The organism is Roseibium alexandrii DFL-11 (assembly GCF_000158095.2).
Lineage (GTDB): Bacteria > Pseudomonadota > Alphaproteobacteria > Rhizobiales > Stappiaceae > Roseibium > Roseibium alexandrii.
Genome location: NZ_CM011002.1, coordinates 3,762,703 through 3,819,620, shown reverse-complemented (window position 1 = coordinate 3,819,620; position 56,918 = coordinate 3,762,703). Strand labels below are relative to the sequence as shown.

The 56,918-nt window shown below is 56.8% G+C and carries 57 protein-coding genes (2 of these 57 only partly in view); 22 read left to right on the top strand and 35 right to left on the bottom strand.

The genetic code is table 11. The features are described 5' to 3' along the window. On the top strand, positions 1-1,330 hold the 3' portion of the coding sequence (locus SADFL11_RS17495; protein ID WP_040451202.1) for a methyl-accepting chemotaxis protein. The gene continues 359 nt to the left of window position 1, outside the view; only the last 1,330 of its 1,689 coding nucleotides appear in the window; the start codon falls outside the window, past its left edge; it ends in the stop codon at positions 1,328-1,330. An 88-nt stretch (positions 1,331-1,418) separates the two neighbouring features. Here the strand turns inward: SADFL11_RS17495 and coaA are convergent, their stop codons facing one another. The 8 genes from coaA to hisB are packed head-to-tail and all read right to left on the bottom strand — an operon-like array spanning position 1,419 to position 6,404. Beyond that, positions 1,419-2,384, bottom strand: a complete 966-nt coding sequence (gene coaA / locus SADFL11_RS17490; protein ID WP_040452670.1) for a type I pantothenate kinase — start codon at positions 2,382-2,384, stop codon at positions 1,419-1,421. Between the two features lie 50 nt (positions 2,385-2,434). Further along, the gene (locus SADFL11_RS17485) at positions 2,435-2,758 is read right to left on the bottom strand and encodes a phosphoribosyl-ATP diphosphatase (RefSeq protein WP_008193713.1); all 324 of its coding nucleotides are present in this window, start codon (positions 2,756-2,758) and stop codon (positions 2,435-2,437) included. A gap of 35 nt (positions 2,759-2,793) precedes the next feature. Then, positions 2,794-3,573: an imidazole glycerol phosphate synthase subunit HisF gene (gene hisF, locus SADFL11_RS17480; RefSeq protein WP_008193392.1), complete on the bottom strand. Its 780-nt coding sequence runs from the start codon at positions 3,571-3,573 to the stop codon at positions 2,794-2,796. A 5-nt stretch (positions 3,574-3,578) separates the two neighbouring features. After that, positions 3,579-4,313: a 1-(5-phosphoribosyl)-5-[(5-phosphoribosylamino)methylideneamino]imidazole-4-carboxamide isomerase gene (gene hisA / locus SADFL11_RS17475; RefSeq protein WP_008193095.1), complete on the bottom strand. Its 735-nt coding sequence runs from the start codon at positions 4,311-4,313 to the stop codon at positions 3,579-3,581. A gap of 6 nt (positions 4,314-4,319) precedes the next feature. Beyond that, positions 4,320-4,607 (bottom strand): DUF1330 domain-containing protein, encoded by a 288-nt coding sequence (locus tag SADFL11_RS17470; RefSeq protein WP_008193989.1) that lies wholly within the window; start codon positions 4,605-4,607, stop codon positions 4,320-4,322. A gap of 19 nt (positions 4,608-4,626) precedes the next feature. Then, the gene (gene hisH, locus SADFL11_RS17465) at positions 4,627-5,280 is read right to left on the bottom strand and encodes an imidazole glycerol phosphate synthase subunit HisH (RefSeq protein ID WP_008195236.1); all 654 of its coding nucleotides are present in this window, start codon (positions 5,278-5,280) and stop codon (positions 4,627-4,629) included. Continuing rightward, positions 5,277-5,780, bottom strand: coding sequence for a DUF2628 domain-containing protein (locus SADFL11_RS17460; RefSeq protein WP_040451203.1), 504 nt, complete (start codon positions 5,778-5,780; stop codon positions 5,277-5,279). The genes hisH and SADFL11_RS17460 overlap by 4 nt, the downstream gene beginning before the upstream one ends. Before the next feature lie 30 nt (positions 5,781-5,810). Further along, entirely contained in the window at positions 5,811-6,404 is a 594-nt protein-coding gene (hisB, locus tag SADFL11_RS17455; RefSeq protein ID WP_008194288.1) for an imidazoleglycerol-phosphate dehydratase HisB, read from the bottom strand. Between the two features lie 244 nt (positions 6,405-6,648). On the opposite strand from hisB, the gene pyrF reads away from it, so the two are divergent. Further along, complete coding sequence (gene pyrF / locus SADFL11_RS17450; RefSeq protein WP_008196076.1) at positions 6,649-7,374, top strand: orotidine-5'-phosphate decarboxylase; 726 nt, start codon at positions 6,649-6,651, stop codon at positions 7,372-7,374. A gap of 53 nt (positions 7,375-7,427) precedes the next feature. Here pyrF and SADFL11_RS17445 read toward each other — a convergent pair whose 3' ends face one another. Together SADFL11_RS17445 and rocF are read right to left on the bottom strand one after the other, a co-directional pair. Continuing rightward, complete coding sequence (locus SADFL11_RS17445; RefSeq protein ID WP_008194951.1) at positions 7,428-8,516, bottom strand: ornithine cyclodeaminase; 1,089 nt, start codon at positions 8,514-8,516, stop codon at positions 7,428-7,430. A 7-nt stretch (positions 8,517-8,523) separates the two neighbouring features. Then, on the bottom strand, positions 8,524-9,456 hold the full coding sequence (gene rocF / locus SADFL11_RS17440; protein WP_040452671.1) for an arginase: 933 nt from the start codon (positions 9,454-9,456) through the stop codon (positions 8,524-8,526). 137 nt (positions 9,457-9,593) lie between these two features. Here rocF and SADFL11_RS17435 point away from each other — a divergent pair, with 137 nt between their 5' ends. Both SADFL11_RS17435 and SADFL11_RS17430 read left to right on the top strand, forming a co-directional pair. Beyond that, positions 9,594-10,055: an Lrp/AsnC family transcriptional regulator gene (locus tag SADFL11_RS17435; RefSeq protein ID WP_008190875.1), complete on the top strand. Its 462-nt coding sequence runs from the start codon at positions 9,594-9,596 to the stop codon at positions 10,053-10,055. A gap of 80 nt (positions 10,056-10,135) precedes the next feature. Then, entirely contained in the window at positions 10,136-11,053 is a 918-nt protein-coding gene (locus SADFL11_RS17430; protein ID WP_008193247.1) for a methylated-DNA--[protein]-cysteine S-methyltransferase, read from the top strand. A gap of 163 nt (positions 11,054-11,216) precedes the next feature. Here the strand turns inward: SADFL11_RS17430 and SADFL11_RS17425 are convergent, their stop codons facing one another. The 5 genes from SADFL11_RS17425 to SADFL11_RS25320 form a co-directional block, all read right to left on the bottom strand. Continuing rightward, a complete protein-coding gene (locus SADFL11_RS17425; protein ID WP_134853070.1) occupies positions 11,217-12,479 on the bottom strand; it encodes a hypothetical protein in 1,263 nt (420 codons plus the stop codon). A 36-nt stretch (positions 12,480-12,515) separates the two neighbouring features. Beyond that, on the bottom strand, positions 12,516-13,832 hold the full coding sequence (locus tag SADFL11_RS17420; protein WP_008197236.1) for a bifunctional folylpolyglutamate synthase/dihydrofolate synthase: 1,317 nt from the start codon (positions 13,830-13,832) through the stop codon (positions 12,516-12,518). Between the two features lie 142 nt (positions 13,833-13,974). Continuing rightward, on the bottom strand, positions 13,975-14,940 hold the full coding sequence (accD, locus tag SADFL11_RS17415; protein WP_008192715.1) for an acetyl-CoA carboxylase, carboxyltransferase subunit beta: 966 nt from the start codon (positions 14,938-14,940) through the stop codon (positions 13,975-13,977). Between the two features lie 183 nt (positions 14,941-15,123). Beyond that, a complete protein-coding gene (gene trpA, locus SADFL11_RS17410) occupies positions 15,124-15,957 on the bottom strand; it encodes a tryptophan synthase subunit alpha (protein ID WP_008193976.1) in 834 nt (277 codons plus the stop codon). 161 nt (positions 15,958-16,118) lie between these two features. Further along, complete coding sequence (locus tag SADFL11_RS25320) at positions 16,119-16,289, bottom strand: hypothetical protein (protein ID WP_008193839.1); 171 nt, start codon at positions 16,287-16,289, stop codon at positions 16,119-16,121. 247 nt (positions 16,290-16,536) lie between these two features. On the opposite strand from SADFL11_RS25320, the gene SADFL11_RS17405 reads away from it, so the two are divergent. Beyond that, on the top strand, positions 16,537-16,758 hold the full coding sequence (locus SADFL11_RS17405) for a hypothetical protein (RefSeq protein WP_040451205.1): 222 nt from the start codon (positions 16,537-16,539) through the stop codon (positions 16,756-16,758). Between the two features lie 52 nt (positions 16,759-16,810). Here SADFL11_RS17405 and trpB read toward each other — a convergent pair whose 3' ends face one another. The 5 genes from trpB to hrcA form a co-directional block, all read right to left on the bottom strand. Then, positions 16,811-18,016 carry a tryptophan synthase subunit beta gene (gene trpB, locus SADFL11_RS17400; protein WP_040452673.1) on the bottom strand — a complete coding sequence of 402 codons (1,206 nt, stop codon included), beginning with the start codon at positions 18,014-18,016 and terminating at the stop codon, positions 16,811-16,813. A gap of 13 nt (positions 18,017-18,029) precedes the next feature. Next, complete coding sequence (locus SADFL11_RS17395) at positions 18,030-18,695, bottom strand: phosphoribosylanthranilate isomerase (protein ID WP_008196416.1); 666 nt, start codon at positions 18,693-18,695, stop codon at positions 18,030-18,032. 57 nt (positions 18,696-18,752) lie between these two features. Continuing rightward, positions 18,753-18,983 carry a DUF2798 domain-containing protein gene (locus SADFL11_RS17390; RefSeq protein WP_008190207.1) on the bottom strand — a complete coding sequence of 77 codons (231 nt, stop codon included), beginning with the start codon at positions 18,981-18,983 and terminating at the stop codon, positions 18,753-18,755. A gap of 83 nt (positions 18,984-19,066) precedes the next feature. Beyond that, a complete protein-coding gene (locus SADFL11_RS17385) occupies positions 19,067-19,876 on the bottom strand; it encodes a HesA/MoeB/ThiF family protein (protein ID WP_008193473.1) in 810 nt (269 codons plus the stop codon). Positions 19,877-19,941: 65 nt separating this feature from the next. Continuing rightward, the gene (hrcA, locus tag SADFL11_RS17380; RefSeq protein WP_008196237.1) at positions 19,942-21,036 is read right to left on the bottom strand and encodes a heat-inducible transcriptional repressor HrcA; all 1,095 of its coding nucleotides are present in this window, start codon (positions 21,034-21,036) and stop codon (positions 19,942-19,944) included. A 146-nt stretch (positions 21,037-21,182) separates the two neighbouring features. On the opposite strand from hrcA, the gene rph reads away from it, so the two are divergent. The 6 genes from rph (at position 21,183) to SADFL11_RS17350 (ending at position 27,018) form a co-directional block, all read left to right on the top strand. Then, positions 21,183-21,896: a ribonuclease PH gene (gene rph / locus SADFL11_RS17375; protein WP_040451206.1), complete on the top strand. Its 714-nt coding sequence runs from the start codon at positions 21,183-21,185 to the stop codon at positions 21,894-21,896. Positions 21,897-21,908: 12 nt separating this feature from the next. Then, entirely contained in the window at positions 21,909-22,547 is a 639-nt protein-coding gene (gene rdgB, locus SADFL11_RS17370; RefSeq protein ID WP_008195935.1) for an RdgB/HAM1 family non-canonical purine NTP pyrophosphatase, read from the top strand. Next, positions 22,547-23,716 carry a radical SAM family heme chaperone HemW gene (hemW, locus tag SADFL11_RS17365; RefSeq protein WP_040452675.1) on the top strand — a complete coding sequence of 390 codons (1,170 nt, stop codon included), beginning with the start codon at positions 22,547-22,549 and terminating at the stop codon, positions 23,714-23,716. The genes rdgB and hemW overlap by 1 nt, the downstream gene beginning before the upstream one ends. Positions 23,717-24,025: 309 nt before the next feature. Further along, positions 24,026-25,546 carry a polyhydroxyalkanoate depolymerase gene (phaZ, locus tag SADFL11_RS17360; protein ID WP_050776171.1) on the top strand — a complete coding sequence of 507 codons (1,521 nt, stop codon included), beginning with the start codon at positions 24,026-24,028 and terminating at the stop codon, positions 25,544-25,546. Positions 25,547-25,710: 164 nt separating this feature from the next. Further along, positions 25,711-26,136: a DUF2852 domain-containing protein gene (locus SADFL11_RS17355; protein WP_040452677.1), complete on the top strand. Its 426-nt coding sequence runs from the start codon at positions 25,711-25,713 to the stop codon at positions 26,134-26,136. A gap of 150 nt (positions 26,137-26,286) precedes the next feature. Continuing rightward, positions 26,287-27,018 carry a M48 family metallopeptidase gene (locus tag SADFL11_RS17350; RefSeq protein WP_040452678.1) on the top strand — a complete coding sequence of 244 codons (732 nt, stop codon included), beginning with the start codon at positions 26,287-26,289 and terminating at the stop codon, positions 27,016-27,018. A 40-nt stretch (positions 27,019-27,058) separates the two neighbouring features. Here SADFL11_RS17350 and SADFL11_RS17345 read toward each other — a convergent pair whose 3' ends face one another. Further along, a complete protein-coding gene (locus SADFL11_RS17345) occupies positions 27,059-29,017 on the bottom strand; it encodes a transglycosylase domain-containing protein (protein ID WP_208981527.1) in 1,959 nt (652 codons plus the stop codon). Here SADFL11_RS17345 and SADFL11_RS25485 point away from each other — a divergent pair. Next, the gene (locus tag SADFL11_RS25485) at positions 29,016-29,420 is read left to right on the top strand and encodes a hypothetical protein (RefSeq protein ID WP_209002641.1); all 405 of its coding nucleotides are present in this window, start codon (positions 29,016-29,018) and stop codon (positions 29,418-29,420) included. The two genes, SADFL11_RS17345 and SADFL11_RS25485, sit on opposite strands and share 2 nt — an antisense overlap. Before the next feature lie 50 nt (positions 29,421-29,470). Here SADFL11_RS25485 and SADFL11_RS17340 read toward each other — a convergent pair whose 3' ends face one another. From SADFL11_RS17340 to SADFL11_RS17295, 10 genes are all read right to left on the bottom strand, one after another. After that, a complete protein-coding gene (locus tag SADFL11_RS17340) occupies positions 29,471-30,340 on the bottom strand; it encodes a l-ornithine N(alpha)-acyltransferase (protein WP_008193299.1) in 870 nt (289 codons plus the stop codon). 315 nt (positions 30,341-30,655) lie between these two features. Continuing rightward, a complete protein-coding gene (locus tag SADFL11_RS17335) occupies positions 30,656-33,118 on the bottom strand; it encodes a hybrid sensor histidine kinase/response regulator (RefSeq protein ID WP_040451207.1) in 2,463 nt (820 codons plus the stop codon). A 132-nt stretch (positions 33,119-33,250) separates the two neighbouring features. After that, positions 33,251-35,047, bottom strand: a complete 1,797-nt coding sequence (locus tag SADFL11_RS17330) for an IlvD/Edd family dehydratase (RefSeq protein WP_008196486.1) — start codon at positions 35,045-35,047, stop codon at positions 33,251-33,253. Positions 35,048-35,131: 84 nt separating this feature from the next. Beyond that, a complete protein-coding gene (locus tag SADFL11_RS17325) occupies positions 35,132-36,700 on the bottom strand; it encodes an HAD family hydrolase (RefSeq protein ID WP_008190873.1) in 1,569 nt (522 codons plus the stop codon). A 596-nt stretch (positions 36,701-37,296) separates the two neighbouring features. Next, positions 37,297-39,018, bottom strand: coding sequence for an ABC transporter ATP-binding protein (locus tag SADFL11_RS17320; protein WP_008194584.1), 1,722 nt, complete (start codon positions 39,016-39,018; stop codon positions 37,297-37,299). Positions 39,019-39,028: 10 nt separating this feature from the next. Further along, entirely contained in the window at positions 39,029-39,973 is a 945-nt protein-coding gene (locus SADFL11_RS17315; RefSeq protein WP_040451208.1) for an ABC transporter permease, read from the bottom strand. 12 nt (positions 39,974-39,985) lie between these two features. Then, positions 39,986-40,960, bottom strand: coding sequence for an ABC transporter permease (locus SADFL11_RS17310; RefSeq protein WP_040451209.1), 975 nt, complete (start codon positions 40,958-40,960; stop codon positions 39,986-39,988). 75 nt (positions 40,961-41,035) lie between these two features. Continuing rightward, on the bottom strand, positions 41,036-42,619 hold the full coding sequence (locus SADFL11_RS17305) for an ABC transporter substrate-binding protein (protein WP_008197403.1): 1,584 nt from the start codon (positions 42,617-42,619) through the stop codon (positions 41,036-41,038). A gap of 131 nt (positions 42,620-42,750) precedes the next feature. After that, the gene (argE, locus tag SADFL11_RS17300; protein WP_008193665.1) at positions 42,751-43,911 is read right to left on the bottom strand and encodes an acetylornithine deacetylase; all 1,161 of its coding nucleotides are present in this window, start codon (positions 43,909-43,911) and stop codon (positions 42,751-42,753) included. Between the two features lie 15 nt (positions 43,912-43,926). Next, on the bottom strand, positions 43,927-45,666 hold the full coding sequence (locus SADFL11_RS17295; protein ID WP_081450530.1) for an adenylate/guanylate cyclase domain-containing protein: 1,740 nt from the start codon (positions 45,664-45,666) through the stop codon (positions 43,927-43,929). A 176-nt stretch (positions 45,667-45,842) separates the two neighbouring features. On the opposite strand from SADFL11_RS17295, the gene SADFL11_RS17290 reads away from it, so the two are divergent. Continuing rightward, positions 45,843-46,202: an ArsC family reductase gene (locus SADFL11_RS17290; RefSeq protein WP_040452684.1), complete on the top strand. Its 360-nt coding sequence runs from the start codon at positions 45,843-45,845 to the stop codon at positions 46,200-46,202. Positions 46,203-46,267: 65 nt separating this feature from the next. Here the strand turns inward: SADFL11_RS17290 and SADFL11_RS17285 are convergent, their stop codons facing one another. Further along, positions 46,268-46,657: a YcbK family protein gene (locus SADFL11_RS17285; RefSeq protein WP_008189733.1), complete on the bottom strand. Its 390-nt coding sequence runs from the start codon at positions 46,655-46,657 to the stop codon at positions 46,268-46,270. 214 nt (positions 46,658-46,871) lie between these two features. Between SADFL11_RS17285 and SADFL11_RS17280 the strand changes: the two genes are divergently transcribed. The 3 genes from SADFL11_RS17280 to purU all read left to right on the top strand — a co-directional run bounded on the left by SADFL11_RS17280 (position 46,872) and on the right by purU (position 49,923). Further along, entirely contained in the window at positions 46,872-48,188 is a 1,317-nt protein-coding gene (locus tag SADFL11_RS17280; protein WP_008189198.1) for an aspartate aminotransferase family protein, read from the top strand. Between the two features lie 2 nt (positions 48,189-48,190). Next, positions 48,191-49,000 (top strand): beta-keto acid cleavage family enzyme, encoded by an 810-nt coding sequence (locus SADFL11_RS17275; protein WP_040451211.1) that lies wholly within the window; start codon positions 48,191-48,193, stop codon positions 48,998-49,000. A 65-nt stretch (positions 49,001-49,065) separates the two neighbouring features. After that, complete coding sequence (gene purU / locus SADFL11_RS17270) at positions 49,066-49,923, top strand: formyltetrahydrofolate deformylase (RefSeq protein ID WP_008191544.1); 858 nt, start codon at positions 49,066-49,068, stop codon at positions 49,921-49,923. Positions 49,924-49,932: 9 nt separating this feature from the next. Here purU and SADFL11_RS17265 read toward each other — a convergent pair whose 3' ends face one another. Beyond that, positions 49,933-50,862 carry a LysR family transcriptional regulator gene (locus SADFL11_RS17265; RefSeq protein WP_008190557.1) on the bottom strand — a complete coding sequence of 310 codons (930 nt, stop codon included), beginning with the start codon at positions 50,860-50,862 and terminating at the stop codon, positions 49,933-49,935. Between the two features lie 100 nt (positions 50,863-50,962). On the opposite strand from SADFL11_RS17265, the gene SADFL11_RS17260 reads away from it, so the two are divergent. After that, the gene (locus SADFL11_RS17260) at positions 50,963-51,196 is read left to right on the top strand and encodes a hypothetical protein (protein WP_134853069.1); all 234 of its coding nucleotides are present in this window, start codon (positions 50,963-50,965) and stop codon (positions 51,194-51,196) included. Positions 51,197-51,208: 12 nt separating this feature from the next. Here the strand turns inward: SADFL11_RS17260 and SADFL11_RS17255 are convergent, their stop codons facing one another. Then, entirely contained in the window at positions 51,209-51,955 is a 747-nt protein-coding gene (locus tag SADFL11_RS17255; protein ID WP_040451212.1) for a substrate-binding periplasmic protein, read from the bottom strand. A gap of 135 nt (positions 51,956-52,090) precedes the next feature. Next, the gene (locus tag SADFL11_RS17250) at positions 52,091-52,687 is read right to left on the bottom strand and encodes a LysE family translocator (protein WP_008194014.1); all 597 of its coding nucleotides are present in this window, start codon (positions 52,685-52,687) and stop codon (positions 52,091-52,093) included. 97 nt (positions 52,688-52,784) lie between these two features. On the opposite strand from SADFL11_RS17250, the gene SADFL11_RS17245 reads away from it, so the two are divergent. The 5 genes from SADFL11_RS17245 to SADFL11_RS17225 all read left to right on the top strand — a co-directional run. Further along, positions 52,785-54,194, top strand: coding sequence for an aminotransferase-like domain-containing protein (locus SADFL11_RS17245; RefSeq protein ID WP_209002638.1), 1,410 nt, complete (start codon positions 52,785-52,787; stop codon positions 54,192-54,194). A gap of 120 nt (positions 54,195-54,314) precedes the next feature. Further along, a complete protein-coding gene (locus tag SADFL11_RS17240; protein WP_008191885.1) occupies positions 54,315-55,091 on the top strand; it encodes an energy-coupling factor ABC transporter ATP-binding protein in 777 nt (258 codons plus the stop codon). Next, positions 55,088-55,699, top strand: a complete 612-nt coding sequence (locus tag SADFL11_RS17235; RefSeq protein ID WP_008189778.1) for an energy-coupling factor transporter transmembrane component T family protein — start codon at positions 55,088-55,090, stop codon at positions 55,697-55,699. Before SADFL11_RS17240 ends, SADFL11_RS17235 begins: the two co-directional genes overlap by 4 nt. A gap of 123 nt (positions 55,700-55,822) precedes the next feature. Further along, on the top strand, positions 55,823-56,377 hold the full coding sequence (locus SADFL11_RS17230; RefSeq protein WP_040451213.1) for a biotin transporter BioY: 555 nt from the start codon (positions 55,823-55,825) through the stop codon (positions 56,375-56,377). Between the two features lie 27 nt (positions 56,378-56,404). Further along, on the top strand, positions 56,405-56,918 hold the beginning of the coding sequence (locus tag SADFL11_RS17225; protein ID WP_008194272.1) for an AMP-binding protein. The gene runs 947 nt beyond the window's last position; only the first 514 of its 1,461 coding nucleotides appear in the window; its start codon is at positions 56,405-56,407; its stop codon lies off the right edge, out of view.

The window sequence follows — 56,918 nt, the reverse complement described above, 5'->3', positions numbered from 1 at the left end:
CAAGACAGGTGTGAAGATTGTTGCGGAATTGATCAAGTCCGCGAAAGCCGGCGGAGGGTCTCTGCTCTACTACTGGCCGCGTGCAAACAGCGAAGTCGCGATTGCCAAGTATGGCTGGGGTGCTGGATTTGAGCCATGGGGCTGGATGCTCGGCACCGGTGTTTACATGGATGATCTGGACGCAGCTTATTGGAGCGCTGCAACAGTGATCATCGCATTGGCTGTGATCGGTGCACTCATCGCAATGGGCATTGCAGTCTTTGCCGTTCGCGCAACAGTCGTTCCGCTCACTAAACTCACCGGGAACATGAACCGTCTCGCAGATGGTGAAGTCGACGTTGTCATTGAAGGCGCGGACCGCGGTGACGAAATCGGACAGATGGCCTCGGCAATGGAAGTCTTCGTTAAAAACGAAGGAGCCCGCCGTGACCTGGAAACCCAGCAGGATGTCATCCAGGAAGAAGCCGCTCGTAAGGGTGCTGAAATCCAGCAACTGAGCGCGGAATTTGATCGTCAGATCACCGACATGATGAACATCATCGATTCTTCTGTTCAAAGACTGCAGTCGGCTTCTGCGGACATGACCGGCGTTGCCGCTCAGACCACTGAACAGAGCGGGTTTGTGTCGAATGCATCTTCTCAAGCTGCACACAACGTGGAAACCGTGGCCGCAGCGGCTGAAGAACTGTCCGCATCGGTCAACGAGATTCGCCGTCAGGTGCAGTCTTCCAGTGAGATTGCCGCTAAGGCAGCCAATGAGGCTGCGGCCACCAACCAACGCATGAACGGTTTGTCGGAAGCAGCCGGCCGCATCGGTGAAGTCGTCACCCTCATCCAGGCCATTGCCGAACAGACCAACTTGCTTGCGTTGAATGCAACGATCGAGGCAGCGCGCGCTGGTGAAGCGGGCAAAGGCTTCGCAGTTGTTGCAGCCGAGGTGAAGGAGCTTGCAACTCAAACTTCCAAGGCGACCGAAGAAATCTCAAGCCAGATCACCGCGATCCAGGATGAGACCGGTCATGCGGCAACCGCGATCTCTTCGGTTACTGAGATCATCAACAACATGAACGAGATCGCTTCATCCATCGCATCGTCTGTCGAAGAACAGGGCGCTGCGACCCAGGAAATCGCCACCAATGCGACGGAAGCCTCCCGCAGCACTGTGGAAGTGACGACCAGCATTGAATCGGTCGCCTCAGCTGCGGAGAACACCCGTGACACTGCCGGCAACGTGGAGTCTTCTGCGCAGCAGCTGGAACAAAACGCCACCATGTTGCGGGATCAGGTTGCAAACTTCTTGAGCGAAGTCCGCCAGCGCTCCGCCGCTTAAGTCCAAGCGAACTGCAAATCAAAAACCCGCGGAGTATTCTACTCCGCGGGTTTTCTTTTGAGCATCTGCTATCTGCGCAAAGCGCTCATCAGATCTTGCGCAGCGCGACTTTTGAGATCCGGTGGCTGGAGTTCTTGGTCAGGATCAAATCGGCGCGTGGCCGGGTCGGCAGGATGTTTTCCCGAAGGTTTACCAGGTTGATGTTCGACCAGATCGTGTTTGCGGTCTCCACGGCCTCTTTGTCCGTGATGCGTGAAAACTTGTGAAAATACGACCCCGGATCGCGGAAGGCGGTTTCCCGAAGGTGCATGAACCGGTCCACGTACCATTGCCGCAGCAGTTCTTCATCTGCGTCCATATATACGGAGAAATCAAAGAAATCCGAGACGAAAGGAACTGCCCGCCCGTCCCGTGGCAATTCACGTGTTTGCAGGACGTTCAATCCCTCAACAATCAAAATGTCCGGTTTGTCGACGGTCACCGCGTGACCCGGCATCACATCATAATAGAAGTGCGAATAAACCGGTGCGCGAACATGGCGTTTGCCAGCCTTGATATCTGACAGGAACTTTAAAAGGCGCGGCCGGTCGAAGCTCTCCGGGAACCCTTTTTTGGACATCAGGCCTTCGGATTCCAGGATGGCGTTCGGGAAAAGAAATCCGTCCGTTGTAATTAGATCCACTTTGGGGCTAGCAGGCCAGCGCGCCAGAAGTTCCCGCAAGACACGGCTTGTGGTCGACTTGCCGACCGAAACGGAGCCTGCAACGCCGATAATGAACGGGGTTTTGCCATCCCGCGTGCCGAGAAAGTCCTGGGTTGCCTGGTGAAGACCAACGGTCGATTCGGCGTAAAAGGCCAAGAGGCGCGAGAGTGGCAGATAGATCGCTTCCACCTGCTCCATAGAGATTGGCGCATTCAGACCCTGCAGCTGGGCGACTTCCTTTGCAGTCAGGGTCATTGGCGTGTCAGCCCGCAGCCGAGACCACTGGCGTTCGGTGAACACCCTATAAGGTGACAAATCCATGTCGAGCGCTGTCGCGACTTTCTGATCCATGGTGCCTTCGTCCCCGCTGCAGTGGCCGGTTGGCATCAGCCTATCAGGATCTATTCCTGTTGGCGGGATGCTTTTTCTTCAAGACCGGTTTGTCCCGTGCGCCCGGCAAGCTCTGCCATGACATCATCCAGCGGAACATTTAAGACATTCAGAACCACCAGCAGATGATAGAGAAGATCTGCAGCTTCCGACGTCAGTTCCTTCCGGTCTTCCTGGACGGCCGCAATCGCCGCCTCCACTGCTTCTTCCCCCAGTTTTTGAGCGCATTTGGCAACGCCCTTGTCGATCAGCGTGCGCGTATAGGACATCTCATCCGAGCTCTGCGCGCGCGCCGCAATAATGGCGTCGAGGTCTTCCAGTGTGAACTTCGTCATTGGTCTATGTCCTTGCGGCAGCTCAAATGCGGCAATCAGCCGTCCATCCGCATTGCGACACCGGCATCTGCCATGTGCTGTTTGGCTTCATGAATGGTGTATTCGCCGAAATGGAAAATGGATGCAGCAAGTACTGCGGTCGCGTGACCGTCCCGGATGCCTTCCACCATGTGATCCAGAGTGCCGACACCACCGGAGGCAATCACCGGCACAGGGACAGCGTCGGCAATCGCTCGGGTCAGCGCCAGATTGTAGCCGGACTTGGTACCGTCGCGGTCCATCGAGGTCACCAGCAGCTCGCCTGCGCCGAGGGCAACCACTTTCTTGGCAAACTCGATGGCATCAATCCCAGTCGGGGTGCGGCCGCCATGGGTGAAGATCTCGAATTTGTCTGGCTCACCCGGTTCATTGATCTGCTTTGCGTCGATGGAGACGACAATGCACTGAGCGCCAAATTTCTCGGCGGCTTCCTTCACGAATTCCGGATTTTTGACCGCAGCCGTGTTGATCGAAACCTTGTCCGCTCCGGCGATCAGAAGCTTGCGGATGTCTTCCACGGTGCGCACACCGCCGCCGACAGTCACCGGCATGAAGCACGCCTCTGCGGTTCGCCGGACAACGTCATAAATCGTGTCCCGGCCTTCATGGCTTGCCGTAATATCCAGAAAGCAAAGCTCGTCCGCCCCGGCCGCGTCATAGGCCTTGGCCGCTTCCACCGGATCTCCAGCATCTACCAGATCCACGAAATTGACGCCCTTGACGACACGGCCGTCTTTCACGTCCAGGCAGGGAATGACACGGGATTTGAGGGTCATGATTTTCAGCTCCGGCTGGCGCGGATCAGATCCATCGCCTCCTTGGGATCAAGACGGCCATCATAGAGTGCGCGGCCGGAGATTGCCCCTTCCAGAATGGCGCAATCCGGCTCCAGAAGACGGTGAATGTCGTCGATCGACGCAAGGCCGCCCGAAGCAATCACCGGAATGGAGACGGCCTTTGCAAGCTCCAGGGTCGACGGGATATTAAGGCCCTTCAAGATGCCGTCCCGGTCGATATCCGTGTAGATGATAGCCGAAACGCCGGCATCCTCGAACTGCTTTGCCAAGTTGACAGCTGTTAGTTCAGATGTTTCCGCCCAGCCTTCAACGGCGACATAGCCGCCCTTGGCATCAATTCCGACGGCAACCTTGCCAGGAAATTTTTTGCAAGCTTCCTTCACCAGATCCGGGTCGCGCACGGCGACCGTGCCAAGAATGACCCGCGAGATACCCTTCTCCAGCCAGGCTTCGATGTGCTCCAGGGTCCGGATCCCGCCGCCCAGCTGAACCGGGTTTTTCGTAGACGCCAGAATGGCATCGACCGCGGCACCGTTGACGCTTTCACCGGCAAAGGCGCCGTTTAGATCGACCACATGGAGCCACTTGAACCCCTGGTCCTCGAAGGCTTTGGCTTGAGCGGCCGGGTCGTCATTGAACACAGTCGCCTGATCCATGTCGCCAAGCTTGAGGCGCACACACTGGCCGTCTTTCAGGTCGATGGCGGGAAACAGGATCATCTTGTCTTACATTCCTTCCACGATGACGATCTCGCCATCGGCTACTTTCTGGCGGATCTTGACCGCTTCCTGATATTCCGGCGAGTTATAGCAATCGACCGCGTGTTGGAAGCTTGGAAATTCAATTATGACGTTCCGGGCGCGGCCTTGGCCTTCGATGGCGTCGGTTTTGCCTCCACGGGCGAGGAAATTCGCGCCGAAGCGTTCAAACGCAGGCTTTGCCGTTTCCACGTATGCCGGATAGCCATCCGGATCCCGTACGTCGACCCGTGCAACCCAATATCCCTTGGCCATTGTTTTCTCCCCGTTTTGTTTAAGGTGTCCAGTCCAGAAAATTGGCGATCAGCTCAAGGCCGAGCCGCTGGCTTTTTTCCGGGTGGAACTGTGTACCGATCATGTTGTCTCTGGCGACCATTGCCGTGAACGTTCCGGCATAATCGAAAGTTGCCAGCCGGTCCGCGTCGTTGGCGCAGGAAAAATGATAAGAGTGCACGAAATAGGCATGCAGACCGTTCGGTCCGGTTTCGATCCCCTTGAAAACTGGGTGGCTATCGGAGCTTACATCGATGGTGTTCCAGCCCATGTGCGGGATTTTGAGGGTCTGATCAGCTGGTTTCATTTCGGTGACATCGCCCGAGATCCAGTCAAAACCGTCGATGGTCTCAAATTCCAGGCCGCGGCTTGCCATCAACTGCATGCCGACACAGATCCCGAAAAACGGCTTGCCCTGTTTGTGAACGGCTTCTTCGAGGGCGTCCGGCATGCCGTCGACCGCCCAAAGGCCGCGTTTACAGTCGGCAAAGGCCCCGACACCGGGCAGCACAATCCGGTCTGCCGCGCGCACCCTGTCTGGATCGGCGGTGACGATCACATCGGGAACATGGGCATGAGCGCGGGCCGCGCGCTCGAATGCCTTTTCGGCCGAGCGCAAATTGCCCGAACCGTAATCGATGATCGCAATTGTCATTGACGGGTCTCCGGACCAAGGGTCAGGCCAACAACTTGCTCGCTTCCGATCCTTGGGATGATCTGATTGGTGGCGGGCTGTTTGGTCTGCTGGTCTCTTGGTGTTGGGGTCTGTTCTTTGTTCATGCGGTTGGCGAAGAAACGGATTTCAGCTTCTTCCTTGCCGTTCCCTTCGGCAACACCGACCATTTGCCATCCCTTGCGCTCCAAGGACCAGCAGCGTAGCGCCTGGGCCTCAAACCCGAAGAGGATGGCAATCGCAAAGGCTGCGATGCCCATTGCGGCCCCGCCCAATGACAGCGCGGCGATCTCGATCACCAGGGTGACAGCCAGATAGCCGAGCAACACCAGCCACATCCGATGAAAAAGGATCCACGGAATGGAAAACAGGAAGGCAAGCGGCGAAAACTTGTCCGGCACGAATTGCATCCGGCCGGTGATTTCCGGGTCGCCATTCAGTGATTCAAATTCGGGCGGTGCCATCACGACATAGCTGGTCATGTGCCGATCCGTTCTTCGAAGTTGTCAGCTTTAGCCGCCGAGCTGGCCTTTGGTGGTCGGGACGCGGTCTGCCTGACGCGGGTCGATCTCCACGGCCTTGCGGAGCGCCCGGGCCACGGCCTTGAAGCAGGTTTCAGCGATATGGTGACAGTTTGATCCATAAAGATTGGCAATGTGAAGCGTCAGACCGCCATTCGTAGCAAATGCGCGGAAGAATTCTTCAAACAGCTCTGTGTCGAAGTCGCCGACCTTGTCGCGGTCAAAGGTTACGTCCCAGACAAGGAAAGGGCGGCCGGACACATCCAGCGCGCAGCGTGTGAGTGCCTCGTCCATGGCAAGGTGCGTGTCCGCGTACCGCGTAATTCCGGCCATATCTCCGATTGCCTTGGACAGGGCCTGACCGAGGGCAATGCCGGTATCTTCGACCGTGTGGTGAAAATCAATATGCGTGTCGCCGTCCGCGCGGACCTTGATGTCGATCAGCGAATGGCGCGCCAGTTGTTCCAGCATATGGTCGAAGAACCCGACGCCGGTCTGGACGTGATAGGCGCCCGTTCCGTCCAGATTGATCTCGACCGAAATTTTGGTTTCCTTGGTGTCGCGCGATACGCTCGCTGTGCGCATGAAAGGCTATCTCCTCTTGAGCCGACAAAGCTGACCGGCGGCGCAGTTGTAGCAGCCTGAACCACTTAAGAAAATAGCTGAAAACACGACCGTTTGCTTCATTTGTGCGCTGCCCGAAAGCGGGTCAGTATTGCCCGTTTGTGACATCGTTTGTGAGGAGAGCTCACAAGGGGCCCACGATATTCGGTAGTGCGGCGATATCCTTGGTGTTAGGTACGGGGAAATTTGCCTCGAGGAGTTCCCCATGCCGACAAGCCGCTTTTCCCCGAAAACAGCGCTCGAGCGCTTGATGCTGCCGCTGGATGTTCCGACCGTCGCTGAGGCGGAGGCGCTGGTCAAACAAACGGAAGGTGCGGTTGGCGTCTACAAGATCGGCATGGAACTGCAGTTTGCCGGCGGTCTCGAGTTCGCCCGTGAACTTGCCGAAAGTGGCCACAAGATCTTTCTGGACGTGAAACTCCACGATATCGACAATACGATCACAAAGGCGGTGCGCAACGTTGCCAAGATGGGCATGACCTTCATGACGGTGCATGCCTATCCGAAGACCATGCGTGCTGCGCTGAAGGGTCTGATGGAAGAAGGCAATCCGGATCTGTGTATCCTTGGAGTGACGGTTTTGACCTCGATGGATGAGGCGGATCTTGTCGCTGCCGGGTACACCGGGCCGATTGCGGATGTCGTTGAGGTGCGCGCCAGAGATGCTAAACGTGCCGGGATGGGCGGCATCGTCTGCGCGCCGACCGAGGCTGAAAACATGCGCAAGATCCTGGGAGATGAGCTTGTGATCGTCACACCGGGGATTCGGCCGGCGGGCATCGCTGCGGGCGATCAGCGCCGTGTGATGACACCGGCTGATGCGATCACAGCAGGCAGCGATTATCTCGTCATTGGCCGCCCGATTTCAAAGGCCGAAGATCCGAAGGCGGCGGCGAATGCGGTGGTTGCCGAGATTGCGGCCGCCCTTTGACAACAAGAAGTCCTTGTGAAGCGGTGGCTACTCAATCATCTGAAGAAGCCGCTTCAGGCCGCCCGATCGTCGCCGTTGCTGGCGTCTGAACGCAGGACCATGCCGTAGAGATCGCGCGGGTCGTCGGGGTCTGCGAGAAGATCCAGCTTTTCGAAGTGGCCGGTGCTTGGCAGCAGGTCATTCACATACCGAAGGGCGGAAAAGTCCTCGATGGCAAAGCCGACGCTGTCGAACAGTGTGATCTGAGTGTCAGAGGTTCTGCCTTCCGCCTTGCCGGCATAGACTTTCCATAGCTCTGTTACGGGATGATCGGCGTCAAGTTGCTGAAGTTCACCCTCTTCGCGGGTTTGTTCGGGCAGTTCCACGAAAATATCGGACCGGAGCAGGATGTCCTTGTGCAATTCTGTCTTGCCCGGGCAGTCGCCGCCAATCGCATTGATATGGACGCCAGACCCCACCATGTTGTCGGTCAGGATCGTGGCATACCGTTTGTCAGCGGTTACGGTTGTGATGATTTCAGCGCCTTCAATAGCGTCTTCCGGCGTTTTGCAGATCGTCACATTCAGTCCGGAGTGCGCGAGGTTTCGCGCAAGCCGCAGGCTGGCCGCCGGTTCAATGTCATAGGCGCGGATATCGGTGATGCCGAGCATGTCCTTGAAAGCCAGACACTGGAAATCAGACTGTGCGCCATTTCCGATGATCGCCATGGTTTTTGAGTTCTTTGGCGCCAGATATTTCGCCGCGAGCGCAGAATTGGCAGCTGTCCGCAGCGCGGTCAGGATCGTCATTTCCGTAAACAGCACCGGATAGCCGGTCGACATGTGCGACAGCACACCAAAGCCGGTTACGGTTTGCATGCCTGTGCGTGTGTTGCCTGGGTGGCCGTTGACGTATTTGAAGCCGAAATATTCGTCATCGCTCGCGGGCATCAACTCGATCACGCCTTGCGGTGCATGTGCCGGGATCCGCGGCTTCTTGTCGAAGCTCTCCCAACGGCGGAAATCCTGCTCGATATAGTCGGCGACGCCGCGCATGAAAGTCTCGGCACCGATGGCCCGAACGTTGCGCATCATGTTGTCGACACTAACAAAAGGCACGTAAGCCAGGTCGGACGGGTTCGGGTTGTGAAGGGTCTCAGTCATGGGGTCCTCAATAGCTACGTGTGGGACGGTCGAAGACGCGGCGGCCGAACAAGCTGCCGGTCAGGTCGACCATCAAGCGGGCGGTCTTGCCGCGGTCATCCAAAAAGGGGTTGAGTTCAACGAGGTCGAGCGATGTCACCAGCCCGCTGTCGTGAAGCATTTCCATGACCAAGTGCGCTTCACGGAATGTCGCCCCACCCGGAACGGTGGTGCCGACGGCTGGCGCAATGTCCGGGTCGAGGAAATCCACATCGAGGCTGACGTGCAGCAGGCCATTTTCGGCGCGAACGCGATTGAGGAACGGGTGTAGGAGTTTGCCGATCCCCTCTTCGTCAATCCGGCGCATATCGGAAACACCTGCGCCATGGCGGACGAGAAAGTCTCGCTCAGCCTCATCAATGGACCGCACGCCCATGATTTCCACCCGGTTTGCCGAAACCGGGTGGGTCAAGGGAGTGCCAAGCACGGCATCAAATCCTGGCAAGCCACAAGCGAACGCAAGCGGTGTTCCATGCAGATTGCCGCTGTCCGTGCTTTCCAGCGTGTGAAAATCCGAGTGGGCGTCGAGCCAGAGCACAAACAGGGGCCTGCCTTTTTCAGCTGCGGCCTTTGCCTGCCCGGCCACGGTTCCAGCTGCCAGGGAATGGTCACCGCCGAGGTAGATCGGAAAACTGTCACCGGTTCCGAGGTCGGAGGCTTTTTTGAAGAGCGATCGTGTCCAGCCGGCATAAGCGCCGAAATTTTTCACGATCGCGTTGGGCGGGCGGATATCATCCACCGTTACCGGTTGCAGATTGCCGTCATCGAGGACGTAATGACCAAGGGCTTCCAGGGTCGCGGCGAGTCCCGCTGTCCGGTAGGCATCAGGGCCCATGAGGCAGCCACGCCGCCCGGTGCCTTCTTCGACCGGAGCTCCAACAAGAACGATATTTTGCTTCAAGGTCTTCTGCCTCTGCACCCATGGCGATTGTTCGGGCAAAGAGTGCTGATTTGACGCGGCGGAGTAAATCCAGAGACTTGATCAAAATAGTGCTGAGATCTATCATTTTGATAAATTGAAATTATCAGAATGATAGCATGGACAATCTTGATACACGTTTGATCTCGCTTCTGCGCCACGATGGCCGCCGGTCGGTTTCCGATTTGGCAACCGATTTGAAAGTTTCCCGGGCGACCGTTCGCTCCCGCATGGAAAAGCTTATCGAAACCGGCGAAATTCTTGGGTTTACAGCCGTTCTGAGAGATGATTGGCGGGACTTGCCGATCCGGGCTGTCACGCTTGTTCATGTTGACGGGCGGAATACCGATCCAGTCAGCAAGGCACTCGCGGCAATGACCGAAGTGCGCGCCATCCACTCAACGAACGGCAAGTGGGACCTTGTTCTGGAAATCGCCACCAGAGACCTGGAAGCTTTTGATGATGCTCTTCATCGGATCCGGCTGATTGAAGGGATTGCTGGAACGGAAACCAATATCCTTTTGAGCACTCGAAAGGGCCCTGCCGTCTCTGCCGATCACTTCAAGGATGCGCTTGGGTGAGAATGGCTCGCAAATCGGGTCGAAGTCCCTACTCGTGGGAGATATAGTCTGGTCAGATTACAGGAAACGATGGTTTTGACATGACCAAGGCACTCGACCTTTCACAATTGGCGTCCGACCCCAAGCCAATCTCTGTCGGTGAGGAAGCTGCTGAAAACTATGCAGTGGTCCGCCAAACATTGAAACGGATCACCGAAGATTGGCGGGATCAGCCGACCCTTGAATTGTTGGCGAAGGAAGCCGGTTTGCAGCCGATCCAGTTGCAGCGAGTGTTTGCGCGCTGGGCAGGACTCACACCAAAGCAGTTTCTTCAGGCGATTACGCTGGATCACGCCAAGGCGTTGCTGCGCGATACGGCAAGCGTTTTGGATGCTTCTTATGAGGTCGGCCTGTCAGGCTCGTCCCGGCTGCATGACCTCTTTGTCACTCATGAAGCAATGACCCCGGGGGATTACCGCAATCGTGGAGCCGGATTGAAGATCGTCTACGGTTTTCATCCTTCGCCGTTCGGCCAGGTGCTGATCATGGTCACTGACAAGGGCCTGGCCGGTCTCGGATTTGCGGATTCCGGGGAAGAGGACATCGCGCTCAGCGATATGTGCGAGCGTTGGCCAGCGGCAAGCTTCCATCACGACCCGGAAGAAACAGCCAAATATGCAGGCCGGGTGTTTGACCCACAAAAGTGGCAGGAAGACCAACCGCTCAACATCGTCATGATCGGGACTGATTTTGAGATCCGGGTGTGGCAGACGCTTTTGAAAATCCCGATGGGGAAGGCCACCACCTACTCCGATATCGCGGCCTGCCTTGGCAAACCGAAAGCGTCCCGGGCCGTCGGGACCGCTGTGGGGCGCAATCCGATTTCCTTCGTCGTGCCCTGCCACCGGGTCTTGGCCAAAGGCGGCAAACTCGGGGGCTACCACTGGGGCTTGACCCGCAAACGCGCGATCCTGGGGTGGGAAACCGGCCTTTCGGGCCCGGTTCTGGAGTGCGTTTGATTCAAACGCTGAAAAGTGCCTGATCGCGTTTGTAAACTCAGTCATTCTCTCTTGAGGAAACACGGCCTGTGTTGCTGTCCTCTCCTTGCGCCGGGGCCTCAATAGGTGCCCCCGGCTCAAGGCCGGGGAGGCTCTGCCGAGGTAATAGATAACAGGGTGCGGTTTAGTGAACCGGGCCTTCCGGCATCGGATAATTTCCGGTGATTTCCCAACCAAAAGCGGTCATCCGTTCGGCTGCCATCTCGGTCACAGTCCCCGTGATCAGAAAATCGACGCCCGTTGGCGGGAAGGGCAACCGGTTCAAGCCTTCCTGGAGGCCTGAAAACGTTTTTGCAGCTGGTTCTGTCCAGGCAACGGTGTCATAGGGCATGACGATGGCGGCCATGCCGTCGCGCCGCATCGCGACCAAGAGGCCAGTAACGTCCCTGATCTGGCCCAAGCCGGAAATCTTGCGGTGGTAGGTTTCCAAAAGCACGATCCGGCGCAACTGGAAATACGCAAAGCCCCTGTCTTTCACGCCTGCGGCGTCTTCGGCAATCAGATCAAGCCCCTGAACGCTTGGCATCGCTGCCATCTGGTAGGCGATAATGGCCTTTTCCGAGGCCGTATAGTGAGGGTTGGCATCGATGTTCATGATATTGCGTTCCGAAATACCTGCCTTTCGGAAGGTATCAAGGGTCCGCTCGCGCAGTTCGCTTTCGGTGCTGTCGACAATCACGTTACGGAAGTCTTCCGCGGCCCGGGTGGCATTGACAATGACGCCACCGGGAATGAGTGCCGTTATGGCAGTGACTGTCCAGCTTCCGGCAGATGTAACGCTTGCCGTCTCATCGAGCTTTGCCGACAGGGCCTTGTCCAACGTGTAAGGGTCGACACCGAGTTGAACAGCCAGCTCGCGCCGTGCCTGCGCCTGTCCGGTGATCGACTTGGCAATATCAGCGGCCGAACCGCCCTGACCGGTTACGGCGGATTCCACGCCTTTGCCCAGCCGGCTGAAAACCCGGCCCACACCTGAAACGGTACTCTTGGCCGTCCCGACTGGATCCTGAATGGTGCTTTCAACAAACTCGACGGGTTTTTGCGCAGACTGTTTCAGGCCATCCAGGAAACTTGCATCGTTCTTCAGGCTTTCCAGCGCGACAAATGCCTTGATTTCCGACAACCGCATTTTCAAAAGTCCGTCGCCGAGGACCTTTTCGATGCCCTGATCGGCTTGCAGCTCATAGTCGTGCAGAAAGCCCGTGCTTCTGACCGGCGGCAGCACGGCATATCCCGGACCAACCTCTTTCCCGTCAAGCAGTTGCGCTGGTGCCACTTCTGGCGCGGTTTCATATTGGTCAGACAGGCTCAGAGCTGGTCCGGTGAGCAACCCGGTAAAAAGTGCGCACGCCGCCAACCGCTTGAATGCCAAACCGGAAACCATCATCAACAAACCTCCAGAGTACCTGTATCAGGAGTGAGATCAGTCTGGCGCCATTTTGTTCCGGGCCAGTGCCTCACCTGCCAAGTAAAGCGAACCGCAAATCAATATGCGCGGCGGCTCGCCATCTTTTGCGGCACAAGCTGCCACATCGGCAAGGGCTGCGTCCAGTGATGGAAATGGAGTCGCTTCAAGACCGGCACACCGGGCGAGATCTGCAAGGTCTTCCGGCGTGCGTGCCGTATTGGTGGTCGCGATCGGCACAGTTCCGACATGACGGACAAGTCCGTCAAAGGGCCGGAAAAAGCCGACGGGGTCTTTTGTTGTCAGCATGCCGGCGACCAGATAGAGCGGCCGCGGTCCGCGCTCTTCCTGCTCTCCCATGAATTGAGCGACGGTGACCCCAGCGCCTGGGTTATGACCGCCGTCGAGCCAGATTTCCGACCCGTCCGGGCACATGTCCACCAACGGACCATGGGTGAGCGGTTGGAGACGCCCCGGCCAGTTCACGGATTTCAATCCCGCATCGATGGAGGCGATATCGGGCAGAAGGTTTGCTGCTTTGAGAGCTGCCAGAGCAAGAGCGGAATTGGCATACTGATGGCCGCCCCCGAGAACTGGCTGCACGAGGTCCAGAAGACCATCGTCGTCTTGATAAGCCATACGGCCCTGATCCGGGTGAGCGATAAAATCCTGACCACACACCTTGAGGGCGGCTCTGCACCGTGCAGCCTGACGCTCGATAACTATGTGAGCTGCAGGATCCTGTTCAGCGGAAACTACCGGGCGCTCGGGTTTGATTATGCCGGCTTTTTCGGCAGCAATGACGCTTAAGTCATCGCCCAGGAATTTTTCATGATCCATCGATACGGGCGTTATGACTGAGACAAGCGGATCATCAATCACATTTGTGGCGTCCAGACGGCCGCCGAGGCCGACCTCGAGCAAAACGACGTCTGCGGGATGTTCGGCGAACAACAAAAAAGCGGCCGCTGTCGTAATCTCGAAAAAAGTGATTTCCTCACCGCCATTGGCCTCCTCACACCGCTGGAGCGCATCGAAGAGCTCCGGGTCGGAGACGAACTTGCCACCGCTCCCGAGCCGAATGCGCTCATTGAAGGAGACGAGATGGGGCGAAGTATAGACGTGGCATCGTTTTCCGGATGCTTCCAGAATTGCACGCAGGGTCGCGGTCACCGAACCCTTACCATTTGTCCCGGCGATGTGAATGACCGGCGGGAGGCGCTTCTCAGGCGATCCAAGCGCTGCGAGCAAACGATGCATGCGTCCGAGAGACAGGTCGATCTCTTTCGGATGCAGGGCCAGAAGGCGGTCTAGAATTCTTGTGATTTGATCCAAGGCGCCCTCCGCAGGGTCCCATGTGTGTCCATTGGCGGCTGCTTTACCCGCCTGTTGGAGATAGCAGGTCAGGAGGGTCCATGACCGCCCGGAACTGACTGACCTTGGTCGATTTCCGACATAAGTCAGTCAACTCTGTAGGTTATTCTGCGACTTCAGGCTGTTTCTTCGGCTCTTGGGCGTCGGAAGTTGTCGCCTCTTCGGTCTCTGAAACCTCCGCAGGTGCGGTCTCGTCGGCGATTATTGCCGGCAACTCGACTTCGCGTTTCATCAAGATCCCGCAGACCCGCGCAAGGGTGTCCTTCATTTCCTGACGCGTGACCACCATGTCGACCATGCCATGATCGAGAAGGTATTCCGCTGTCTGGAAATCGTCCGGCAGCTTTTCGCGAACAGTTTGCTCAATCACGCGGCGGCCGGCAAAACCGATCATCGCGCCGGGCTCTGCAATGTGTACGTCGCCGAGCATCGCATAAGACGCGGAAACGCCACCTGTCGTTGGGTTTGTGAGGACAACGATATACGGAAGACCGGCTTCGCGAAGCATCTGGATGCCGACGGTAGTACGCGGCATTTGCATCAAGGACAAAATGCCTTCCTGCATGCGCGCTCCGCCCGATGCGGTGAACATAACAAAGGGCGTTTTGGTTTCCACGGCCTTCATCATGCCGGAGAGGATCGCCTCACCAACGGCCATGCCCAAGGACCCGCCGACAAAGTCGAAGTCCTGAACGGCGGCGGTCATGTCCATGCCGTTGACCTTGCCCTGGGCAACATGGATCGCTTCTTCTTCGCCGGTCTTTGCCCGGGCATCCTTCAGGCGGTCCGTGTAGCGTTTGCTATCGCGGAACTTCAAAGGATCGATGGTGACATCCGGGGCGTCGAGGCGGGTGTAGTTGCCCTCGTCAAAAAGGGATTCGAGCCGCTTGCGCGCCGGCATCCGCATATGGTGGCCGGAGCTCGGGATGACCCAAAGGTTTGCTTCCAGATCGCGGTGAAAAACCATTTCACCGGTCTCAGGGCATTTGATCCAGAGATTTTCCGGAACCTCGCGCTTCTTCCAAAGACCGCTGATCTTGGGGCGCACAATAGAGTTGATCCAGTTCACGTCAAACGCGTCCGTCTACTCGAGTTACACAACAGCGGAGCGATATGTCCGCCGGAAAACGTACATTTTTAAGGCCTAGAGCATCCGGCATTCAGGTGAATGCAGACAAGATACTCGACCACCATAAAACCGATCAGCTTTTAGCTGTTCAAGCGGTTCGCCTAAACAGCCGCTGATCGTGCCTTAAGCAGCCCGGGCCCGCGCGCAACCTGACGCAAGATCTGCGACCACGTCGGCAACGGCTTGCACGGTTTTGTCTGTCGCCTTGCCGTCAGCATCCAAGCTGTCCTTGACCGCATTCACCAGAACCGAACCGACAACCACACCGTCAGCGTCCTTGCCGATGACGGCAGCCTGATCGGCCGTTTTAACGCCAAAACCGACGGCAACCGGCAGATCGGTATGACCCTTGATGCGGTTGACTGCCGCTGTCACACGGCCCGTATCGGCAATCTGCGCACCGGTAATACCGGTCACGGAAACGTAATAGACGAAACCGGAGGTGTTGGCCAGAACTGCCGGAAGGCGTTTGTCATCGGTCGTGGGGGTGGCCAGGCGAATGAAGTTCAAACCGGCTTCCAGGGCCGGTATGCAAAACTCATCGTCGGCTTCTGCCGGTACATCAACGATGATGAAACCGTCTACGCCGGCTTCCTTGGCGACGTGAACGAATTTCTTCGGATCGCGTACATAGATCGGGTTGAAGTAGCCCATCAGGATGATCGGCGTATCCTGATCTTGCTTACGGAAAGTCCGCACCATGTCCAAGGTGTTGTCCATGGTGTGACCGGCGGCAAGTGCACGCTGGTTGGCAAGTTGAATCGGTATACCTTCTGCCATCGGATCGGAAAACGGCATGCCGAGTTCGATCACATCGGCTCCGGCTGCCGGAAGGGCATTGAGAATGGCTTGTGACGTTTCGAGATCGGGATCGCCCGCGGTTATGAACGTGACCAGAGCCGGCCGGCCTGCGTCGGCACATACCTTGAACCGTCGATCGATACGCGTTTCCGTCATTCAGCTGTCCTCTTGCCACAGATGCAGGCTGTCACCGCCTGCCAATCATCAGAGCGATGTAGGGGAGCGGGCAAGGGGATGTCAATCAAAGAACGGCTGTTTGCGGCCTCCTAAGGGCCTTGACGGTCTTTGATGCGCCATATGAGGACAATTTGGCGCGCTTAGCGGCCGCCGAAGTACTTGTTGTAGAGGTGGTTTGCGATGTCGTTGCGCTCAACACCCATCCGGGACAGGCTCTCAGGCGACATTTGGCGCATGCGATTGTAGTCGGCGCTCATGCGTTGCGCTTGACCGATTTGGTCGAAGAAATTGGAAACGGAACGAAAAGCCATCGGAACATCCTTTGAGGTCTTCGAGAAGCTGGGTTTGTTTCCTCTAATGTAAACAATTGCATGGATGTGAGTAGCGTCGGTTTTGCATTGCAGCATTACCGAATTGGCGGACCTGGGCAGTCAACCCTTTCTGGCCCAGGCCGGTATGCATTGGATGCAAGTCAGCCCATCGTCAAATTTTCGAACTGGAAATGTGCACCTGGTGCACCTATGTTCCTGCTATAGCCAAGAACAAAAGGAGCCGAAAATGGCCCACTCCCTCTTTGAGCCGGATCCAATGCCGTTTCATGAGAAACTCATGCGGCGTATGCGCGACCTCAGCGGCCATGCGCCTGCGCAGATACCAAAGATGTCGGCCCGTCTGGCGGCTGCCGATCCCGGTTTGGTACGCCAGGCCAAGCGTCTGGACTCGCGTGGACAACAATTGCTGCTGGAAGTGATTTTCGACGCAGAAACGCCCGCAAAATAAAAGCCGCGCACCATAGGGTGTGCGGCTTCTTTTTTGTTGTTTTCGTTGCAGCTTAAAGATCGAAGCCAAGCATCTCGCCGACTGCGAATACATCCTTGTCGCCGCGGCCGCAAAGGTTCATGACAATGATCTGATCCTTGTCCATCTGCGGAGCCATCTTTGCAACCTGTGCCAAGGCATGAGCGGGTTCCAGCGCCGGGATGATGCCTTCGACACGGGTCAGCATCTGGAAGGCGGCCAAGGCTTCATCATCCATGATCGGAATGTATTCGGCGCGGCCGATTTCTTTCAGCCAGGAGTGCTCCGGGCCGATCCCGGGATAGTCGAGACCAGCGGAAATCGAGTGGCCCTCCAGGATCTGGCCGTCGTCATCCTGCATCAGATACGTGCGATTGCCATGAAGAACGCCCGGCTTACCGGCGTTCAACGAAGCGCAGTGCTCTTCACCGGTCAGGCCACGGCCGCCAGCTTCAACGCCAACGATTTTCACGTCCTTGTCGTCCAGGAAAGGATGGAACAGGCCGATCGCATTGGAACCGCCGCCAACGGCTGCCACGAGGACGTCCGGAAGACGGCCTTCGGCTTCGAGTATCTGTTCGCGCAGTTCCTTTCCGATCACCGACTGGAAGTCGCGCACCAACTCCGGATACGGGTGCGGACCAGCCGCGGTCCCGATCAGGTAATAGGTATCGTCAACGTTGGTGACCCAGTCGCGGAGCGCCTCGTTCATGGCGTCTTTAAGCGTACCGGCGCCGGCGGTGACCGGGACGATCTCCGCGCCCAGGAGCTTCATCCGGAACACGTTCGGCTTTTGCCGCTCAACGTCGGTCGCACCCATGTAAACCACACAGGGCAGGCCAAAACGCGCGCAAACGGTTGCTGTGGCAACGCCATGCTGCCCGGCGCCGGTTTCTGCGATGATCCGGGTCTTGCCCATGCGCTTGGCAAGCAGGATCTGGCCTAGGCAGTTGTTGATCTTGTGAGACCCGGTGTGGTTCAGCTCATCCCGCTTGAAATAGATCTTCGCGCCGCCCAGTTCCTCGGTCAGCCGCTCTGCAAAATACAGAGGCGAAGGTCTGCCGGTGTAATGGGTGTTGAGGTTTTTGACTTCGGCCAAAAAGTCCGGATCGTTCTTGGCAGCCTTGTAGTGCGCTTCCAGATCCAGGATTAGCGGCATCAGGGTCTCGGCGACATATCGGCCACCAAAGATGCCGAAATGCCCGCGATCGTCCGGACCAGTCCGGATGCTGTTCGCCATGTCGTTCACGCGTTTACTCCTTAACCGCTTCCGCCTGAGTGTTCTTTACCTTCGCCAGGAAGGATCGGATCAATGCCGGATCCTTTACGCCGCGTTCGCGCTCTACTCCGGACGACAGGTCGATTTCCTTGGCTCCGCTCAGGCGGATTGCCTCGGCAACGTTGTCCATATTCAATCCACCCGAAAGCATGAACGGCTTCTTCAGGTCAAGATCTTCCAAAAGTGCCCAGTCAAACGAAACACCATTGCCGCCCGGGATGTCTGACCCTGCAGGCGGTTTGGCGTCGAAAAGGATCCGATCAGCTACAATAGAGTAGTAAAGCGCCTGTTCCAGATCCGATTTATCGGAAACGGAGATCGCTTTCATGATCTTCTTGCCATGCATCACCTTGGCGGCCGCCAGGGATTCCGGGGCTTCGCTGCCGTGAAACTGGAAATAGTCCGGCCCGACCAGCTCGTTGATCCGCGACAATCCGTCCAGATCCATATTGACTGTCAGGGCGACGATGTCGGCTTTGCCGCGCGCCATATCCGCCAGCTTGCAGGCATCAGACAGGTTTACGTGCCGTGGGCTCTTGGGAAAGAACACCAGCCCAACCATATCTGCACCCGCATCAAGGGCTGCTTGCATGGTGTCTTCGGTCGACAGACCGCAGATTTTTACTTTGATATCCGACATGGGTTCGAGGTATCGCCGCTGCGGAAGGGTTTGTCAAAAGGAGGATCGCTTCCCCGTTCATTCTTCGGGTTGTTTTACCAGTTTCGCGACAATTTCGCGCACGATCGGCGCTAGAACGAGGACAGCGGGAAACGCGACCGCCCAGGCAAACAGCCAGGACTCAATCCAGAAACTGAAAAATTCTGCATGTGGGCCGACCGCTCTGAATGTCGCAATGCCGGACACAAGAAACGACATGGACCCGGACAGCATGGCGCCGAAAAGGTAAGGAGCGAATTTTGGATGCATGGGTAGGTCCGGATTGTTGGTTAGGATGCTTGCTAAGCGTGAAAGGGTCTGATCGGCGCTGATCAAGTGGACGGCAGGTGGATTTATCCCTCTTCCAGCAGTTCGGCCCAGGCTTTCGGATTGTCGCCATTGAGCGGGTTTTTGGGCGAGCGTTTGTAGCGGATGGTTTCCATCCGGAAGGCCTTCGCATCAAACATCATCAGCCGGCCAGTGAGCCCCTCGCCTGTACCGGTGAGTTCCTTCAACACTTCCATGGCCTGCATGGTGCCGAGAATTCCTGTCAGTGCACCAAGAACACCAGCCTGTTCGCAAGTCGGCAACAATCCGGCCCGGGGCTTTTGAGGGAAGAGGCAGCGATAGGTCGGATTGGCAGCGCCATCTTCTCCGTTCTCGAAAGGCCGCAAGGTGGTGATGGAGCCATCAAACTGGCCAACAGCCGCGGTGACCAGCGGTTTCTTGGCAAAAAAACAGGCGTCCGACACCAAATAGCGCGTGTCGAAGTTGTCTGATCCATCGACCACCAGATCAAAGGCGGAAATCAGTTGCAAAGCGTTTTGGCCTGTGATCCGGAACGGAAACGGTTTCACCTCGACATTCGGATTGAGCCTTGCAATCGCTTCTGCTGCGCTCGCAACCTTCGGCTCGCCCAGTTGGTTGGTATCGTGGATCACCTGCCGCTGCAGATTGGACAGAGAGACGGCGTCGTCATCCACGATGCCAAGCGTCCCGACCCCGGCGGCGGCAAGATACTGCAAGACTGGCGCGCCCAGCCCGCCGGCGCCAATCACCAGAACCTTCGCGGCTTTCAGTTTCTGCTGACCGGCCCCGCCGATGTCCTGAAGGACAATATGGCGGGCGTAGCGTTCCAGTTCAGCGGGCGACAATGACTGCATATTGAGGAGGCCTGTCCTTCGAATTCTTTGCTTAGATGGGGGCAAATAATGGTTTCGATCAAGCGCTAGCCTAGAATTCGGCTGACAAGCCGCGCTGTGTAGTCGACCATTGGAATGACTCTCGAATAGTTCAATCGGGTCGGCCCGATAACGCCAAGCGCGCCGACGATCCGCTGATTGCTGTCCCGGTAGGGCGAGACCACCAGGGAGGATCCGGACAAGGAAAAGAGATTGTTCTCCGATCCGATAAATATCCGGACACCTTCCCCTTTTTCGGCAAGTCCTAGGAGCTGAATGAGATCCTTCTTGTTCTCGAGATCGTCGAACAAAAGCTTGATCCGCTCCAGATCCTCGGCCGCATCCAGGTCGGATAACAGATTGGACCGGCCGCGGACAATCAGCGTACCGGGGTCTGCGACACCGTCTTCCCCGGTCCAGACGGCGAGGCCGGCATCAATGACTTTTTGACTGAGTTGATTCAGCTCGGCCTGATCCGCCGCGCGCACTTTTTCAAGCTCAGCCCGGATCTCGCTGATCGTGCGCCCTTGAATCATCGAGTTTAGATAGTTCGAGGCCTCGACGAGCGCGGAGGATGGTAGATCAGGTGGCAGCTCGACGACCCGGTTTTCGACCGATCCATCTTCTCCAACCAGAATGGCGAGGGCCTTCAGCGGTTCAATGCGGACAAACTCAATGTGCTTCAGCCGCATGTCGGACTTGTGCGTCAGCACAACTCCGGCACCCATCGAAAGGCCTGACAGCAATTGGCTCGCCTCTGTCAGGACTTGTTCCGCCGAATTGGCCTGTTGGGAAGCCTTGACCTGAATATCTATCTGGCGGCGTTCGTCCTGGGTCAGATCGCCGACCTCAAGAAGCGCGTCGACAAAAAACCTTAGGCCTATTTCTGTTGGAAGGCGTCCGGCGCTGGTATGCGGCGAATGCAGGAGGCCCATGTGCTCCAGATCCGACATCACATTGCGGATCGAGGCTGGCGATAGAGAAATGTTGGGGTTGCGCGAAATGTTGCGCGAGCCGACAGGCTCTCCGGTATCAAGATAGGATTCCACGATCGAGCGGAAGATTTCCCGGGATCTTCTGTCGAGGTCGCTGAGGCTCAAGGTGTTTGTCTCCGTCACGGTCACCAAAAACGCGTTGATCAAACGCTCATATCTTCAAGATATAGGCGCAAAACGGTCCAATGGTGAAGCTTGGCCTTTACGGCGCCGGGAAATGGGGTCTAAAAGGCCGTGAACAAACGAGGCGAACCTTTGAGTTTTGCCTTGATAACGGGTTGAAAGGGAGAGCCATGCGTCCGTCAAAACGCGCTGCCGATGAACTTCGTGCTGTCACGCTGGAGCGTGGCGTATCCAAACATGCCGAGGGCTCGTGCCTGGTGAAGTTTGGCGATACGCATGTCCTGTGCACGGCAAGCCTGGAAGAGCGTGTCCCGCCGTGGCTGCGCGGCCAGAACAAGGGCTGGGTCACCGCCGAATACGGCATGCTGCCACGTGCCACCGGCAGCCGGATGCGCCGTGAGGCGAGCGCTGGCAAACAGTCCGGCCGCACTCAGGAAATCCAGCGCCTCATTGGCCGCTCCCTGCGTGCCGTGGTGGATCTGCAGGCGCTGGGCGAAGTCCAGATTTCAGTCGATTGCGACGTGATCCAGGCTGATGGCGGTACGCGAACCGCTGCAATCACCGGAGCCTGGGTGGCTTTGCGCGACTGTGTTGAGTGGATGAAAGCCCGGGACATGGTGTCCGGGGATGTCCTGACAGATCACATTGCCGCGATTTCCTGCGGAATTTACGAAAGCACACCGGTCCTTGATCTGGACTACGATGAAGACAGCACAGCCGAGACCGATGCAAACTTCGTCATGACCGGATCTGGCGGCATCGTCGAGATTCAGGGCACGGCAGAAGGCAAGCCGTTCTCTGAAGATGAGTTCGGTCAGCTGATGAACCTTGCAAAGGCAGGGATCAAACGCTTGGTCGACCTTCAGAAAATGGCAATCCTGTAAAGGCGGACCACAATGAGCCACCGCAAACTGGAACCGGGAAAACTGGTTGTTGCCAGCCACAACAAGGGCAAGCTGCGTGAGATCAATGAGCTCCTGCAGTCCTATGGGTTTGAGGTGGTCTCTGCCGGGGATCTGGGTCTTCCTGAGCCGGAAGAGACCGGAACAACGTTTGAAGCGAATGCCGAAATCAAGGCTGTGGCGTCCGCAACGGCCGCCAATCTGCCGGCCTTGGCCGATGACAGTGGCTTCTGTGTTGCCGAGCTGAACGGTGATCCCGGTATTTATTCCGCGCGCTGGGCGGGACCTGACAAAGACTTCGCCATGGCGATGCGCACTGTGGAAGAAAAACTCCAGTCGGCCGGGGCAATGACACCGGAGCGCCGCCGCGGCTCGTTTGTCGCGGTGTTGTGTCTGGCCTGGCCGGATGGGCACAAGGAGTTCTTCCGTGGCGAGGTGGATGGCCAAATCGTCTGGCCTCCGCGCGGCACTCAAGGCTTTGGCTACGATCCGGTGTTTCAGCCGGACGGACATGAGCGCACCTTTGGCGAAATGACGTCCGATGAAAAACACGGCTGGGGTCCGGATACACCTGCCTTGTCGCACCGCTCGCGCGCCTTCGAGCTCTTCGCAAAAGCTTGCTTGAAGGGATAATCGACGTGGCACTGACCCAGGCGTCCGATGCGGGATTTGGCATTTATGTGCATTGGCCGTTTTGTGCGGCCAAGTGCCCGTATTGTGATTTCAATTCGCACGTGCGCCACCAGCAAGTCGATCAAGCCCGCTTTGCTGCGGCCTTCGAGCGTGAATTGAACCATTTTGCCGAGATGACACAAGGCAAGGTGGTCCAGTCGGTATTTTTGGGCGGCGGGACCCCGTCTCTGATGGAACCGGCGACGGTCGAGCGGGTTCTGACAGCAATTTCAGACCGCTGGTCAATGGACTCGAATGTAGAAATCTCTCTGGAAGCCAATCCGACCTCGGTCGAAGCAGAGCGGTTCAAAGGCTACCGGGCAGCCGGTGTGAACCGGGTGTCTTTGGGGGTGCAGTCTCTTCATGACGCCGATTTGAAACTGCTCGGCCGGCTACACGATGCTGCGACGGCCCGCCGGGCAATCGAAACGGCCCGGGCGACTTTCCCGCGCTTGTCCTTTGATCTGATCTATGCCCGGCCCAATCAGACCTTGGCGCAGTGGGAAGCCGAGCTGAAGGACGCCATTGCGCTCGCGGCTGATCACCTGTCGCTCTACCAGCTGACGATTGAGGAAGGCACACCCTTCTATACGCTCTATCACGGTGGCAAGCTGACCATGCCGGATCAGGACTTGGGTGCAGAGTTTTATGAGTTGACGCAAAAGGTTACGGAAGCTGAAGGCTTGCCGGCCTATGAGGTGTCCAACCACGCCAAGCCTGGCGCCGAGTGCCGTCATAATCTGGTTTATTGGCGCTATGGTGATTATGTGGGCGTTGGTCCCGGTGCCCATGGCCGTTTATCCGTCGGAGTGAACCGGATGGCGACGTCTGTAGAGCGCCACCCTGAAACCTGGCTGGAGGCTGTTGAGCAGAACGGCCACGGCATGATCGAGTTCTCAGGCCTGAATGAAGAAGAGCAGGGTGACGAATTCCTGCTGATGGGACTGCGGTTGACCGAAGGGATTGATCTAAAACGCTATGAGGCGTTTGCGCATCGATCCGTCGATCCCAAGCGGTTAAACGACCTTTTGGAACACGGAATGGTGGAAGAACTCGGGGAAAACCGGGTTCGTGCGACGCGGGAAGGATTTTTTGTTCTGGACGCCGTGGTCGCGGATTTGGCCGCTTGATCTGATTTTCTCGAGCGCTTTAATACATTTATCACTTTGATTTAAATAGCTAACTTTCTTAATCACCGGGTAACTGCTTTGGCGGCAAAATAATTCGTACGCCGAAAAAAGGTCTAGAATGACCGGGTCCCTACCAATTACCAGTATTGCCGGGGCCAAGTGGCGTGGCTATCCTGCTGCAATGCAACAGGTGGTGCAGGAACAACCGTCATGTATTCTGAGTTCATAAAAACGGCGGGTAGCAACTACCTGAACAAAGGAGATGCCCCTTTGCCTTTTTATCATCTTTACGAGCTGAACCATGCGGCTATGGCGCCTCTGCGCGCAATGGCTGACATGACTAAACTGTATTTTCAAAATCCTCTGAACCCGATGACCCACACCAGCATGGGCCGGCAAATCGCCGCCAGCTGTGAGGTCCTGGAACGCACGACACGGCGCTACGGCAAACCGGAGTTCGGCATTGACGACACGGTTGTCGGCGGTGTCCGGGTTCCTGTGCGGGAAACTGCTGTATGGAGCCGGCCGTTCTGTGATTTGATCCGCTTTGAGCGCGGCGTCACCACACAGCGCAACGATCCGAAAATACTCATCGTTTCGCCGATGTCCGGGCACTACGCGACACTGCTCCGTGGCACTGTCGAAGCGTTGTTGCCGAACGCTGATGTTTACATCACGGACTGGATCGACGCGCGGATGGTTCCGATCCAGGACGGCAAGTTCGATTTGGACGACTACATCGATTACATCATTTCGATGCTGCACTTCCTCGGCCCGGATGCTCATGTGCTCGGCGTTTGCCAACCCTCGGTTCCGGTGCTGGCCGCAGTTGCCGTGATGGAAGACCGGGACGATCCATATGTGCCGTCCACAATGACCTTGATGGGTGGACCGATCGACACCCGCGTTGCGCCGACCGCCGTGAATGACCTCGCAGTTTCCAAGGGGATCGACTGGTTCAAGAACAACGTCATCATGAAGGTGCCCTTCCCGCATCCGGGCTTTATGCGCGATGTCTATCCGGGCTTCCTGCAGTTGTCCGGTTTCATGAGCATGAACCTCGACCGCCATGTGACTGCGCATAAGGACTTCTTCCAGCATCTGGTGGAAGGCGACGGCGACAGCGCGGAAAAACACCGCGAGTTCTATGACGAATATCTCGCAGTCATGGATTTGACGGCGGAGTTCTACCTTCAAACGGTCGAAACGGTCTTCATCGACCATTCGCTGCCCCAAGGCACGATGATGCACAATGGGCGCCTGGTGGATTGCACCAAGATTACGCGCACGGCTCTCCTCACAGTCGAAGGTGAGAAGGACGACATCACAGGCCGGGGTCAGACGAAAGCCGCGCATGCGCTCTGCACCAATCTCGCAGACGACATGAAGGCGCACTACGAGCAGCCGAATGTCGGCCACTACGGTGTCTTCAACGGATCCCGTTGGCGGGCAGAAATCGCACCGCGTGTGATGGATTTCATCCGTTCGAACCGGGCAGATATGCGCGGCAAGAAATCGGCGCCTGCGGCGTCAAAACCGGCTGCTGCACCTGCCAAAGCCGCGTCTGCGGCCGCATCATCCAAGGCACCGCTGGAAAAAATCCTGTTGGCCAAGCCGAAAGGTGTCGCCGACGATTTGACCGCGATCAGCGGTGTCGGCCCCAAACTGCAAGCAGCGCTCAACGAGGCAGGCATCTTCCATTACTGGCAGATCGCTTCGCTGACTGATGAGCAGATTGAAGCGCTTGATTCCAAACTGGATTTCCGTGGCCGTATGGCGCGTGACAATTGGATCGAGCAGGCGCGTCAACTGTCTGAAACGGTGAGCTGACGCAATAATCCGCGCTGATTTTTTCGAGATTGAAATCCCCGCCGGAAACGGTGGGGATTTTCTTGTTTGGCGTGCGGGAACGCCTGAATCCGGATCACAAATCCTTGAAGCGCGCTGCGTCAATCCCCACCTCAAGGTCGTGGATGTCTTTAATGGATAGGACAATGACGACGACCAAAAGCTGCATGATTAAACCTGCCTGGACGCCGATCACCATTGGTCTGATGGTGCTTGGGTTCGTGGTGTTCTGGCCGCTGGGCCTCGCCATGTTGGCCTACATTTTGTGGGGCGACAGATTTGAGGGAATGGCGCGCGACGCGCGGGATCAATGGCGTGGAAGTCCGCTGAAAGGAGCATTTGAAAACATGAACAAGCCTTCTTACAGCCGGACAGGCAATGTTGCGTTCGATGAGTATCGCGAGCGTGAACTGAAACGCCTTGAAGAAGAACGGGCGAAGATCGATGCCATGCGTAATGAATTCGATGAGTTCCTGACTGAGTTGCGCCGAGCGCGCGATCAGGAAGAGTTCGATCGCTTCATGGCCAACCGCGGCCGTCCGAACACCGGGCCGGAAGCAAACCCGGCCTAAGTCTGATACCTCCTCCCAGAGCCGCCTTATCCCCGGGCGGTCAGACCGAGAGCGGCGCCCTGAAAAGCGCCGCTTTCGTCCGTTTAAACCACCTGCTTTCTCGCTTAATATCCACCCACAATGATTCGACTGAAAACCTTGGGATCCAAATTGCGCGCCCGAAAACCGGCACTGCCGGACCACATCGAAATAGACACTGGTGACGCGCCGGTGCGCATTCGCTTACGCGCAAATCCAAGAGCGCAGCGCTATCTCTTACGCTTGCCGGCGGACCATTCCGGACCGGTTCTGACGGTGCCGAAAGGTGGTGATATACAAAAGGCCGAGCGGTTTGCCCGCCAGCACATCGGTTGGCTCCTTGAACGGCTTGAAGGCCGACCGGACCACGTTGCGCTGCGTCCCGGCGACCTCGTGCCGCTGCGGGGTAAAGAGCATTTGATCGTCCCGACGGGTCAACTTCGTGGCCTGGTCTCGACGGGACAGGCTGTGTGCGGGACCCCGGCTCTGCTCGTGCCCGGTACTGAGGAGCACGCGCCGAGGAAGGTGACCACCTGGTTGAAGGGTCAGGCGAAGGCCGATTTGACGCAACGCGCCGAAGATCACGCGGCAAAGATCGGCAAGAAGATCGCCGCGATCAGTGTTCGCGACACAAAAAGCCGCTGGGGCTCGTGCGCGTCCAACGGCCGATTGTCCTTCTCCTGGCGCCTTATCCTGGCACCACCGGATATTCTGGATTACGTGGCGGCCCATGAGGTGGCGCATTTGAAGGAAATGAACCACTCGGACCGGTTTTGGCGCTTGTGCGAAGAGCTTGCCCCGCAGACACCCGAAGCCCGCGTCTGGCTCAAAGAACACGGGATCCGGCTGCACGGTTACGGATGAGCCACTGGACCATCGTGCGTTCAGGAGAATATCCGCTAATCTAACCACCGCCGCCAAAGAGGTTGCGCAACAGGTTGAGTGGTCCTTTCCGTTCACCTGTATCGCCAACACCTGCCGGTGGAACAGGGCCGCTGTCAGGTCCGGCGCTGGATGGCGGAGCCACTGGCCGTTTGGGGGCAGAAACAGTCGCAGGCAGGCTTGGAACGCCTGGCAGATCTGCCACAGGGCGGCTTTTGTGTGCGGAATCCATCACCGATTTCCAGACTTCGGCAGCAATCTTGCCCCCTGACGCCTTCTTGGTTGGGGAATTGTCGTCGTTGCCGAACCAGACGGCGGTCGTCATGTTGCCCGTGTAGCCAATGAACCAGGCATCACGGAACGCCTGACTGGTGCCGGTCTTGCCGCCGGCCGGCCGGCCGTCTTCCAGCCGGGCCTTCCGGCCGGTTCCGGTCAGAAGCGTTTCCGACATCATCAAGTTCATGTTGCCGACATCGCGCCGGTCAACCACGCGGCCCCGGCCGTCGCCGGTTCGAGAGTAGATCGTCTTGCCGTCCACGGTTTTGATTCGCCGGATAATATGCGGCAGAACCCCGTAACCACCGTTGGAAAACGGGACATAAGCGGCGGCTATTTCAAGGGGCGTGACTTCGGACGTGCCGAGCGAAAGAGACAGGTTTGTTTTCAGATCCGATGTGATGCCGAGGCGCCGTGCAGTCGACGCAACATTGCCCGCACCGACCTCATAAGCAAGCCGGGCGGCCACCGTGTTGAGGGACAGGCTCAGTGCACGTGTTAGTGTCACAGGGCCATAATATTGTTTCGTATAGTTTTTCGGCGACCAGCCACCAATTGTGATCGGCTGATCCTGGCGGACGGTTTGCGGCGTCATGCCGTTTTCAAGAGCCGCCAAGTAGACAAACGGCTTGAACGCAGAGCCTGGCTGGCGTTTTGCATAGACCGCCCGGTTGAACTGGCTCTTGGAGTAATCGGCACCGCCAACCATTGCCTTGACCGCGCCGGCCGTATCCATCGTCACAATCGCGCCCTGCGACACGCCCAAAGCTTGCCGGTTTTCCGAGATGGCGGCGCGAAGTGCGGCTTCTGCAGCTTGCTGGATGTCCGGGTCGATCGTCGTGTCAACGATGATGTCGCTGTCTATGGAACCGACGAAATGCGGCAGGACGTCCATTACCCAATCAGCAGCATAATTTTCGCTGGCGGTTGTGTAGCGGCGGACGACCTTGGCCGGGGCGGCCAAAGCATTTTTGGCCTCATCTGAGGTGATGTATCCCTCTTCGTGCATGGCAGCGAGCACGAGTTGTGCCCGGTTTTCGGCAAGATCCGGGTTTACGGCTGGAGAGAAACGGGAGGGCGCCTTTAAGAGTCCGGCGATTGTTGCCGATTCTGCAATTGTCATCAACCGGGCGGACTTGCCGAAATAGCGCCGCGCGGCAGCATCAACGCCGTAAGCGCCTGAGCCAAGATAGACCCGGTTCAGATACATCTCCAGAATCTCGTCCTTGGAGTATTCTGCTTCCAGCCAGAATGCGAGGACCAGCTCCTGAATTTTCCGCTTGATGGTGCGGTCTGGTTCCAGAAACAGGTTCTTTGCGAGCTGCTGTGTCAACGTCGAACCGCCCTGCACGAGCCGGCCTGTCGTGATGTTTGTGACAAAGGCCCGGCCAAGGCCGATCGGATCGATGCCAAAATGGGATCGGTAGCGGCGATCCTCAATCGCGATCACCGCGTTAGGCAAATAAGGCGGCAACTGTTCGAGACGGACGGCTTCGCCGCCTGTATCGCCTCTGTTTGCGATCAGCTGGCCGTTGGCGGCAACGATTTTCACGTTGGGCGGCCGTGCGGGAACCTGCCATTCGGATGTTGGTGGAAGATAGGCGGCATAGTAGCCAACAATACAAACGACGGCGATGCCGGCCCAAATTCCAAGGACAGCGCTCCAGTACAGTCCGCGTTTCAAGAGTCTGCCCAGAGCGGGCATGAACGACGAACGCGCTTTTCTTTTCTGGCTGCGGCGCTTGGCGCCGGACCGGCCACCTCTGCCTCTTGAGTTTCCGGATCTCGATTTCGCACTGCCGCGCTGTGAGGTCGATTTGGCGGATGAAGGTTTCTTTGACTTCGGGGTGCTGCCGGATTTGGACTTGGGCTTCGATTTGGATGTGGTCTTCGCCTTCGCGCGTTTCTTGCCCGCTGGGCGGCTCGGACGGTCATCCGGGCGCAGTCGCAGGTCCAGCAGACTGCTGCTGGATGGGCCGAAAGTCGGCTCAACCCGTGCCTGGCGTTTCGCCCGTGGCGCCATCAATTTCCGTCCCATACCAAGTTGCCGGAAACTCCGGCTTTCCCCGGTCATGATTCTAGAATGCGGCGATTTAAGGGGGCGTTAAGCCTTCCGGAAATTGGTGTTCAGAATGGAGTTTCGAGCGGAAACGGCCGATTAGCTGGCGTAGCGGCTCGCGTCGGCGCCATAGTAGTTCACATACCGCGTATTCAGTTCCGAAACCGGCATCACAATCAAAACGTCGGTCGTCCCGAACTGATGGTCAATCACCGCACCCTCGCCGACAAAGGCCCCCAGACGGAGATACCCCTTGATGAGCGGAGGCAGCGCCCGCAAGGCTTCTTTCTGATTGATGTCGGCAGCGGGCCGCCGGTTCATGTCCACGAAACGGTTCTCGATAGCGCGAACCCGCCACTCTTCCGGCGCGAGTGAATTGTGGTGCAGAAAACCCAGCTGGTCCGCCATGGCGTCGGGGTTGGTCCCTTCAATGGACGCACAGCCCAGCATGACGTCGATCTTGTGCCGCAAAATGTAAGACCAAAGACCGTGCCAGAGCAGCTCGATGGTTTTCTTGTTCCGGTAAGGTTTCAGAACGCAGGACCGGCCGAGTTCCATGAACCGCTTGCCAGGATTGGCATCGATCAATGACTGGATGTCGTATTCTGCGGATGTGTAGAATCCGCCATGCCGGTCAGCAACATCCTGGCGCAAAACACGGTAGGTGCCGACGATTTCGGGCTTCAAACGGCCGAGCTTGTTTCGCTTGAGAGAGGCGTGATCTACGACCAGAAGATGATCGCAATAGGCATCGAATGGATCGGCGTCGCGCCGTGTCGCCAAAGTCTGTGCGTCGGCGACCGCGGACATTTCTTCATAAAACACTTCATAACGAAGGCGCTGGGCTTTTTTCACTTCCTTGAAATTGCGCGCCATGCGCACTTCGAGGGATCCGATACGTCCAAGGGTTTCGCCGGTTTTGACCGGCATCTGAACGGCTCCGTACGGCACAGCTGGCAGCGGGCGCATCGCAGGCGTAAATTTCCGCACCAGTTTTCTAGGCGAAAATAGGTTCTGGCGCATCATGGACGGTCCACCCTTCGTCTGTTTCTTATCGAAAACCGGGCCGGATCATTGCATTGACCGCTTGGATCTCCGCCAGTCTTCCTATGCCGGCTCAGATTGCGAATCTAGGTTGGCTCTGGATTGACAAAGCCGTAGACCATACTTTTCCGACATCTGCATGACATTGGGTTGAGCCCGGCGTCTTTCAAGGCCAGCTTATATTACAAGATGGTTATTGGGAAATCTGCCGGTCGTGAACCGTTGTCGGGAGCCGGCCGGTCAGCCAGCAGCTTTCATCCGTCCAATTTCCGCAAGAGCATCTGAAATGTCGTCTACGGACAGTGGTTTCGTAAGATAGCCAGCGGCCCCAACGTCGGCAGCCTGATCTCGGGCTTCCTGCATCACGTCAGCCGTGACAATAAGAACCGGCACTTCAGGGCGCCCACTAACACGCTCGTCGCGACGGATTTGCTTGACGGCGCTGATCCCGTCAAGACCCGGCATGTGGAGGTCCATAAGAATTGCATCGAATGTCCCGCTTGCCGCTTCTGCAACAGCTTTTTCGCCGTCCACGACTAACACCGGGACGTGGCCGAGTTTACGCAACATGGCCTCGCTGAGCAGGCGGTTGATGTCATTGTCCTCTGCGACAAGCAATTTCAGCGGCCGGCCCGGCACAGCGGCCCGATTGGACAGGAAACTGTTTTGAACAGGTTCTGCACTGACTTCCCAGGCATGGTCCGAGGTCTCGGCGTCTAAAAGGCCCGAGAACACCTGAACAAGCGTGTCAATGCGCACGGGACGGATCAGATAAGCTGCGTAGCCTGCTTCCCGCAAATGCTCCAGGCGGTCACGCTCCGGCGGTGAGATCAAGACGACCGCCGGTGCCTTGCATCCGCTCAAATGTGCCGAAGCCAACCAGCCGGCGCTGTCGGAGAGCGCCGAATTGTCCACGACAAGCAATTCTGCTGTCATCAGCGCCTCATCCAGACCGTCGCTGCCTGGTTCCAGAACCGAAACCTGCGCATCGTACTGCTCGAGCTTTTTGGCAATCAGGGGGCACTCGATCCGGCTGGAGGTGACAAAAACGATCTTCTTGCCGGAAAACTTTTCCAGGCGCGGGTCTGTGGTTTCGGTCAGGTCTTCCGGGATTGGCAGGGAAACTTCAAAAAGTGCACCACCTTCTGAAGCTGGGCGGGCACTGATGCCGCCGCCCATGAGATGTGCCAGTCGCTGCGCGATGGCGAGGCCAAGGCCAGTGCCGCCAAACTTTCGGGCTGGTCCATGATCGACCTGTTCAAACTCCTGGAACAGGCGTTCCGCCTCGTCGGCGGCAAAACCGATGCCGGTGTCCCGCACAACCAGATCGAGGAAGCTGCCACCTTCAAGGTTCGGACGGCCGTGGAGCTCGACGGCAACACCCCCATCATCGGTGAACTTCACGCCGTTTCCGATGAGATTGAAGAGGATCTGCCGCACGCGGGTTGCGTCAAGCGTCACGTGTTCCGGCAGGCGGGAATCGATCAACGTGCCAATTTCGAGGTGCTTCGCATGGGCTTTTGGCGCCAGCAGTTCGACCACGCTTTCGGCCAATGCACCAACCTTGATCGGGGCGGCGTGAATATCGAGCTTTCCGGCCTCAACCTTTGAAAAATCGAGCACTTCGTCGATTAAAAGCAGTAAGGTTTCGCCGGAGGTTTCCAGTGCCTTGATATAGGCGCTCTGTTCTTTGGTCAGGCGTGTATCCCGCAAAAGCGCTGCCATGCCCAAAACGCCATTCAGCGGCGTGCGGATTTCATGGCTTACTGTCGCAAGAAACCGGGATTTGGCTTCGTTGGAGGTTTCAGCAGAGTGACGGGCCGCGAGCAGCTCTTCTTCGATCAAGCGCCGCTCGGTGACATCGCGCAAGACCGTCTGGACCAACTGCCGGTCGGTTGCAGTGTCCCGGACCGGAATATCGATCCGCGAAAACCAGCGTTCGCCTTGAGCGGTGCGCAGCCTAAGGTCCCCAAAACCAATGCCGCCGTTATTTTCTGCCGGCGCATCCAGATCGAATATCTCACCCGCAACCTTGTTGGCGATCGGCAACTGCATCAGCCGCCCAGGCTGCAGCTCATGATCTTTCCCAAAGACATCGTCCGCAGCGGAATTCGCATAGGTTATCATGCCGGCTTGGTCGCGCCGGATGACCACATCGCCGAGCGTTCCAAGAATACTGGCGTGCCGTTCGTCGGACTCACCGAGCTCCCAGGCCTGGTCTTCCAATTCCTCGCAGCGGGCCATGAGACGTCGGATTTTCTCGTCCTTATGTTGCAGGGACTGGATAGACCGCTGCATGTCATCGGCAAACAACCGCCAAACCGCCAATCCGCCTGCGAAGAATGCCAGTCCGACCCCGAAGAAGCGGTTGATGCCTTCCCCGGCGACGACATAAAGGGCGGTCGCCAAAGCGATCACCAGTCCAACAGTTGCAAGGTTCTGAAGTGCTTTTGCAGGCGCATCCACCGGCATATCTGTGGCGCGGCGGCCCGGGCCAACTTCTGGAATATCATCGAAGTCGAAAACTGTACGGCTGGGCCGCTTGGCGCGGGTGTCCACCACGGCACCGTCGAGGTCGATGCCGCTGGTATTTGCAGCGATGGTGACCTGCTCATCAGCAGACGGATCGGTGGCGCGCTGCTCTTTATCCAGAGTAGCGTCCATCTCGGTGGACGATGCTGTTTTGCTGGTGTGACTGCCCAAGAAACCTACTCGCTACAAGACCCTGTTCTGGTCATAGTGCGCGGGAATCTTTGAAAAATCGTTTCATTGGCAGTTTTTCCGAGGATGTAAGTTTCCTCGGGAGTTTTCAGCACTCACCAATATCTTTTTCGCTTAGTGATTGTCCCGTGGCAAACCTTTGTGCGCGACGTCCCGATATTTGACAGCCGGTTCCAAAACCATGCCCTTGTCGAACTGGGCCACCATGCTGCGCTGGATTTCCTGCCAGGGCGTCTGGCTTTCTGCGACTTCGAACCCGCCGCTTTCTTCAAGCAGCGCGCGGCGCTGCACCAGTTCTTCATCCGATATGAGAATGTTGGCTGATCCTGCTCTCAGATCGATCCGAACACGATCCCCGGTTTGCAACAACGCCAATCCGCCCATTGCAGCGGCCTCGGGAGCTGCATTCAGGATCGAGGGAGAACCTGATGTTCCGGACTGACGGCCGTCGCCGATGCATGGCAGGGCCGTGATCCCCTGTTTGATAAGGGCTGCAGGTGGCTGCATGTTCACCACCTCAGCCCCGCCCGGATAACCGATTGGACCTGTTCCGCGAACGAACAGCATGCAGTTTTCGTCGATCTTCAGGTCTGGATCGTCAATCCGGTGGTGGTAATCCTCCGGTCCCTCGAAAACGATCGCGCGGCCTTCAAACGCGTCCGGGTCGTTCGAATTTGAGAGATAGCGGTTGCGGAACTCATCAGAGATGACACTGGTTTTCATGATCGCGCTGTCGAAGAGGTTGCCCTTCAAGTTCAAGAATCCGGCCTTTTCCAACATCGGCGCGTCGAACGGTTTGATGACATCGGGCAGATCTGTGACAACGCCAGCGCAGTTTGCCTCAATCGTTTTCCCGTTTGCGGTCAGCGTGTCCGGGTGCGGAAGCTGTTGATGGCGGAGTAGCTCGGCAACAACAGCCGGGACACCGCCCGCGTGGAAGTAATCTTCACCCAAATAGGCGCCGGCAGGCTGAAGATTGACCAGAAGCGGCACGTCATGACCAATCTTCTGCCAATCGTCATTCGTGAGCTCGATCCCAAGATGCCGGGCGATGCCGTTCAAATGGATTGGAGCGTTTGTAGACCCGCCAATTGCCGAATTCACGACGATGGCGTTTTCGAAGGCTTGCCGGGTCATGATGTCGGACGGTTTCAGATCCTCATAAGCCATTTCCACGATTCGGCGGCCAGTTTCATAGGAAATGGCGCCGCGTTCCCGGTAAGGCGCCGGAATGGCAGCCGCGCCCGGGAGCTGCATTCCAAGGGCTTCGGCGAGGGAATTCATGGTCGTTGCCGTGCCCATCGTGTTGCAATAGCCAACAGAGGGGGCGGATGAGGCGACAAGATCCATGAAGCCTTCATAGTCGATGTCGCCCGCGGCCAGCATTTGCCGGGCTTTCCAGACGATGGTGCCCGAGCCTGTGCGCTCACCCTTGTGCCAGCCGTTGAGCATGGGACCAACAGACAAGGCGATTGCCGGAATGTTGACCGTTGCGGCGGCCATCAGACAGGCCGGTGTTGTCTTGTCACAGCCGATGGTTAGAACCACCCCATCAAGCGGGTATCCATGCAGCAATTCAACGAGGCCGAGATAGGCAAGGTTTCGGTCGAGCGTTGCTGTTGGCCGCCGTCCGGTTTCCTGAATCGGATGGACAGGGAATTCAAATGCGATCCCGCCAGCGTCCCGAATGCCTTCGCGCACACGCTTGGCAAGCTCAAGGTGGTGGCGGTTGCACGGTGAGAGATCCGACCCTGTCTGGGCGATACCGATGATCGGTTTTCCGGACTGTAGTTCTTCGCGGGTAATCCCGAAATTCAGATAGCGTTCGATGTAAAGCGCCGTCATCCCCGGGTTGTCTGGGTTGTTGAACCAAGCGGCAGAACGGAAATTCGGTGTCTTGGTATGTGTCATCGGCGCCTTACCCTCTGTTCCCCTCACGGCAGAGGGTGTGAGCCGATAAATACCCGCTCGAACAGGCTTGTAAAGCGCATTAGATCAACCCGCCGCGATCAGGCTCCCTGCGTTTGTTTCCTGTTTGCGGTCCGCAACCGAGTAGCGCGCGAAAGTCCAGAGGACGATGAGGCTGACAAGGAATAGAACTGGGGCCGCCGACATGGGGAGCAGCAGCGAACCACCGCAAACCCCGCACAAGATCGACAGGCCCGACAAAAACCGCTGCGCGTGGGCGGCGAGCGCCGTGCGTCGCATGGCAAGGTCTTTCAGTGCGGGGAAAGCCCCGATGTCTTCGGTGTTGCTCACAGCCAGGATCGTCGTTTGCGGCGCGCTGTTATCTTCTGCGGTCTCATGGACGGATCTCAACTCTAAAGATGTCCGGTCCTGCGACAAGGTCAGCACCAAAGGATGTTGATCGCCTAAAGAGCGGTGTGCCGCTTCCGCTGCGCTTTCGCCGGGACGCGGATCTGCAACCGGTTCCAGGCCCAGCATGTTGGCAAGGGCTTCGCGTGTCTTTTCACTGTCCCCGCTATAAAGCCAGGGTACGAGGCCTTCCGCGCGCAGCGCAAAGGCAGCAACACCTGCATCCTGTCGCAAGGTGCCTTCAAGGCCGAGGACACCAACAACACGGCCACCAACAGCAACCCTGAGAACCGTTTTGCCGTCTGCTTCTAGCGAACGGGCGATGGCGTCGGCGGTGAAGCTATCGATCTTGTGCTTCTGCATAAGGTTGGCCGTGCCGATCACTACACTTTGCCCGCCGAGCAAAGCGACTGCGCCCAGTCCGGGGGCTTGGTCAAAGCGATCGGGCCGCTTGATGTCGACACGCCATTGCACCGCCAGTTGGCGCAATGCTTCTGCGACTGGATGATTGCTCCTGCTTTCAGCCGATGCGGCAACGGCAAGCAGTGTTTTGGGTTCATTGTTGAAAGCCATGACATTGGTCACCACCAGGTTCGGCCCGGACATGACTGCGGCCTTGTCGATGACGATATCGCGGGCTGATGCGACCTTGTTGAACGCTGCACTCCCAAGGCTCCGAACCCCAGCGGCCTTGGCCGCTTCCAGATAGACTTTGTCTGCAAAGGCGTTGATGCCATCAACAAGATAGGGCCAGGAGAGCACCAGGCAGACAACTGTTGCAATCGGCGCTTTATCGGGATTCACGCCAAGCCAAAGAACGCCGCATAGAAGGCTGAGCTGGCTGGACGCAAAAGCTTCTTTGAGGCCTGTACGTTCGCCCCGCGGTGGCAGGATCCAAACAGCGAAGGCGCGCAGAATCATCATAACTCCGGCGGAAAGCGCAGGGGCATGGGGGTTGATGCCGCCGGCTAAAATGAATGGGAGGAAAGGATCTGCAATTAGCAGGCCTCCACAAACGAGCGCTGTTGCATAGTTCAAGCTGCGGCCCGCGGCAGCTTCGGGACAGAAAGCCAGACTGGTGGCTGAGAACAGAACCGACATGGCGCAGAGGCTGATGACGGACACTGTGTTTGGTTCTGTGCCTGAATGCGCTGATGCTACGGCGAGAAGAATTGATGCGATTGCGATCAATGTCGTCCTGCTGATGACTTCCAGTGAAAGAGCCGGCTTTTTTGCGGCCTGTTGCATGATGATCCCCGTTCCCTGTGCTTTCCCGGTCGCGTGACGCCGGGTGTCGCTTCGGTTTGAAAATGCAGTACAGGTGGTCCGCGCTTCAATCTGGAGGTCAGATAGCTCTGACGGGGGAGAGCTTTGCTCCCTGGCAGGAATACCAATGATTTGGTCGATTGGGTTGAAATGTAATGTCGAAGGGGAAAGTAAAAAGTGGTCATGTGAATCCATATGGAAATTAAAAATAGAAAAAATTTAGAACGGAAAATATAAAGTCCTTATAATTAAATTCAAAATTGAAAAATACTTGAAAATATGTGGTTGGAATTCAAAAAAATACGCTGAGGCAATCTCTCAAAGATTTGAAGTACGATTAATTGGGAATTGAGTATCCCCAAATACACTAAATAGAAGATTCTTAATATCAGGGGCGGCAAGAATTGCCGGGTCCGGAGTCCACTGTGACTATCGCTGGGCGGCAAAGCGGGAATCAGGGGTGTCTGCAGAGTCAAGTAGACGACTCAGGCGAATCTCAAAAAAGACTCATAAACAGTCAGTTAGCTGAAAAAAGACACTGCCCCGCAAAAGGCGGGACAGTGCAAATCGTTGAGGTATCAGGCTGTTTCCAGATTGGCTCGGGACAGCAGTTCCATCGACGGCATCAGATTGAGAAGCTGCTGCGTATATTCGTGCTGCGGGTTCTCAAACAGCTGATCGCAGTCCGCGACTTCGCAAAGCTCACCGTTGCGCATGACGCCGATCCGGTTACACATCTGGCGGATCACTGCGAGGTCGTGACTGATGAACATCATTGTCAGACCGAGCTCTTCCTGAAGATCCTTCAGAAGATTGAGAATCTGTGCCTGGATCGACACGTCCAACGCGGACGTCGGTTCATCGCAAATCAAGAAACGCGGACGGGTCGCGAGGGCCCGTGCGATTGAGATCCGCTGGCGCTGACCACCAGAAAACTCATGCGGGAATTTCTGGCCTGCGGCCGCTCCCAAACCGACGTGATCCAGAAGATCATCTACGATTTGGCGGACTTCGGAATTGCTGGAGGCCAGTTTGTGGAACTTGATCGGCTCGGCGATGATGTCCTTAACCCGCATCCGCGCATTGAGCGACGAATAGGGATCCTGGAAGATCATCTGCATCTGCCGGCGCATCGCCAGAATTTCTTTCTGGTTCTTCAGTGATGTCAGTTCCGTCTTGCCGAAGAGGATTGACCCGCCGCTCGGGTGGTAAAGCCCGGTAATCACGCGTGCGATGGTGGATTTCCCCGAGCCACTCTCACCGACCACACCGAAGGTCTCGCCTTCGTGAATATTGAAACTGACCTTTTTGACCGCATGGAAGTATTCCCGCTTCGACGGGAAAATTGATCCTTTGGTCTCAAAGCGCATCTCCAGATCGCGGATCTGGACCAGAGGTCCTGTCACCTTTTCATAGTCCCGGGACTTGCCGAGCCAGTGGGTGGAGATGTCGATATGTTTTTGCGGCGTGCCGGCCTTCTCGATGTAGTTGACCACCGGGAAACGCTCGACCTTGATATCCGGCCGGGGAACGGCGGAAATCAGGCTCTGTGTATAAGGGTGCTTTGGAGCGCCGAGGACCTGAGTGGTTTCCCCGTACTCCACCAGCTCACCGTGATACATCACCGCAACATGGTCGGTAATGTCTGCGATCACGCCCATGTCGTGAGTGATCACGAGCATTGCAACGTTCCGCTCTTCACAGAGCTTTTTCATCAGCTCCAGGATTTGCGCCTGAATGGACACATCTAGCGCCGTGGTTGGCTCATCGGCAATCACCAGCTCCGGCTCGGCGCAAAGTGCGAGCGCGATCACAACGCGCTGGCGCATGCCGCCTGAGAACTGGTGCGGATACTGTTTGATCCGCTCAGCCGGATTGGGAATGCCGACCGCATCGATCAATTCTATCGCCCGCTGCTGTGCTTCCTTTCCAGAAAGCGGCAGGTGCGTGCGGATTGTCTCAACGAGCTGGGATTCAACCGTTTGCAAAGGATCCAATGAGGTCAGCGGATCCTGGAAGATCATGCCGATCTTGCGGCCCCGCAGCTGACGCATCTTCTTGTAGGGCAACTCGTCGATCCGCTGACCGTGCAGATAAACTTCGCCGCCGGCAATGTGACCGGGCTCCTGCAGAAGTCCGATCACGGCGTTGCCGACAGTGGACTTGCCAGCGCCTGATTCCCCGACAACACCGAGGATCTTGCCGGCATCCACTTTCAAGCTCACCCCTTCAACCGCAACAAAAACCGATTTGCGGCCTGGGAACTCGACCCGAAGGTCTTTGATATCTAGGACGTTCACGGGAGGCACCTCAGCGCAGTTTCGGGTTGAGGGCGTCACGCAGCCAGTCGCCCAACAAGTTGACGTTCAAAACCAGCAGAGCAAGCGCAATGCCCGGGAAAATCGCGATCCACCATTCCCCGGAATAGAGGAAGTCGTTGCCGATCGCGATCAGTGTGCCGAGGGACGGCTGGGTAGGCGGCATGCCGACGCCGAGGAACGATAGGCTGGATTCTGTCACGATCGCCAGCGCCAGGTTGATGGTCGCAATAACCAGAACCGGACCCATCACGTTCGGCAGGATGTGGCGCACCATGATGATGACCGAGGGAATGCCGATCACGCGGGCTGCCTGAACATATTCCTTGTTCTTTTCCACCATCGTGGACCCGCGAACCGTCCGGGCGTACTGAACCCAGAACGACAGCGCGAGCGCTACGATCAGGATGTAGAAGGCGAAGATCTCGCGGTCGATCCCGCCGAAGATGCCGGCTGCGACACCGTCAATCAGAAGCGCGATCAAGATGGCCGGGAAAGTCAACTGGACATCGGCGATCCGCATGATGATCGCATCGACACGTCCGCCCATATAACCGGCGACGAGGCCTGCAGTGATGCCGATGATGGCAGCAGAGATGACCGAACAGAAACCGACAATGAGCGAAATCCGCATGCCGTAGAAGATCCCGGACAACAGATCCCGGCCCTGATCATCGGTGCCGAGCAGGAAGCGGGGATCAGCAAACTCCATCCAGACCGGTGGAACGCGGGCGTCCAGAATGGAAATCGTGGCCAGATCAAACGGATTGTGGGGCGCGACCCAGGGCGCAAGGAATGCGACCAGAAACAGGATCAGTGTCATCACAGCGGCAACCACGGTGACCTTCGAGCGTAGGAAGGAGTGGAACAGGTCGCTGTCGATGATGCGTGCGAGGCGGCCTTTCGGCTCGCTATTCGGTGTGGAGACATCAGCCATGGTCAAGTCTCCTTATGGCCGTCCGACCCGCAGACGCGGATCGATGAAGAAATAGAGAATGTCGACGATGAAATTGATCGCGACGAACAGGAAAGCAGTCAGCAGCAGATAGGCCGACATGATCGGAATATCGACGTTCTGAACCGCCTGCAGGAACATCAAACCCATACCAGGCCACTGGAAGACGGTCTCCGTAATGGTGGCAAATGCGATGATGGACCCGAGCTGAAGACCGGTGATCGTAATCACGGGAACCATGGTGTTCTTCAGCGCGTGACGGAAGTGGACCAGCCGGTCCGGCAAGCCGCGGGCGCGAGCGAACTTGATGTAATCGGTCCGGATGACTTCCAGCATTTCCGCCCGGATCAACCGCATGATGAGGGTCATCTGGTACATGCCGAGTGTGACCGCCGGCAGGATCAGTGCTTTCAGGCCTGAGACGGTGAGGAAGCCGGTGGTCCACCAGGAGCCAACTTGCACGACATCACCGCGGCCGAAGCTTGGCAGCCATTGCAGAGTGACCGAGAACAGGAAGATCAACAAGATCCCGATGAAGAAGGTGGGCAACGATATGCCGATCAACGATACGGATAGAAACAGTTTTGAGATTGCCGATTCGCGGTTGAGACCGGCGTAGATGCCCATAGGAATGCCGACAACCAGCGCAAACATGAAGGATGCGAAACTGAGCTCAAGCGTTGCCGGAATACGTTTGGCAAACAGCTCGGAAACCGGCTGCTTGAACTGATAGGATGTGCCGAAGTCGAACTGCACAGCATTGCCGATGAATCGGGCGAACTGGACCGGGATCGGGTCGTTCAGACCCAAACGCTCGCGCAGTGCTTCACGTTCTTCAATGGATGTCTCGATACCGACCATCTGGTTGATCGGATCTCCGACGAAACGGAACATGGTGAAGGCAAGAAGCGCCACCACCAACATGACAATCATCGCTTGAAGCAAACGACGTGTTGCAAAACCTATCATTTCGGCTCTTTTACGTTTTCAAGAAAAGGCGCCCCCGGCGGAACCGGGGGCGCTTCATTTTTTTTGCAGGGCCGCTTAGTTCTTGGTGACGAAGCGGAAGTGGAACTGGTTGTCCGCACGCTGGACAAGATCAATATTGTCAGCAACGCCCCACGCCAGGCCTTGCTGGTGCAGCGGGATGTAGTAGGCGTTGTCGTGAGAGATCTTGTAGGCTTCCGCGATCATTTCGTCGCGTTTCGCCGGATCGTTTTCAACCAGGATTTGCTGGGTCAGCTCGTCGACTTTCGCGTCGCACCAGCCGCCGTTGTTGAACGGAGAGCCTTTGCCAGCTTCATCGCGGCAGTTCATCAGGTTGGACAGAACGTTGAAGCTGTCGAAAGAGCCCGGTGTCCAGCCAAGAAGGTAGAACGACGTGTCGTAGCCACCAGAGGCCAGGATCTTGGCGAAGTACTTCGCTTTCGGCTGGGCGTTCAGGTCCACCTTGACGCCAACGCGGGCGAGCATCGCAGCAACGGCCTGACAGATGGCTTCGTCGTTGACATAGCGATCGTTCGGGCAGTCCATGCCGACAGAGAACCCATCCGGATACCCGGCTTCTGCAAGAAGATCCATTGCAGCCTGCGGGTCATACGGATAGCGCTCGAACTCATCAGACTTGGAGAACAGGAACGGGGAAATCATGATCGCGGACGGTGTTGCAAGGTTCCGCATCACTTTCTGCTTGATCGCCTCAATGTTGATGGCCTGGTAGAACGCCTTGCGAACCTTGTCATCCTTGAACGGGTTCTTGCCTTTGACGTCGGAATAGAGCAGCTCATCCCGCATCTGGTCCATGCCGAGGAAGATCGTGCGCAGTTCCGGACCGGTCAGAGCAACGGTGCCGTCGCTGTCGTTGATGCGTTTGATGTCCTGGATCGGGATCGGATAAACCATATCCATCTCGCCGGACAGAAGCGCTGCAACGCGAGTTGCATCGGATCCGATCGGGGTGAATTCAACGGTGGTCAGGTTGTGGGTCGCACTGTCCCACCAGCCGTCGTTTTTCTCATAAACGGTTTTCACGCCCGGCTCGTGGCTCACAAGCTTGAACGGGCCGGTGCCGTTCGCGTTCAGGGCCGCATAGTTCGGGGTGGTGTCGGAAGCAGAGGTGACTTTGACGGCGTCGTTGGCCTCGGTCCACTCCTTGTCCATGATGTAGAACGTGTCCCACTCATAGTGCAGGATCGGGTTCGGGCCGGTCAGCACAAAATCGACGGTGTAGTCATCGACGATCTCTACCGTGGCATCACCCGGAACGCGGGTGGTCAAGTCGGAGCCCTCAGAACGGACACGGTCGACAGAAAAGGCGACATCTTCAGCTGTGAAGTCGCTGCCATTGTGGAACTTGACGCCTTGGCGAAGGTAAAAGCGCCAGCGGTTCGGCTCAACAACTTCCCAACGTTCGGCAAGGCCCGGCTCGATCTGCAGGTCTGCACCACGGCGGGTCAGACCTTCATACGTGTTGCCAAGGGCGGACAGCGTGAAGGTTTCGTTGAGGCTATACGGGTCAAGGGCGTTCAATGTCCCCTGAAACGCAAACTTCAATGTTTCCGCCTGCGCAGCGGATGCCACGCCAAACGTTGCCACAGCAGCAGCAATCAATTTGGTTTTGGTATTCATAGTCCCCTCTTCGGCGCTCTTCAGCGCTTACATGAACTCGTTGTGGTTCGATTCTTCTTCACGACCAGAAAGTCGTAAATTGTGCCAATCATGACAGCGTTGGCGGAATGTATCAAATCGGATTTCTCTGTTTAGCGCAAAACTTTTTCGCACAGGTCATCCAGAAAATTGGCACATTTACCAAGTTCAGCCAGTTCGATGAACTCGTCAGCCTGATGTGCCTGGTCAATCGAGCCTGGTCCACACACCACGGTGGATAGACCATGTTCCTGAAACTGACCGCCTTCTGTTGCGTAGACCACGACATGACGGCCGTTGTCGCCCGTCAGGCGGCGGACCAATTGCTCGGCGGTTCCGTCGGTTTCTTCAGACAGGCCCGGAACCATGGCACGGACATCGATATCAATCCGGCAATCCTTTGAGATCTCCTGCATGTCAGGAAGAACAAGGTCTGCGGCATAATTCTGGTATGCCGAAATCCAGTCTTCCAGGTTCTCGCCGGGTAGCAACCGGATATCTGTCATGAATTCGCAGCTCTGTGCCGTGATGTTGTGAGCCTTTCCGCCCTGGATCGTGCCGCAATGCAAGGTCGTGTAGGGCGGCTCGAATGGACACTCCAGATCTGCTTTGGCCTTGTTCTGTTCGGTCTGTCCGTCCAGCCAGGAAATCAGCTTTACAGCAGCAGAAATAGCAGACACCCCGCGGTGCAGCTGGCTGGAGTGCACGGGATGTCCGTGGACCCGGGTTTTCAGAACGGCAATGCCCTTGTGTCCAGTCACCACCTTCATGTTCGTCGGCTCGCCAACGATCACTGCGGAAGGATGCGGCCCCTCAACCAGCATCGCCTTGATCATCGGCGGCGCGCCGAAACAGCCCACTTCTTCATCATAAGACAGTGCGATGTGGATTGGTTTGGACAGGTTTGCGCTCAGAAAATCCGGCACTTTTGCCAGAACCGTTGCCGCAAACCCTTTCATGTCGGCGGTGCCACGCCCGTAGAGGCGGCCGCCGTCCTCCCATGCCGAGAACGGATCCGACGTCCAGTTCTGTCCGTCGACGGGCACGACGTCGGTGTGTGCCGACAAAACGATACCGCCATCGACATTTGGCCCGACAGTGGCAAACAAGGCAGCCTTTTCACCCGTTTCGTCTGGTACGCGCACGGACGATATGCCGTAACTGGAAAGGTACTCTTCGACGAATGAAATAAGCTCGAGATTGCTGCGATCCGACACCGTGTTGAAGGACACGAGTTTCGTCAGCATTTCCTGCGGTGTATAGGTTTTTGGCACATTCGCCCCAGCTTGCTACACGGGGTTTTTCGCCCCCGTTTCCCCGGGCAGCAATAAACCACTCATCTGCCCAAGTGCAAAGACTTGTAGTGGTTTTTCCTTGCCGCGCACGTTGATTTCGCAGAGCGCATCGTCAGGTGCCGTAGCGCGAGCCGCGTCGATAACGTCCTTGGAAACAACGAGAAAGCTGCCCCTGGGCTTATTTTCAGATTCCAGCCTGCTGGCCGTGTTGACAACATCACCAAGCGCTGTCAATCCGCCTTCGGATTTGCCGGATCCAGCCGCACCAATACGTCCCAGGATGGCCTGGCCAAGATGGAGGCCAACACCGAGACGGATCGTGTCGCGGAACTGCGGGCCTTTTTCGGTGTTCAGTGCTTCCATAACCTGCTCAATGCCACGGCAGGCCATTAATGCTTGCCGGGCACCTGTCTCGGCACCTGTTTCCATCCCGAATATGGCCATGACGCCATCACCAATGAACTTGTCGACATACCCGCCTTCTGCCCGGATCACTGCCGAAACGCGGTCAAGATACTGGTTCAGAAGAAAAACGACATCGTAGGCAAGTTGCGCCTCGGTCATGCTGGTGAAGTTTCGGAGGTCGACGAACATGACGACGACATCCTGTTCGACGCCCCAATAGTAAGCATCCTGAACATGGTCCTGCCGTACCAAGTTTGCTTTCACCGGCACCAGGGGTTGGATTTCCAGATTTGCCGCAGGCCGGATCTGGCAAGCCAGACGGACATCCTCCGGAACGCCAATCCGCTTCAAGACTGTTGTCTCCGCCGGGTTTGGCTGTGACAAACTATCCAGTCCGTTCAAAACCTTGACGCGGCAGGTCGAACAGCGTGCACGGCCTCCACAAACAGAAGCGACGGGAATTCCGTTCATGCGGCTGATCTCAAGAAGAGATGCACCCGGTTGTGCCCGAACGGTCAAACCGCCGGGATAAGAGATCGAAATGCCTGCAGAAACACGGCTTGCGAGATATCGGACGACAATGACAAACAGGCTCAAGAGTATCAGACCGAACACAACGGCTCTGATATTGTCGGTCTGCGCGTAGAGCCATACCCACTGATCTTCCGAGACCTTGACTGTTACGTCTTTTGCCAAAGCGAGGCGCCGGGCGCCTTCGACAAAGCCCCAAAGAGCCATCACAGGCCATGCAATGGCGGCGGCCAGCGCCATGTACTTGATCCGGTGGTAGAACGGGTAGAGCCGCAGCCAGAAGTGCAGCCCGATCACCGCATGGGTCCAAACCACCAGCAAAAGTATGGATTGCATGACGGCATTTTGCGGCCAAAGGATCGTCAGCATCTGGTGGTAGTTTGGGATAAAGCCGAATTCTTTCGCCAAACCCATCGTTGTGATGACATGCGGAATGAGCGTCCAGGGGATGTAAAGCCCAAGTACAAGCTGAGCGAACTCCCAGGGCGGCATGCGCAAAGTTCGTCTCTTGGATGTTCGCCAGAGCGCCAGCGCGACATGGGTGAGTGCTGCCGTGATCAACACGGTTTCGCCGATCGGCCCGCGCCAGATCCAGTAGTGCCAGAGCGACATTTTCTCCATCGCATTCACGGAAATGATGCCCATTGCGTGGTTGGAAAAGTGACTGAGGCAAAACAGGAAAAGGACCAGACCGCTCCACAGGCGCAGCCGTTGGCGCCAGTTGCCGTGCCCGGGGTTGGGCCATGCCGCATCTGCAGCGGTTGCGGGTACCTTTGATGGAGTGGCGGGGTCGGTCACAGTGTCTGAACGCCTGGCGAAAAAGTGGACTGATCGTAGTTGACGACAGTGCAGCTTGAAGCGCCCGCGTCAAGACGGAACCGGGCTGGCCGTGGATTGTTGGGCGATGGTCTTGAAACACTCAAAACAAAAAGCAATTGTGCCGCCAAATGAACTTCAAACCGGTAAGAGGCATCATGAAGGTCTACGGCATCAAGAATTGCGATACGGTCAAGAAAGCGCGGAAGTTTCTGGATGAAGCCGGGGTGGAGTACAGTTTTCACGACTACAAGAAAGACGGCATCGATGCCGACAAGCTCGCCAAGTTTGTGGGCGACTTCGGCTGGGAAGCGGTTTTGAACAAGCGCGGCACGACCTGGCGCCGGCTGGATGAAGCCACCCAGGAGGGCGTGACCGATGCAAAAAGCGCGCTGGACGTCATGATCGAAAATCCATCCGTCATTAAGCGCCCGATCGTGGAAGGCGCTGAAAAGAATTTCATCGGGTTTGACGCTGTTGCCTGGGAAATGGCGCTGGAGTTGGGTGAAATGAAGTAACGCACTCACTTGATCTGCGAAAGAACCAAGGCTCCGGCGGCAATCCCCCGGAGCCTTTTGTTTTGTTACCAGGTGCGGCGTGGCCCGGTGTCAATGTGATAAAACCCTGACGAATAGTACTTGTAACCGCCAACTGCAGACTGGGATTTCAGGAAAGCCAATACGGAGGACGGGTTGCCGCCAACAGAGAAGTCCACCGCCTGGCAGTTCAGATGGTAGGAGTTCTTGGCTCCACCTTTGCGCCAATTCTCGAACCACCAGCGTTTGGTGGAATTCACCTTCACCGGCCCGTACCGTTTGGCGACCTTGTTCAGGACCTTTTTGAGTTTTCTCGGCACACACCAGGCGGAGTCGTTGTAGTCGATCGCACTGTGCGAGGCTGTTGCCCAACCCATGCCGGTGACACCAGCAACCGATCCACATCCAACCAAAACAACGGACAATCCCAAAAACATTATCCAGGCTAAAAAACGCTGACGCATAACAAACAGCCTTGCAAATTCTAAGTGTTTGCCCCCGCACCAGACCTGCCAACAATTTGATTAAAATTTTAATGAAAGAGATGGTTAACGTGATAAAGAAACATTTGTTTCACAGAATGCAAAATCATGATACAAATGTCTCAAGCGCACATTCCGGCGCGATACACCCTTGGTGAGGTTCGTGTTCATGTCTCACGTTTTTCCGCGTCATACGAAAGCATCTACCCCTGTCGCCGTTGGTGGTGATGGGTGTTACATCATTGATAGTAATGGAAAAAAATATTTTGATGGGTCCGGTGGAGCAGCGGTGTCTTGTCTCGGTCATAGCGATCCGGACGTGACAGCGGCGATCAAGGGCCAGGTCGACCACATTGCGTTTGCGCATACCGGGTTTTTTACCTCAGAACCTGCAGAGCAGCTTGCTGATCTTCTGATCGAACATGCACCGGGCAAACTGGATCGTGTTTATTTCGTCTCCGGCGGTTCGGAGGCAATGGAAGCCGCGCTGAAACTGGCGCGTCAGTATTTTCTGGAAAAAGGCGAAACATCCAGACACCGGGTCATTGCCCGCCGGCAAAGCTATCACGGCAACACGCTTGGGGCGCTGGCGACGGGTGGTAACCAGTGGCGCCGTGAACCCTTCGCGCCGTTAATGATCGAAACCTCCCACATTTCACCCTGTTACGAGTATCGCGGACGGGCGGACGACGAAACGGCCGTCGAATACGGTCAGCGCGTTGCCAATGAACTTGAAACCGAAATTCAGCGCCTTGGCGCGGAAAACGTCATGGCATTTGTGGCCGAACCGGTCGTCGGCGCAACCGCAGGTGCGGTTACGCCTGTCGAAGGCTACTTCAAGCGGATCCGGGAAATCTGCGATCACTATGGGATTTTGCTCATCCTAGATGAAGTGATGTGCGGCATGGGGCGTACAGGCAGCCTGTTTGCTTGTGAGCAGGACGACATAGCTCCGGATATCCTTGCAATCGCCAAGGGCCTTGGTGCGGGGTATCAGCCGATTGGGGCCATGCTGTGTACTTCGGAGATCTATGAGGCCATCGAGAACGGGTCCGGTTTCTTCCAGCACGGCCACACATATATTGGCCATCCGACGGCGTGCGCGGCCTCTCTTGCCGTCCTGAAAAAGCTCACCGGTGGACTGGTCGATCAGGTTCATCCTCTGGGTGACAAACTGGATGCGACCCTGAGAGAGGCTTTCGGACAGCATCCCCATGTTGGCGATATCCGTGGACGCGGCCTGTTCCGCGGCATTGAAATTGTTGAAGACCGGGAGAGTAAAACGCCGTTTGACACGAAGCGCGGGGTGAACAAGGCGCTGAAAAAGGCCGCGTTCGAAGCCGGGCTGATCTGTTACCCGATGGGCGGCACGATTGACGGGGTGAAAGGTGATCACATCTTGCTGGCGCCGCCCTTCATCATGGAAGATCAGCACATCTCGGAGATTACAGATAAATTGCAAACTGCGTTCAAGGCCGTCTTCTGATCATGAGCCCTGATACCAAACCTCAGGTGCTGCCACTTATCATGGTGGCGCCGAATGGCGCGCGGCGTACCAAGGTGGATCATCCGAGGCTGCCGATGTCGATCACCGAAACGGTGGAGACAGCTGTCGCCTGTTTCGAAGCCGGCGCGGGCGCAATACATGCCCATGTCCGCGACGAAACAGGCGGGCATGTTCTGGACAAAGACCTTTACCAGGCGCTCTTGTCGGAATTGAATGCTGCATTGCCGCAAATGCAGGTTCAAATCACCACCGAAGCTGTTGGAAAATACACACCGGAAGACCAGCGCAAACTGGTCCAGGAGTTAAGGCCGTCAATGGTGTCGATTGCTGTCCGCGAGATGCTGCCGGACGATGACATAGATACGGCTGCAGAGTTTTATTCCTGGGCCCTGAAGGAAGGAATATCTGTTCAACACATCCTCTACAGTGCAGAGGACCTCGACCGGTTCTTCGAACTCGTCGAAAACGGCAGTATTCCTGGCATTACGCATCAGGTGCTGCTGGTTCTAGGCCGCTATGCGGACAATCAGGAAAGTGCGCCGGAAGATCTGCACCCCTTTCTGGATAGGTTGAAAGCGCGCCGGAGCGATCATGAGATCGACTGGGGTGTGTGTGCCTTTGGGCACCGGGAAACAGAATGTCTGGTGTATGCCATCGAGAACGGTGGCAAGGCCCGGGTAGGATTTGAGAACGGCCTTTGGAACCGCGATGGTGCAGTTGCGAAGGATAACGCTGACCGGGTCCGTGATCTGGTGTCGGCCCTGGAAGAAAAAAACATCTCCGTTCTGTGAGGCTGAACCGCCTTCAGGGCGGCTCACATTCGGGCAAGGCCCGACAGAGTGGAGTGACTGAAAATATGGCGGAACACCATTACGTCCTGACGCTTTCATGCGCGGACAAGCCGGGAATTGTCGCAGCCGTCACAACGGAATTGGCCGATTTCGGCGCGAATATCGCGGAGAGTGATCAGTTTTGGGATCGAGCCACCAATCAGTTTTTCCTCCGCATCGCCATGCTGGCGCCGGAAGGTGTAACTTTGGAGAGCGTTCAAAAGGCGCTTGATCCGGTCATCGCCCGCTTTGACATGAAAGCAAAGCTGGTCGACACGGCCAAGCGGCCGAAAGTGATCATCATGGTCTCCAAGTTTGACCATGCGATGCTGCATCTTCTTTATCAGATCCGAGTTGGCTGGTTGGATGCCGAGGTGGTCGCCATCGTCTCAAATCATCCGGACAGCGCCCGCACCGCGGATCATGAAGGCATTCCTTACCATCACTGGCCGGTGACCAAGGGAAACAAGGCGGAGCAGGAGGACAAAGTCCTGAAGCTGGTCAAGGAAACCGGAGCGGATTTGGTGGTGCTGGCGCGCTACATGCAGGTTCTGTCCGACAACCTCTCCAAGCGGCTCTTCGGCAAGGTGATCAACATTCACCACTCTTTCCTGCCGAGTTTCAAGGGCGCCAAGCCGTATCATCAGGCCCATGCGCGTGGTGTGAAGATGATCGGGGCGACCGGGCACTATGTGACGCCGGATCTCGACGAAGGCCCGATCATTGAACAGGACGCAGAGCGCGTCAGTCACGCGTTGTCAGCAGATGATTTTGTGGCGCGCGGCAGGGATATTGAATCCCGCGTGCTCGCTCGCGCTGTCAAATACCACCTTGAAAACCGGGTGATGATTGTTGGCAACAAGACAATTGTCTTTACGCCGTAACCATGAAGATCAGACGGTTTCTGCCTCCCGTCCGAATGGCAGCTTGCGGCCGTCTTTTTCAAGTTCGGAGAAAAGCCAATCCCGAAACAGCCGGATTTTCCGGCTGTTTTTGCTTTGCATCGGGTAGCTCAGGTTCCAGGATTCGCTTTCAATCCGCGAGACCAATTCAAAAGGTTGGATCAGCTGGCCGTTCGCAAGAGCGTCCCGTACGAAATATGGGGTGAGAATGGCAACCCCCTGCCCGGCAATGGCCCGGTTGGCTTCCAGTGCCTGTGAGCCCATCCGGCTGGACGGATTTTGGCTAAGATCCACGTCCGGTAAGCCAGCATCAGCAAACCACGTTTGCCACCAATGGTCTTCCGGATCGATTATTGGCGCCTTCAAGAGATCAGCCGGTTCATGGATCCCGCCAAGTTTTTCGGCAAGCAATGGGGACACCATCGGAGTGAATTCGGCCTGGATCAGCTGGTGATAATAGCATCCCTTCGGCGGTTGATAGCAGGCGGTGATTGTTAGATCACCATCAGTAAAGGCCGGTTTCTCCCAGGGTCCGAACGGAACAAGCCGGACGGCGATGGTGGGGTTTTGAATTTGAAACTCGAATAGGCGTGACGACAGCCAGGTGACGGCAAACGTCGTGTTGCTGCTGATCACGAGTTCGGACGATTCTGCTTCCTGGACGTCGTGAAACGTGCCGCGAAGCCGGTCGAATGCGTCGGTCACACCATCTGCGAGCTGTTGGCCGCGCGGCGTCAGCTCAATCTTCCGGGGTTTTCGCTCAAACAAAGAAAACCCGAGTCTTTCTTCTAAAAGTTTGATCTGATAGCTGACCGCGGCCTGCGTCATGCCAAGTTCATCACCTGCCTTTGTGAAGCTGAGGTGCCTTGAAACGGCATCGAACGCCCGGACAGCGGATAATGGGGGCAAAGAGGCGGACATTCATAAATACTCCTTATGCATGTCTATTGTCTTTTCATTGGTCAATCAACAGTCGACAAGCGATACATCCTTAAGTCATCAACGGTTTCAGGTGGTTTTCATGTCTTCTACCAATTGTAAATATGCGAAATCGAATCTTGGCTCTAGATTGGTATTAATTGAGCTTATTCATAAATTGTTTTCTGGATGGTATGGCCATCCGCGCAAACGCACTGTTCTCTCTGATTTGCCGGCGGCATTGAAACGGGACATCGGCCTTGAGGACATTCGGCCAAGCCCTGGAAGCCTTGAAGAAGGCTGGCGCAGTGAGTTCGACAGGCTGCAACGCCGCTAAGCGCTGAAAGGATTACCGGTACCGGGCGTGGATGCTGTCATAGGTTCCGTCAGCCCGTAATTCCGCCAAGCCTTTATTGAACACCTGTCTCAACTCCTCAGAGTCAGCGTGTTTTCGTGAAAAACACAAGAAATAGTCCCAGACAACGAAGGACCGGAAACCAAATTCATTGCGATAGCCAAGCTTCTTTTTGAGATGCTGACCGGCCGCCTGTCCGGTGTGAAAATAGTCGACACGCTCGAGCTCAAGCATCTTGAAGCCGGCCGTATCGGTGGAGATGCTGACCAACTCCACGCCTTGCCGCTCCATTCCCGCGTTTGGAGCGTATTCAAGAACAGAGGCAACACGCTGGCCGGTGAGGTCTGCAATGCTCCGAATGTTTTCGACCGGATGCCCTGTCCGGTAGAAAACGCCATAGGCTTCCTGGCTGATAGGCGCGCTGAAGAGAAAGTGCTCGGCACGTTCAACAGTATGGGCGCAGGTCAAAAGGCCGGGATAGTTGCCAGCCTCGGTTTCGCTGACCGCTCGGGACCACGGGACATAAACAACTTCTGCCGTGATGCCTTTGCGTTTGAAGGCTTCAACGGCAACCTCATGGTCAAATCCGAGGCGGTCATCTTCGGGTTCTGCGATATCGAAGGGCGGGTAATCGGTCGCCAAGATGATCACAGACCCTGCCGGATGCCCAAGCGTCGGAAGGCCGATCGGCAATATACCGACCACCAACAGCGCAACCCAGAACCAGGACCGTATCGCCACCGGAAACGACCTCCGTGAAACATCGGAACGAAACCGTATGGGACCACGAAAAATATAATTTTTTATTGGTAGTTTTTTGTAAATCGGCACCGTTCCCAAGCTATCAGCCCCCGAAGATCGGTGCCGGGTGTGCATTTACAGCATCAGAGCCCAGACAGTTGCGGCGAGCATGGTGAGCGCCATCGCAACTGTGATGGAACGCATCAACCGGCCTTCGCCAATCAGAGCCAGAATAGATACACCGACCAGCGCCCAGAGCGAATGAAACACCATTCCGCCTACAAGGAAGCCGGTCGCAAGGATTGCAGCGTTGGCATGGAGATCCAGACCGTTTCCTGCAAAGAAAGTCGAGAACGCGACGAGACTCATGGCCCATGTCTTGGGGCTCAGAGGATGGATCAACAATCCTTCCCAGAAGGTCAGAAGGGTGGCTTCGCCCTTGGGCCGGATGGTCAGAGAAATGATCCGCCAGGCGAGAAAAGCCATATAAGTCAGGCTTAAAGCTTTGAACACCGATACCATAATTCCGCCCTGCGCCATGATGTGACCAAGCCCGTAGGCGACCGCCAGGTTCAAAGGAAGCGAACCGATCTGTGAGGCAATAATGACCGGAAATGCCGTCCGGTACCCGGAACTCGCTCCGATCGCAAGGAAAGCCAGGTTTCCGGGCCCTGGGGTGCCGGTCATGATGATCACAAAGACCGCGAAGGCCATCAGTGTGGCGGTGTCCATTTCGAGAGCCTCGTACAATTTCGATACAATCGGTACAAAAGTGTATGAGCAATCTCTGTATTGAAATATTGTATCGGTCAATGATAACATTGTTCTCATGACAATGTGGGTGCCAAACATCGAGGTGGCTTCCGGGCCAATTTATCTTGCGATCGCAGATGCGCTGGAAGCTGATATTCTGGCCGGGAGCCTGGCTCAGGGCGACCGGCTTCCGCCACAGCGTGAACTTGCCTATCAGCTCGGCATAACGCTCGGAACGGTGACCCGTGCCTATGCAGAGGCGGAGCGCCGGCGTCTGGTCAAAGGCGAAACTGGCCGCGGAACATATGTTGCGCCGGAAAGCCAGAAGGTTTCCCCCCTGATCCCGAAAGAAGGGGAACCGGAGACGTGTGATCTGGCACGGAACTTTGCCTATCCGTTTCTTAATCCCAGCCTTTCCGATGGGCTGGTTCGCATGGCCAAAACGGTCGGAATTGAGCGCCTCAACGGATTTGTGCCCTCCGAAGGATTGAAGGCCCACAGGGAAACAGGCGTTCTCGTGTTCAAGGACTATGGACTGGATGCGGATCCGGATCGGGTCGCGGTGACTTGCGGCGCACAGCACGGCATTCAGGTCACCTGCCAGGCCCTGTTTCTGCCGGGCGATGCCGTGGCGGTTGATCAATTCACGTATCCGTCGATCTTTAGTTCTTTGGCCGCTCAGGGGCTGAAAGCTATACCGGTTCCGGCGCTCACCGGCGGCGGAGGAGGGCTTGGCGCAATGGATCCGGATGCGCTGGCTCAAGCGGTTCGGATGCATCACGTGAAGGGCGTTTTTCTGATGCCCAACATGCAGAACCCGACCACTCACACCATGTCGATAGATGAGCGAACGCGGCTTGTTGAAGTTGCCCGTCAGTTTGACCTCAAGGTCATAGAAGACGATCCTTACACACCGTTTCTGGCCGATCCGTTGCCGGCATTCGGCGCTCTTGCGCCGGAGCGGACGGCCTCGATCGCCAGTATCTCAAAGGTTTGTTCGCCTGGCAGCCGGATCGGCTTTGTTCATGTTCCAGCGCCCTTTGAAGACTCAATTCGCAACAAAATCGGCGAAAGCACATGGATGGCATCGCCCATCACGGCGGAGCTGATTTCCGGTTGGGTCCGTGAGGGGCATCTGAGCAAGGCGCTCCGGGTTAAGCGGCGCGCCAACAGTGTGAGATTTGACCGCGCCAGGAAGATTTTGGAGCCATACTTTCTGCAAAGCGGCAGCCACAAGGTGTTTGGATGGCTTGCCTTGCCGGAAGACGTGGATCCGGATGCGCTGCAGGCGGCCTTGTCTCATCAGGGCATTTCGGTGCTGTCCTCAAGGTACTTTCAGGCAAAAGGGCAGAAACCGGCACCCTATATCCGGCTTACCTTCGGATCCGAAGAAAACGAAGACCGCTTCGATTGGGCACTTGACCGCATCAAGACCACCATCTCAACCTTTGCCGAGCCGCCGGACTTGATCCGCCCCGTCGGTTAGGCCGCTGCGCTTTCATGTGGGCATCATCGACTGTTTTTTGACAAGCTGAACGTTCCAAACCATAAGCGGGCGAACGCTGTGTCAGAAAAAACCGCTGCAGCATTTCTGCGATAGGACTTCATGGTGCTTTGGCCCCGCAAAAAAGACAAAGAACAGACAGGCGGCTGCAATCCGGACATTACGCCCTATGCACGGCTTGAAAACGCGGGTCTCACACTTGGCGACCGAAAGATCCTCTCCGGCCTTAGCCTAGATTTGCAAGAGCACCGGATCGGCGTGATCGGGCTGAACGGGTCCGGAAAAAGCAGCTTCGCACGCCTCTTAAACGGTCTTCATCTCGCTGACGAAGGCCGCGTCACACTCTTCGGCGCAGTTGCAGCTTCCGTCCGATCCGAACTGCCGCGCCATGTCGGTTTCGTTTTCCAGAACCCGGATCACCAGGCGATTTTCCCCACAGTGGAAGAAGAAATCGCCTTTGGTCTGACACAACTGGGCGCCTCGAAAGACGAAAGCCGGGCCAAGGCTTTGGAGTTCCTGGAAGTCCACGGATGCCTTCACCTTGCCGCTAAACCTTTTGCTGAATTGTCGGGAGGGCAGAAGCAAATAGTCTGCATTCTTGCAGTTTTGGTGATGAGACCGGCTGTCTTGGTTTTGGATGAGCCGATGACTAGCCTGGATGCGCTGGCATCCCGGCTGATATTCGACAAGCTCATGTCACTGCCGCAACGGATCGTCATGGTCAGTCACGATTTGACTCTGCTGACTGGGTTCGACCGGGTGCTGTGGTTGGAGGAAGGGCAGTTGCGAATGGACGGACCGGCAGCAAAGGTGATTGCAGCCTATAGGGACGACATTGAACGCCGGTCTGGAACCGTCATGAAAGCAGCTGCGATATGATGTCGGTTTACCTCTCAGGCGACAGCTGGGCGCATCGCCTTCCGGCCGGGATCAAGCTGGTCGCGGTTGCGATCGGCAGCCTTTTGCTTTTCAAGACGGAAATGCTCTGGATCTTTCTTGTCTGCTTGGCCCTGGTGCTCGCAGCCTATGGTTCTCTCGGCCGCGGAGCCATTCAGCGCCTGCGGCTCCTCAAAGGACTGTCTATTTTTCTGGCAGCAATCCTGGCATTGCATTGGCTATCGGGAACCGTCATGGACGGTGTCATCGCGATCTTGCGCCTTTGTGTAATGGTCCTTGCCGCCAGCTTTGTCTCGATGACAACGCGAATGGATGATATGCTGACGGCCGTGATGCCGATGTTCCGACCGTTGGAATGGGCCGGGTTTTCAGCGCGTAAGCCCGCGCTGGGTGTCACATTGGTGTTGCGGTTTGCACCGCATTTGATGGAGATCTTTGCCGTCCTTCGGGAGGCATACCAGGCGCGCACGGGTAAAAGGTCGTCTTGGAGGTTGATTGCGCCCTTTGCGCTCCAGGCGCTTAAAATGTCGGACAATGTTGCCGAAGCTCTGGCGGCGCGCGGCGGTTCGCAAGGATTGACCCAGAAATAATGGGTGCCCTTGACGATATACGAGAAGACCGGTTGGCGGGTAACGCCGCGGCCCAAGAGACAAACAATAAAGTTGGGACAGTAAATGTCCCTCAAAAACGACGTTAAAGAAGGATAGACTCCCATGACAGATCGTTCACTTGTGCACGTTGCTTTTTATGCGGCCCTCATAGCCGTCCTCGGTTTGCTGCCGCCGGTCGCAATTCCGGCGCTGGGCGGGGTGCCGATTACAGCGCAGACGCTTGGTGTGATGCTGGCGGGCATCATGCTCGGACCGATCCGCGGCGGCCTCGCGGTGCTTTTGTTCTTGTTCCTGGTTGCGCTTGGCGCACCGTTCCTCTCTGGGGGCCGTGGCGGCCTCGGCGTGTTCGCCGGTCCATCTGTCGGCTTTCTGATTGGCTGGCCGGTTGGCGCTTTCGTGGCTGGTTTGATCATGCGCGTGACAACCAACGCAAATGTTTTGATTTCGGCGGCCGTTGCCGGCGCCGTTGGCGGAATTCTTGTCGTCTACGCCTTCGGGATTCCTGGCATTTCCTTTATGACAGGCCTTTCCCTGCCGAAAGCGGCCATCGGTAGCGCGGTTTACATTCCAGGTGACCTCGTCAAGGTCGCAATCGCAGCAATCATTGCTCAGACGATTGCGCGGGGCCTGCCGGGCGCTGTTCTGTCCCGGTCCTGATCCGGTCGAAGCAGGATCTCACGCCGCATGGGCCACATCGGCGAACACCTGGAAAAAAAGGCGCGGGCCAGCATGGCTGGGCCCGCGTTGAAAACTGGCGGGCGCGGCCTCTCATGGGAAGAGTTCCTGTCATCTGTTCAGGAAAGAGAGCAGCTGCTTCGGGACAACTCTCCCGAAGGCGCACAGATCGCGCTCTTGTTGGCCGACCCCACTGACATCCTCGTCAGCTTCTTTGCTTGCGCACGCTCAGGCCGCACTGCCCTCGTCATGGACCCTTCCTGGCCGCGGCATCAGATAGAAACTGTGCTCAAGGCTGTGCAGCCCGCATTCTGTTTGGATGATGAGAGTCTCGCTCGGTCCGTGGCGACCCAAGACGATGAGCGCAGTTCGCGCCCGGTTGACCCACCTTTGGAAACCGCAGAGTTTTATGCCGGGTTCACATCCGGCTCGACTGGCATGCCAAAAGGCTTTGTCCGGTCGCACCGGTCCTGGCTGGAAAGTTTTCGATTAAGTGAACCGGATTTTGAAGACATCGAGCCAG

Coding starts and splice junctions, on each gene's coding strand:
- coaA (WP_040452670.1), bottom strand. CDS start 2,384: ATGGATCAGAAAGTCGCGACAGCGCTCGACATGGATTTGTCACCTTAT.
- SADFL11_RS17485 (WP_008193713.1), bottom strand. CDS start 2,758: ATGACGAAGTTCACACTGGAAGACCTCGACGCCATTATTGCGGCGCGC.
- hisF (WP_008193392.1), bottom strand. CDS start 3,573: ATGACCCTCAAATCCCGTGTCATTCCCTGCCTGGACGTGAAAGACGGC.
- hisA (WP_008193095.1), bottom strand. CDS start 4,313: ATGATCCTGTTTCCCGCCATCGACCTGAAAGACGGCCAGTGTGTGCGC.
- SADFL11_RS17470 (WP_008193989.1), bottom strand. CDS start 4,607: ATGGCCAAGGGATATTGGGTTGCACGGGTCGACGTACGGGATCCGGAT.
- hisH (WP_008195236.1), bottom strand. CDS start 5,280: ATGACAATTGCGATCATCGATTACGGTTCGGGCAATTTGCGCTCGGCC.
- SADFL11_RS17460 (WP_040451203.1), bottom strand. CDS start 5,780: ATGACCAGCTATGTCGTGATGGCACCGCCCGAATTTGAATCACTGAAT.
- hisB (WP_008194288.1), bottom strand. CDS start 6,404: ATGCGCACAGCGAGCGTATCGCGCGACACCAAGGAAACCAAAATTTCG.
- pyrF (WP_008196076.1), top strand. CDS start 6,649: ATGCCGACAAGCCGCTTTTCCCCGAAAACAGCGCTCGAGCGCTTGATG.
- SADFL11_RS17445 (WP_008194951.1), bottom strand. CDS start 8,516: ATGACTGAGACCCTTCACAACCCGAACCCGTCCGACCTGGCTTACGTG.
- SADFL11_RS17435 (WP_008190875.1), top strand. CDS start 9,594: ATGGACAATCTTGATACACGTTTGATCTCGCTTCTGCGCCACGATGGC.
- SADFL11_RS17430 (WP_008193247.1), top strand. CDS start 10,136: ATGACCAAGGCACTCGACCTTTCACAATTGGCGTCCGACCCCAAGCCA.
- SADFL11_RS17425 (WP_134853070.1), bottom strand. CDS start 12,479: ATGATGGTTTCCGGTTTGGCATTCAAGCGGTTGGCGGCGTGCGCACTT.
- trpA (WP_008193976.1), bottom strand. CDS start 15,957: ATGACGGAAACGCGTATCGATCGACGGTTCAAGGTATGTGCCGACGCA.
- SADFL11_RS25320 (WP_008193839.1), bottom strand. CDS start 16,289: ATGGCTTTTCGTTCCGTTTCCAATTTCTTCGACCAAATCGGTCAAGCG.
- SADFL11_RS17405 (WP_040451205.1), top strand. CDS start 16,537: ATGGCCCACTCCCTCTTTGAGCCGGATCCAATGCCGTTTCATGAGAAA.
- trpB (WP_040452673.1), bottom strand. CDS start 18,016: ATGGCGAACAGCATCCGGACTGGTCCGGACGATCGCGGGCATTTCGGC.
- SADFL11_RS17395 (WP_008196416.1), bottom strand. CDS start 18,695: ATGTCGGATATCAAAGTAAAAATCTGCGGTCTGTCGACCGAAGACACC.
- SADFL11_RS17390 (WP_008190207.1), bottom strand. CDS start 18,983: ATGCATCCAAAATTCGCTCCTTACCTTTTCGGCGCCATGCTGTCCGGG.
- SADFL11_RS17385 (WP_008193473.1), bottom strand. CDS start 19,876: ATGCAGTCATTGTCGCCCGCTGAACTGGAACGCTACGCCCGCCATATT.
- rph (WP_040451206.1), top strand. CDS start 21,183: ATGCGTCCGTCAAAACGCGCTGCCGATGAACTTCGTGCTGTCACGCTG.
- rdgB (WP_008195935.1), top strand. CDS start 21,909: ATGAGCCACCGCAAACTGGAACCGGGAAAACTGGTTGTTGCCAGCCAC.
- phaZ (WP_050776171.1), top strand. CDS start 24,026: ATGGCGCCTCTGCGCGCAATGGCTGACATGACTAAACTGTATTTTCAA.
- SADFL11_RS17355 (WP_040452677.1), top strand. CDS start 25,711: ATGACGACGACCAAAAGCTGCATGATTAAACCTGCCTGGACGCCGATC.
- SADFL11_RS25485 (WP_209002641.1), top strand. CDS start 29,016: ATGAACGACGAACGCGCTTTTCTTTTCTGGCTGCGGCGCTTGGCGCCG.
- SADFL11_RS17345 (WP_208981527.1), bottom strand. CDS start 29,017: ATGCCCGCTCTGGGCAGACTCTTGAAACGCGGACTGTACTGGAGCGCT.
- SADFL11_RS17340 (WP_008193299.1), bottom strand. CDS start 30,340: ATGCGCCCGCTGCCAGCTGTGCCGTACGGAGCCGTTCAGATGCCGGTC.
- SADFL11_RS17330 (WP_008196486.1), bottom strand. CDS start 35,047: ATGACACATACCAAGACACCGAATTTCCGTTCTGCCGCTTGGTTCAAC.
- SADFL11_RS17325 (WP_008190873.1), bottom strand. CDS start 36,700: ATGCAACAGGCCGCAAAAAAGCCGGCTCTTTCACTGGAAGTCATCAGC.
- SADFL11_RS17315 (WP_040451208.1), bottom strand. CDS start 39,973: ATGGCTGATGTCTCCACACCGAATAGCGAGCCGAAAGGCCGCCTCGCA.
- SADFL11_RS17310 (WP_040451209.1), bottom strand. CDS start 40,960: ATGATAGGTTTTGCAACACGTCGTTTGCTTCAAGCGATGATTGTCATG.
- SADFL11_RS17305 (WP_008197403.1), bottom strand. CDS start 42,619: ATGAATACCAAAACCAAATTGATTGCTGCTGCTGTGGCAACGTTTGGC.
- SADFL11_RS17290 (WP_040452684.1), top strand. CDS start 45,843: ATGAAGGTCTACGGCATCAAGAATTGCGATACGGTCAAGAAAGCGCGG.
- SADFL11_RS17285 (WP_008189733.1), bottom strand. CDS start 46,657: ATGTTTTTGGGATTGTCCGTTGTTTTGGTTGGATGTGGATCGGTTGCT.
- SADFL11_RS17280 (WP_008189198.1), top strand. CDS start 46,872: ATGTCTCACGTTTTTCCGCGTCATACGAAAGCATCTACCCCTGTCGCC.
- SADFL11_RS17275 (WP_040451211.1), top strand. CDS start 48,191: ATGAGCCCTGATACCAAACCTCAGGTGCTGCCACTTATCATGGTGGCG.
- purU (WP_008191544.1), top strand. CDS start 49,066: ATGGCGGAACACCATTACGTCCTGACGCTTTCATGCGCGGACAAGCCG.
- SADFL11_RS17265 (WP_008190557.1), bottom strand. CDS start 50,862: ATGTCCGCCTCTTTGCCCCCATTATCCGCTGTCCGGGCGTTCGATGCC.
- SADFL11_RS17260 (WP_134853069.1), top strand. CDS start 50,963: ATGTCTTCTACCAATTGTAAATATGCGAAATCGAATCTTGGCTCTAGA.
- SADFL11_RS17250 (WP_008194014.1), bottom strand. CDS start 52,687: ATGGACACCGCCACACTGATGGCCTTCGCGGTCTTTGTGATCATCATG.
- SADFL11_RS17245 (WP_209002638.1), top strand. CDS start 52,785: ATGACAATGTGGGTGCCAAACATCGAGGTGGCTTCCGGGCCAATTTAT.
- SADFL11_RS17240 (WP_008191885.1), top strand. CDS start 54,315: ATGGTGCTTTGGCCCCGCAAAAAAGACAAAGAACAGACAGGCGGCTGC.
- SADFL11_RS17235 (WP_008189778.1), top strand. CDS start 55,088: ATGATGTCGGTTTACCTCTCAGGCGACAGCTGGGCGCATCGCCTTCCG.
- SADFL11_RS17230 (WP_040451213.1), top strand. CDS start 55,823: ATGACAGATCGTTCACTTGTGCACGTTGCTTTTTATGCGGCCCTCATA.